We start from the raw sequence: 57,671 nt of genomic DNA on the forward strand, positions 1-57,671 counted from the left end.
CAAGGATGACATTTAACAGATGCGCATTCTCTTCCCTTACATCGCACAGCCGCACCAAACCTTGCATTCTTTGCCGATTGCAATGGAAATTGCGAGCCGTCACCCCGAGGCTGAAGTGCATCTTGCCTGCACCACACAATCGCATCTGGATTATGTGCGCTCACTGGCCGCATATTATCCAGAATCGAAAGTACAGTTCAGCCTTCTACACCTTCCTCAGTTTCTTCGGCGCCAAACTGAACGCTACGGGCAGACCGCTTTTTTTCGTCTGGCGAGCCTATTTTTTAACAAGAATTATTTCTCTTCGTTTCAGGGGATTGTTGTTCCCGAGCGCACTTCACTCTATCTGCGCAAGCTAGGGGTAAATAAGCCAAGGCTGATATGGACACGCCACGGTGCCGGAGATCGGGCTATTGGTTTTGCGCGTGACGTAAAGAAATTCGACTACGTGCTGATGGCTGGACACAAAATAGAAGAGCGGCTTTTAGCTCAAGGTGCCATCCGTCCTGGCTGTTATCATACTGGCGTTTATGCCAAATTCGATATGGTTCATCGGATGCGCCATCGGACATTACGTCTATTTAACAATAATCGCCCGACTGTCCTTTATAATCCACATTTTAATACGCGCCTCTCATCCTGGCCTAAAATGGGCCTGAATGTGCTGACACATTTTGCTAACCAAGACCGTTATAATCTTATCTTTGCGCCCCATTATCGGCTGTTTGACAACAAAAAAGCCGAAGCATTGCAGTTAGAACGTGCATTTGGGCATTATCCGCACATGCTGGTGGATACCGGTAGTGCCCGCAGCATTGATATGACGTACACATCCACCGCAGATATGTATCTGGGCGATGTGAGTTCGCAAGTTGCCGAATTTCTGGTAAAGCCGCGCGCTTGTATGTTTCTGAATGCGCACAATGTTGATTGGGAGGGGGATGAAAATTACCGCTTCTGGTCTTTGGGATCTGTGCTGAATACTATTGACAGTCTAGGAGAAGACATTGAACAAGCCTTTTCGTCGCACAATGCTTTCGTAAATCTGCAAAAAGATTATATACGCGACACGTTCGACCTTGTTGGGGACGAACCGACTGCGCCGGTAGGGGCCGACGCAATTGTTGATTTTCTTCGAATGGCCAGCTGATGAATAGTATGAACCCTGCTTCTGCAATCTCTTTAAATGAAACCCTCCAACCGGTTTCTACCGCATCTGGTCAGCCACGCCGGTACGGGGATTTTGCAACATTTCCTGAAGCGTTGGACTATGCAGCTCAAGGCGAAGCCGGGTTTAACATTTATTCCGGCAAAGGCGTACTTCTAGAAGCCCTACCCTATAAAGTATTGCGTCAGCAGGCTGTTGATACAGCTTTGCGCCTTTTGGGCATGGGCCTACAACCGGGAGACCGTGTTGCCATTGTGGCGGAAAGCGATGGTGATTTTGCCCGCATCTTCTTTGGCTGTCAGTATGCTGGTTTGGTTGCGGCCCCTCTTCCCCTCCCAGTCGCTTTTGGCGGCAAAGAAGCCTATCTGAAAACTCTTCGGGGTATGATTACTAGCGCACAAGCCAGCGCCGTGATTATTCCGCAGATTATCGAAGGCTGGACGGACGAAATTGTAACGGGCTTGGGCCTTGTTTTTGCTGGGCCACCTGCTGAGCTTATGGCACGCCCTGTGTCAGATATGCCGCTGCCGGATATTCAACCAGAAAACCTTTCATATCTTCAGTTTTCTTCCGGCAGCACACGCTTCCCCATGGGGGTTTGCGTAAGCCACCGTTCCGGCATGGCGAATGTTTCCTCGATTGCACGCAATGGATTGCAGGTTAAGGAAACAGGGGATCGCTGCGTTTCGTGGCTTCCTCTCTATCATGATATGGGTCTGGTTGGTTTCTTCCTGACACCCATGACGTGCCAGTTGAGCGTGGACCTGCTGCCGACGCGCGAATTCGCACGCAGACCGCATGTATGGCTGGATCTGATCAGCCGTAACCGTGGCACCATCGCCTACAGCCCCTCTTTTGGGTATGAACTTTGCGCCCGGCGCCCGGCATCCGAAGGGCTGGATCTCTCTTGCTGGCGGGTTGCAGGCATTGGTGGCGATATGATCCGCGCGCATATTCTGGATGAATTCGCTACGCGCTTTGCCCCTGCTGGCTTTAGCCCAAAAGCATTTGTAGCTAGCTATGGTATGGCAGAAGCTACGCTCGCCATCAGCTTTGCGCCGCTTGATACAGGCATAGAAACCGATACGGTTGACCTTCCTGCGCTGGAAAGCACAGGAATTGCGCGCCCACCCGCCAGTGCAGACACACCAAGCCGCACCTTTGTGATTTGCGGGAAAGTTCTGCCTGGACATGAACTGGAAGTTCGGAATAGCTATGGCCGGGTGCTGAGCGACAGAGAAGTTGGCACTATTTATGTACGTGGCCCCAGCCTGATGAGCGGTTACTTCCGTATGCCGGAAGAAAGCAGCAAAACGCTGGACGCAGACAACTGGCTGAACACTGGTGATCTGGGCTACATGCTCAATGGGCAGATAGTTGTCACTGGCCGCGCCAAAGACTTGATTATTATTAATGGCCGCAACATCTGGCCACAGGATCTGGAATGGTCTGCCGAAACGCATATTCCTGTCCTTCGCAGCCGAGATGTGGCTGTTTTCTCTCTGGAAAAGGGTGACCATGAGGAAATCGTGGCTCTTATTCAGTGCCGCGCTTCTGCCTCAGACACGCGTGAGAAACTGAGAGCCGAAGCCGCCAGCTTGTTCCGCCGCCTCCATGGGGTAGAAGTTTCTGTTGTATTGGTGCCACCACATGCGCTGCCGCAGACATCTTCGGGCAAACTTACACGCGCCAAAGCCCGTACCATGTATCTAAGCGGCGCGTTTGAGCAGCAGTCTGAAGTCGCCTGACCGGCCTACAGGATTTTATAGCCCGTTTATGATGAGAAAGGCTGGTCAAACTGGCCTTTTTCACCCATAAGGCGGCACTGCGAGCACAAGCTCGGCATAAAACAAACGCCCTTAAGGGATGAAGGATCCGACATGAGCGAAACCGTTGAAAGCGTTTCCGCGCTGATCATTCAAAAGCTCCTCGCCAACCCGAAGGTTCCGCGTGACATTGATGGTAACTGCAAGATCATGGAAGATCTTGCGTTTGATTCTTTGGCCGTCATGAACTTCGTTATGGAAGTTGAAGATAGCTTGGATGTTTCCATCCCGCTCGACAAACTTGCCGATATCCGGACGATTAATGACCTTGCCGCATGCATTGTCGCTCTGAAAAACAAAGGGTGAGCGTGGATGACATCACTATTTTCCAAATTTGAAGGTACGGCAGGCGCGCTGGGTTCTGTAGTCGCCGTAGGTGGCCGCAACCCTTTTGCTGTTGTTATTGAAAAACCTGTATCTTCAACTGTTGGAATTATTGAAGGTCGGGAAACGCTTCTTTTCGGTACCAATAATTATTTAGGCCTGAGCCAATCCAAAAATGCCATTCGGGCCGCCCAACAAGCTGCTGCGACTTGCGGCGTTGGCACCACGGGCTCGCGCATTGCAAATGGCACGCAGTCTCTCCACCGGCAGCTTGAAAAAGATATTGCCGCGTTTTTTGGCCGCCGTGATGCCATGGTTTTTTCTACGGGTTATCAGGCTAACTTAGGCATTATTTCCACGCTTGCAGGCAAAGACGACCATCTGTTTCTGGACGCTGATAGCCATGCCAGCATTTATGATGGTAGCCGCCTGAGTGCTGCAGAAGTTATTCGTTTCCGCCATAATGACCCGGATAATCTTTATAAACGCCTGAAACGCATGGATGGCACCCCCGGTGCCAAGCTGATTGTGGTTGAAGGCATTTATTCCATGACAGGCAATGTGGCCCCGATTGCAGAATTTGTAGCCGTTAAAAAAGAAACTGGTGCATATCTTCTGGTAGATGAAGCCCATTCCTTTGGGGTATTGGGTGAAAACGGACGCGGTGCGGCTGAAGCCGACGGTGTGGAAGCTGATGTAGACTTTATTGTCGGCACATTTTCAAAAAGCCTCGGCACTGTTGGGGGTTACTGCGTATCCGATCATCCTGAGCTGGAATTTGTACGCCTGAATTGCCGCCCATATATGTTTACGGCATCTCTTCCACCAGAGGTTATTGCTGCAACAACGGCAGCCTTGAGCGATATGCAGGCTCATCCAGAACTGCGTAAACAGCTTATGGCCAATGCTCAGCAACTCCATGCTGGTTTTGTAGATATCGGGCTAAATGCGAGTAAACAGGCTACCCCTGTTATTGCAGTTACGCTGGAAACTGCTGAAGAAGCTATTCCCATGTGGAACAGGCTTCTGGAACTTGGTGTTTACGTCAACCTTAGCCTTCCCCCGGCAACGCCAGATTCACGCCCCTTGCTGCGTTGTTCCGTAATGGCCACTCATACGCCAGAGCAGATTGCTCAGGCCATTGCCATATTCCGGCAGGCTGCCGCAGAAGTTGGCGTAACACCAGCACCCACAGCAGCCTAAAACCCCTATTTACGTTTAAATGCCCCTTGCCGCCACAACCGCCAAACAATTGGCGGCGCTGCCAGTAAGGGGTGTTTTTCTGCAAATGAAGAAAGCGGCACTTCTATCCCGCTATGGCGTTGAACTTTCCATACCGCGTAACGTGCCCCACCTGTAAATGTATAAGCTGCCTTAAGTAAGCGCAGAATATTTAAAGGCCGACCGCAAGACGCACGTAATGTCCATTTTTGAATGGCATGTTGCTTTTGTTCCTGTGGGATTTGCGGCGTTACAATCTGATCTTGAGACTTATACGGAATACCCAGCACTTGCCAACACGGCAGTAAAAGCTGCGCATAACGCTGCATATAAGCATCTACAATGCTTTGCCCGCGGCCCGCTTTTTCAACCCGCAATTCAACACGATAAGTATTGCGGTACAAGGTATTCCAATAATCCAGAACGCCGCCTGAAGCCGGGCCAAGTTGTGCGGCCCACCATGCCGCAGTCAATACCGCCCGCATAACACAAGCGTGCAATGCTTCTTGGGCTTCGTTATCCCGCCACCATACCAACCGAACAGGCTGAGAAAAGCGCGCCCAAACAGTGGTATCCAATGTTTGGGTGCGCGTTAGGGAACGAAACTGCGCGAGAGACAAAATAGCAACTTTGGCCCTTAGCAGATGCTCCCCTACCCTGTATTCATGATATTCCACGTTAGGGGGCAAAGTGGCATTTGCCAGACAGGAAAGCCACGCTCTGGGCCAGTCCATCTGCTTTTCTACGATAATATAAAAATCCAGCAGGGTATCATCTTGAATCCCACCCCGTAGACCAGACCCATAAAACAAGACCCCTAATGGTTGCGCTGTGCCCAAAAGATTACGCACAAATTCCGTCACCAAAGGGGATACAGGCGTATGCAGTTCTTGCTCTGTAAGGGTGAAAATTTCTTTCTGCCCCGACCGAATACCCTTCATGAACTGCTTTTCCACCAGAATGCTTTAAACATGCACAAAAGAAACCACGGGCCCCGCAGAAACAGTCAGTTTGCCATCTTCCCCAGGCGGCAAAACCTCACCATCCAGAATAAAGGATTGATCCGTACGCAACACCAATTCGGTTGCCGAACCACTATGATAAGCTGCATCTTGCCGTAACCATTGCGGCGCTTTCCCCCGCAACAAATTCCAGACTGCACGCCCTAAATGAGGGGGAAAAGCCGCAACATCCAGATAACTAATACCTCGGTCTGCTTCTGTCAGATTCTGCCAGAATGGCCAGATACCGTGGGGCAGCCGATGCAAAGCGGTGCATAAAAACAGAAAATGATTCTGCTCAGGCAATACCTCACCATCCCGCTCTACTGTAACTTTTGTACCTTCCAGCCATCCTCGCCTATGCTTCGGGCTTAGCAACTGCCAAGCCGTTACAAACAATGTCGCCATAACCGCAGCATCATGCGAATAATTTTTCAGGATTTTGGGGTCATGCGCGATTTCAATCCCACGCCCAAAAGCACCCAAACCACCAAAAAAGCCTAGAGAAGCCCCTTCTTTCTGCCCGTTACGCATTACCACCAAAGGCTGCCTGCGCCGCACATCGGAAAGAAGGCGTCCGGATGCCAGACGGGCCTGCAAAATCTGTAATGCCTCAACCCCACGCTTACCAAAACCAACATCTGTGGCAATCAGGTTAGTATTGCCAGAGGGCAACACAACAATACTTGGCCACTGCTCTGGCGGGCAGGATGAGGTATAAAGTGCGCTCAGAACATTCCCAACTGTGCCGTCTCCCCCATCCACAACCAGACAGCTTATTTTTTGCTGTAAGAGGGCATAAACCTGCTGCCTTAATGCAGCATGCGTTCTAGGGGAGCAGAACAAAGGCCCCAACATTTTGCCCGCCAGCGCCAGATACTTGGGATCTGCCTTCAAATTCCGACGGCTACGAGGATTGTAAATCAGGGCAAAACGATCGGACATTCAGCACTCTTGCTATAAACAAACAAAAACGCCAGCGCCTTTTGCCCCGGCTACGGGCGATGGTATAAAGGCTGTTATGGCTCTTGTCACATGCCGTGGGGCCATACACCGTCACCGGAGATGTGTTTTTCTTGTCCTGCGTTCATATCGCCCATCTGTCTGACCCACATCTGCCACTTGTCGGCTTGCCTTCTTTTAAGGAAATCTGCTTCAAGCGCATCCTCAGTTTGTTGTCTTGGCAACTGCGGCGCAGGCACCTGCATAAATTACCGGCTTTGCAGTCAATCATGCGGGATATCCGCCACTTTCACCCAGATATGGTTGCCCTAACGGGGGATCTGACCAATCTGGGTTTGCTCAAAGAATTTCAGCACGCACGGCAGTGGCTTTTACAGCAAGATTTGCCCCCTACACTGCTTATTCCCGGCAATCATGATGCGCTGATAAAAGAGAATAGCGCTACCAAACAGGCTCTCTGGGCCGAATGGCTACATAGTAGCACGCAGTCTGAACCGGCAGCCCCTTCATTGCTGGTAAAAGATCATATTGTCCTTATTGGGGTCAACACGGCCGTTCCCACCTTACCCTTTTTGGCGTCTGGCAAGGCCGGGCAAACCCAGCTTGTGCTTTTGGCGGATCTGTTGCGCCGCACCCGCGTTATGGGATTATGCCGGATTGTGCTACTCCATCACCCTCCGGCGCAAGGCATTGTCAGCCGCCGCAAAGGGCTGGATGATTTCCTAGCGTTTCAAGACGTATTGCGTGCAGAAGGTGCTGAACTTGTGCTTTACGGGCATTCTCATCGTGCGCAAATCACCACTCTTCCGGGCACAGATATTCTGGCTGTCAGCAGCACCTCTGCGTCCCACATTGCGGATGAACCGGAAAAAAGTGCGGGGTGGAATGCTATTTCCGTGCACAAACAGCCCGATATCTGGCAAATCACCATTCAGCACCGCAGCTTAATGCCAGATGGAAGCTTGCAAGATAGCCAAATGAGGCGTGTGTGCAGTGCGCATCGCCTTTTGCCCGCAACCTCGCTATGACAACCCGCATGCTCAATGTGCCTTTCCTGCGCCGGATTGTAGCTTTGCTTCGCCCCGGCACATTAGACCGCTACCTGATTGCTCAGGTTATGCCGCCTTTTTTGGTGGCGCTGTCTGTTGTGATGATTGCCCTGATACTTGAACGCCTTTTGGTGCTGTTCAATCTGCTGGCAGCGGGCAACAACCATATTGGCATATTTATTGGTCTGCTGGCGGCCTTGCTGCCCCATTACCTTGGCTTGGCTATTCCGGCCGCACTTTGCGTAGCGGTGTTTACCGTGATCCGCCGCATGAGCCAGAATGAAGAAATTGATGCCATCAACAGCAGTGGCCTTTCACTACTGCGGATTACGCGCCCCTATATCCAACTGGGCATTATCTTGGGTATTCTTTCCTTTCTGCTTTATGGCTTTATCCAGCCTCATGCACGGTATGATTTCCGTTCAACCTTTTACATTGCCAGCCACACAGGCTGGGCGCCACGTTTGCAGCCTCGCATGTTTGCCAGCCCTTCATCTCAACTGACCATTGTTGCGGATAAGGTCTCCCAAAGCGGCTCTGATCTGGAAAATGTTTTTATCCGCGATCTTTCTGAGCAGCAGGAACGCGATATTACGGCGCGCAACGGGCATATCCGCATCGGTTTGGATGGTGAAACTGTTGAGATTGATCTTACCCATGGCGTGATTGTCACGGATAAAGGGGATGGCGTGCCCAGTCTGGTCACGTTTGATCATTCTACGCGCTACCTTACACATGCCTCGCACGTCTCTCCTTTCCGCACGCGCGGCGAGGATGAACGAGAGCTGACATCCCCAGAACTGGTTGGCCGCCTCATTCGGCATGACCCTTCCATTTCCCGCCCTCATATGCGTTCTGAAGTGCATTTTCGTATGGCGCGCAGCCTTACTGTGCCTTTTATTCCCCTATTGGCGGCCTCTCTGGCTCTTATGCGCAAGCGCCAACGCAACAATGCCGGTCTGCCTCTGGCCTTTATTATTATGGTTGGGTTTGACCACATCATCCAGTTTGGCCACAGCATGGTGGCTACAAAAAAGGCATCGCTCCTGCTGATCTGGGGGCCTTCGTTGGTCTTTATTGTAGGCTGTACGTTGCTGCTACTTTATAAATCAGGCACCTTTCAGGTGTTAAAAGTCTGGCGTTCCCGCTCATCTGCCCAAAAAGCCTTGCCATGAGCCAATCTTCAAGCATGCCCCGCCACGTTCTTCTCCGCTATCTTTCCATGGCGTTGCTTACGCGCGTGATTTTTTGTGGCGCCGTTCTCGTCGGGCTTCTTGAAATTCTGGCCCTGCTTGAACAAACCACTCCTATTTTACAACGGCACTTAGGCGTACAGGGCATTCTCAGCTTTGCGGCCATGCGTGCACCATTTCTGCTGGCAGGCGCACTTCCATTAAGTGTGTTGATTGGCGCGCTGCTGATGCTCACCCAAATGACATTGGCCAGCGAAATTGCCATCCTGCGAGCTTGTGGCCTTTCTACTTTTGGCCTGTATAAATACCTTATCCCCGCCACTCTGGTAATCGGCTTTGCAGGCGTTGTGCTGGATGATCAGGTTACGCCCCGGTCTGAGCAGGCATTGGCCGCATGGTGGAACCGTACAGACCCACATCCAGAAAATGGGCACGCCTTCTGGTTTCATGATGGCAACCGTATTGCCCATATTGGCTATACATCGGATGGCGGCAATATGCTGGCCAAGGTGGATATCTATATCCGTGATGCCAACGGACGGTTACAACAGATTCTCCACGCCAAATCTGCTGATTACACACATACGCGCGGCTGGCTGCTGCACAATGTTGATAGCATTACCGTGGAAGGCGAAAAAACCACGCGCCTGCCTTCTGTTCAGAACATGAGTTGGGACACAAGCCTGCACCCGTGGGAGTTTATCCGCCTGTCTGCCGAAAATCCGCCGCTTTCTTCCACCACCATTCTGGGCATGCTACAAGGGCACCTACCATCCCATACCAGCCCCGGTTTTCTGGAAGCTGGGCTACTTGAACGCTTCTTGCGTCCGGCCTCCTTACTTGTTCTTTTGTTGATTGCGCTGCCCACAATCTATATCCCTCCACGGACAGGAACGCGCAGTTGGGTACCAGTATGGTGCTTGGGCTGCGGGCTGTTGTTTATTATTGTGCAGGGTATGCTACGCGCAATGGGGAATGCGGGCTTGCTACCGCCAGCAATTGCTACCATACCCGCACTGATTATTTTCACACTGGGAGCCATTACTGTGCTCCTGAGGAATGAAACACGATGAGCGGAACGCTAAATAACTCGTCGCTTAAAACCGGACGCAGCTTTGATCTGGGGAAAATGAACCTCAGGCAGCTTTGGGTGGCATATCTTACCTACCCAACCATCCTGCTCTATTTTGCGCTGGTTATTGCTTCTGCTGCGCTGGCTGCGTATTTTTTTGCAGGTTGGTGGCCAACGCTGGTTTCTATGGTCGCCGTTGTTGTTGTGTATCCAGTGGTATGGTACCTACTGCACCGCTACGTGCTACATGGGCGTATCCTGTATAAAATGAAGTGGACGGCCGCTCTGTGGAAGCGCATCCATTTTGACCATCATCAGGACCCGCATCTGCTGGATGTTCTGTTTGGCGCACCTGCTACAACACTGCCGACCATTGGGGCTGTCACCATTCCTATTGGGTACCTTATTGGCGGGATTGGCGCTGCAGCCACGGCATTTGGCACAGGCGTTGCCATTACCTGCATTTACGAATTCTTCCACTGCATCCAGCACCTTAACTACAAGCCACGCGCAAGTTGGATCCAGCGCATGAAAGCGCGCCATGTGCTGCACCATTTCCATGATGAGGATGGCAACTTCGGCATTACCAGCTTTGTGGTGGATCGGATGTTTGGCTCATATTATCTAGATGCTAAAGCCCGCTCCCGCAGCCCCACGGTTTTTAATCTGGGTTACGATGTTAAGGAAGCCCAACAGTATCCGTGGGTCATGGAGTTGACGGGCGCTCCCCCGCGTGATCGCCCCGATGGTGCACGCCCTGCGGAGAACAGGAAAGCGGCATGACCGCTTCCTCTCAAAGCATAACAGCTTTTATTCTGGCAGGTTCTCGCCCCGGCAAGCCAGACCCGGTTGCATTGGCCGGGGGCGTTTCTCACAAAGCACTCCTGCCTATTGGTGGGGTGCCTATGCTCTTGAGGGTAATTGATGCGCTGCAGCAGGTGCCTCAAATCACCCGCATTGCTGTTTGTATTGAAAACCCACAGATTATTGCGTCTATCTTACCCGCAGGAATAGATGTTATTCCGGCGCGGCCTGAAGGCCCAAGTGCCAGCGTATTGGCTGGCCTTGCGCGCTATGGCACGCCTTTGCTGGTAACCACGGCAGATAATGCCCTACTCCAGCCAAGCTGGGTGCAAGAACTGCTGAGCGAGAGCCATACGCAAGCTGACCTTGCCGTTGCTGTTGCAACAGAAGCAACCGTAAAGCGGGATGTACCCAACACGCAGCGTACCTATATTCGGCTTGCTGATCTGTCTTTTTCTGGCTGTAACCTATTTTTATTCCGCACATCTGTTTCTGCCCGCGTGGCAGACCTGTGGCAGCATGTAGAAAAAAACCGCAAGCATCCTTTACGGATTGCTTGGCTTTTAGGGCTGAGCATTCTGCTGCGCGCCCTCTGTGGCAAGCTGACACGGCGCGCGCTTTACCGGCGCATCTATCATCTCACCAGTGCAAAAGCAGAACTTGTTCCACTTTCTGATGGCCGCGCTGCTGTAGATGTAGATAAACCTGCCGATGTTGTGCTGGCGGAAGAGCTTGCCTCTACTCTTCCAACGTGTTCCGTTACAAAAACACCCGGAAAATAATTTCTTTTCACACTTAAGCGGGCAGTAACGCAGGCAGTACCGATGGAATATCCATCATGCTGCCCGCTTGAGCATCTGCCTGTGCTGCCAATGCGCTGGAACCATAGCCCCACGCGGCAAACACAAACCTTACGCCAGCACCAGTCGCGGCCCCACAATCTGGCGGCATATCCCCAATCATCACACTACGCGAAACCTCTCCGCCAGCCTGTTTGATTGTGCCCAGTAAATGGGCCGGATCTGGTTTATGGGCGGCAAAACTGTCACCTCCGCCTATTGCTGCAAAAAGTGACGTTAGGCCAAAATTGTCTAAAATACGCTGGGCAGCCACCTCCGGCTTGTTGGTACATACAGCCAGCAACCACCCGGCACTTTTCAACTGCTCCAATGCCTGCTGTGTGCCGGGAAACAGACGTGAAAGCCGTGTAGCCCGTGGCGTGTAAAGCTCCATAAACTTCTGCACAGCTTCGGCCTCCGTAAACGGTAAAACATATGGCTGCGACGTTATGGCCTTCAGCTTTTTATGTCCTGCATCCAGAACGCGTTGCACCAAGGTGGGCACGCCATTGCCTATCATGGTACGCACCTCTGCATCTGTCAGGGGGGGAAGATGGCATATTTCCAGTAATTCCCGGCTGCACGCCGCCAGATCCGGTACGGAATCAAGCAACGTGCCGTCCATATCAAAAACAGCAAGACGAGGTGTGAACATGCGGTTTTTCCTTGCCGAGTAAATATCTGAAAACTTTTATGATATTGGCATGTTTGTTTTCCGATGGGGAGACGTTTGACACATGCCGGAGCTTGGCTTACCGCATGCTGTTATGACGTCTATTTCCGCACCACGTCCTGCCACGGCGGTTCTTCTGGCCGCCGGACTGGGCACCCGCATGAAGTCCTCCCGCCCTAAAGCCATGCAATCTCTTGGTGGCCGACCAATGCTGGCACATCTACTTGCCAATGCAGCGGAGGTTTTTGACAGGCTGGTTGTTGTAATCGGCCCAGACATGGAAGAGGTTGCCGAGTTGGCGGCTCCCTATCCAGTGGTTGTGCAACAAGAACGCTTGGGCACTGCTCACGCGGCCTTGCAGGCCGAAGCCTGGTTTGGTGATGGCGATGTGGCTGTGCTGTATGCAGATAACCCGCTGATTTCGGCTGAAACACTTAATCGTTTGTTGGAAGAGCGCCGCAAGCCAGATGTGGGCTTGGCATTGTTAGCCATGCGCCCGGCTGATCCTGCACGATATGGCCGCGTTGTTGCCCAAAATGGCAATGTGGAACGTATTGTAGAATGGGCAGACGCCACGCCAGAAGAACGCGCGATTGACCTATGCAATGCCGGTGTATTGTGCGCAGATGCCGTAGATTTCCGCCGCTGGCTTCATAACGTGCGCAATGATAACGCCAAGGGCGAATATTATCTGACAGACGTAGTAGATCTGGCTGTAGCCGATAGCGTGCAGGTACGCGCGGTAGAAGCTGCAGAAGATGAACTGCGTGGCGTAAACTCTCGTGCAGAACTGGCTCAGGCAGAAGCTGCCCTGCAAACACGCCTACGCAATAAAGCCATGGAAAATGGTGTAACGTTAGTTGCACCAGAAACTGTGTTTCTAAGTGCTGATACGCAGATTGAAGCTGATGTGTTAATAGAACCTAACGTGTTCTTTGGCCCTGGCGTAACTGTGCAAAGTGGTGCTGTTATTCGCGCCTTTAGCCATCTTGAGGGGTGCGAAGTGCAGGCCAATGCGATTGTTGGCCCTTATGCGCGTATTCGGGAAGGCTCCACCATTGGCGCTTCTGCACGGGTTGGCAACTTTGTTGAACTCAAGGCCACAACACTGGGCGAAGGTTCCAAAGCCAATCATCTTACCTATCTGGGTAATGCCGAAATCGGCAGCCACACCAATATTGGCGCAGGCACTATTACCTGCAACTATGATGGCGTGTTCAAACACACCACCACGATTGGAGAGAAAGCCTTTATCGGCTCGGATTCCATTCTTGTGGCACCCGTTACTATTGGAGACAACGCGCTGGTGGCCGCTGGCAGTGTCATTACAAAAAATGTGCCAGATGAAGCTCTGGCTTTTGGCCGGGCACAGCAAGTGAATAAAGCAGAAATGGGCAGGCTTTTTAAAGAGCGCCTGCAAGCAAAAAAGGAAAACGGCTGATGTGTGGGATCTGCGGCGTTGTTGGCCGAAGGCATGCCACCCCTATTGTTTTTGAAGGCCTGCGCCGGTTGGAATATCGGGGCTATGATTCCGCAGGTATTGCCACTTTAGTAGATGGGCGTGTTGAACGCCGCCGTGCGGCAGGTAAACTGGATAACCTTGCCGCATTGCTAAAAAAGGAACCTTTGCCCGGCACCACCGGCATTGGGCATACCCGCTGGGCCACACATGGCGCCCCTACAGCTTGCAATGCCCACCCCCATGGTACCGAGCGCGTGGCCATTGTGCATAATGGCATTATCGAAAACTTTGAAACCCTACGCAGTGATCTGGAAGCTGCTGGTCAGGTTTTTGAAACAGAAACCGACAGCGAAACCATCGCCCTGCTGGTAGATTACCATCTGCAACAGGGGTTAGAACCCAAAGAAGCGGCCCTGCATGCACTGCGCCGCCTAGAAGGCGCATATGCCGTTGCCATAATTTTTGCTGGCCACGAAGGGCTGATGATTGGCGCATGCCACAGCGCCCCTCTGGCTGTGGGTTTTGGCGAAGATGAAATGTTTCTGGGCTCTGATTCACTGGCTCTGGCCCCGCTGACCCGTCGCATCGCCTACATGGAAGATGGGGATTGCGTGGTTATCACCCCGAAGGGTGCAGAGTTCATGAACTTTGATGGTGTGCCTGTTGAACGCACTATCCAGCTTACTGCTCTAGCGGCTGGTTCCATCGGCAAAGATGGTTACCGCCACTACATGGAAAAAGAGCTGCACGAACATCCGTTGGTAATCGGCCAGACCTTGCAGCGCATGGTGGATCCGGCTTCTCGTCGCGTTCTTTTACCTGAACTGCCTTTTGATCTGGCAAAAGTGCCACGCGCAGTTATTACCGCTTGTGGGTCTGCCTTTTTTGCAGGGATGATTGGCCGCTACTGGCTGGAAGAAATTGCCCGCTTGCCAGTGGATATAGATGTTGCCAGCGAGATGCGTTACCGCAACCCGCCGCTAACGGAAGGGTCCTTGGGGCTGTTGATTTCTCAATCTGGGGAAACAGCAGATACACTGGCGGCCTTGCGTAGCCTACGTGAAAAAGCGATTCACATTGTTTCCGTGCTGAATGTTGAACACAGCACCATGGCGCGGGAAAGTGATGTTGTGCTGGGCACCGTGGCTGGCCCGGAAATTTCTGTGGCATCCACTAAGGCTTTTACCGCTCAGTTAACCGTATTAGCGTGCCTGACCATTGCCACTGCCCGTGCACGCGGCAAGCTGGATACGCTGGCAGAAGAACATCTGGTAAGCGCCCTGTTAGATCTCCCCAGCCGCGCAGCAGAAGTGTTCAACCAAACAGACGCTATTCGTGCCATGGCCCAGCTTGTGGTGGAAGCACGTGATGTTCTGTATCTGGGCCGTGGCAGCATGTTCCCCGTTGCCATGGAAGGTGCGCTCAAGCTGAAGGAAATTTCCTACATTCACGCAGAAGCTTATGCAGCTGGTGAAATGAAGCACGGGCCAATTTCCCTTATTGATCGCACAGTGCCAATTGTCGCCACAGTGCCATCAAACGCGTTGTTTGAAAAAACACTTTCCAACCTGCAAGAAGCCAAAGCACGTGGTGGCCGCCTACTGGTGTTTACGGATACCAAAGGTGCTGAACGTGTATCTGCTATTGCAGAACAGATGGTGGTTCTGCCCCACGTGCATGATTTTGTAGCCCCCATTCTGCAAACCATTCCGGTGCAAATGTTGGCTTATGAAGTTGCTGTGCTGAAAGGCACAGATGTAGATCAACCACGTAATCTGGCAAAATCTGTCACCGTGGAATAAATACAAAAAAGCCCCTATCTGCACGGATAGGGGCTTTTTATTCGGGCTTCTTGCCATTTATGGCTGTTGCTGAGGTTTCCCTTCCAGTTCCACCATAATGTGCCCCATTTTTGGGCTATCCACCTCTACTCTTGTAGCCACCATACCAATCTGGGGAATGTTCTCAAACCAGACGCGCCCCTGCTGAGGCTTTCTGGCTTTGCGGTCTGCACTAGAGAGTTTAAAGCCCTTGATCTGCTGTGCTACAAAACTACAGCGTAAACCATCTTCTCCCCAATCTTTTGATGCGCCATCTGGCAAAGGCTGAACGCCCTCTGTTTGCACCTGCAACGTGCTTAAGCGCACACCATCAAACACCTTAACCGCGCCGTTACCGCAGCCTTGCCCTTCCTGCACCTTGTGCAAAAGCGCCATAAGAATGGCAACATTATCCACTGCACCTTTGCGCTCATCTGGCAAAATCTGTTCGCGATCGGTTTCTACAGGCTCCATTGCCTGCACATCTGGCATATCCTGCTTATAGGCAATGGAAAGATGCCGATTTTTACCGCGAGACCAGCCAGCACTCTCATAGCTTTCTGGTTCAGGCATGCCACTATTGTAAAAATGCCCCTGCGCGCGGATGTTGATATTGGTTTTCATGAAAAGCTGGAGCAACCCACCCGTCTTGCTTTGGGCAGCTACACTGTACTGGTTACTGCTCAGACGATAAGCACTGTTAATGGTCATAACATGCAGGCCGTGCGCATACACAAAATAGCGCACCACTGTTTGCGGTGTAGAAACCGCACCAGCAAATGGTGTTGCTGCTATCCCTCCACCCACAAGCAACAAACCTAAAGCACTGGCTTTGGCAACACGGCGCTTAAATAACAGATGCAAAAAAGACATTAGAAAGTACCTTATGGAATCATCAGGAAAAATCCTGCCGTTCCCCACGATAACCCAGACGGATAGAAACAGCCTGCGCCAACCCCGCAGCCATATTGCCCAATTGTGCAACCGTGAAACGGCTCAATTCTGTTTGAGGCAGACTGATGCCAATACCGGCTACAGCTTGCCCGGAATGATCTCTGACAGATGCGGCAAAGCACCACAGCCCTTCATGCACCTGCTCATCATCCACGGCGTATCCTCTGTCACGAATTTCTGCGATTTCACGCACTAATGTCGTTACAGAGCAAATGCCATTAGGTGTAAGTGGTTCTGACCACGTGGAAACAGGATTAAGGGCCAGCCATTCTCTGAAAGAGGTATCATCCATACCGGCCAGCATGGCATTACCTGTGGCCGTAAATATGGCAGGCAAGCGCATACCTACCCTAAAAGATGCCCCCAGCACTGTAGCGCTATTGCGGCAGGCCACATACACAACCTCCGCCCCTTCCAGCATGGTCAGCGTGACTGTAAACGCATCCAGATCGGCACGATTCTCCAATACGTGGTAGAATTCCGTTACCAGATCCCGCTTTTCCGTTACATCTCCAGCCCAGTCCAGCAGGCGTGTTCCCAGCCTGTAGCCCTGAGATGCGTTTTTCTCCAGTAGCCCTAGCTCCACCATAACAGCCAGCAGGCCATGCACTGTGCTACGTGGCAAATCTAGCTGGCGCGCCACATCTGCGGCCAAGGGCGGCCTGATAGAAGCCTTCACCATATCAAGAATACGAACGGCCCGCCGCAATGCGGGAACCGTGTCCTGTGATTTGGACATACTTTTTCTTATTTTCCTTGTTGACAGAGAGGTCCGATCTCTTCATTATTCCAAATACGGGATCAAGTTCAATATAATGAACAACAAAAATCAGAACTGATCTTGCCGCGCAGAAGACATAGTGGAAGCCTGAAAAACAAGAACCCGAAAACGGGCGCCAGGCTTCCACTTCTTCATATGCGCATTATACCGCAAATAAATGCACCAAAATCTCGCTCCCTTTTCCTTCCTGCGCTACAGATAAAGCCTTTCCTGCACCATAGCAGCAAAAGGGCACGAAATTGACCTGTATATATGATTTTAAACTTCCCGCCCTAAATGGAAGCACCCTTGATCTAAGCGCTTATCGGGGGCAGCCTGTTTTGGTGGTAAACACCGCATCTAAATGCGGATTTACTCCACAATACGAGGGTTTGCAGGCTTTATGGACACAGTTCCAAAAAGCTGGTTTGGTTGTTATTGGCGTGCCGAGCAATGATTTTGGCCAGCAGGAGCCCGGCACTTCGGAAGAGATTTCTTCCTTCTGCCAAATCAACTATGGGGTTACCTTCCCTATGGCGGCACGTAGCCCTGTAAAAGGGCCAGATGCTATTCCGCTCTTTAAATGGCTTGATAGTGAGCTTGGTTTTCTGGCACGACCACGGTGGAACTTTTTTAAGTATCTCACAAACAGCCAAGGCATGCCGGTTGCATGGTTTAGTTGCCTGACCCCACCCACATCCGGGCGTGTCAGGCATGCTGTAGAAACTGCTCTAAAGTCTTAAAATCAGCCAGCAGAGGCAGGCAATGGATCGCCGTTAAAATCGGCAGGGATCAGCCTGCCTTCCTGCATGGTTACAACCCTATCCATACGTGGGAGCAATTCACGATTATGGGTTGCTACCAAAACCGCTAGGCCCTTCTGGCGCACAACATCAAGCAACTGAGAAAATACGCTGTCTGCCGTATGCACATCCAGATTGCCGGTAGGTTCATCCGCCAACAAAAGTGCGGGGTCATTTGCCAAAGCGCGTGCAATAGCAACGCGCTGCTGTTCCCCACCAGAAAGTTTGCCCGGTAGATGATTTACACGATGCGCCAAGCCAAACATGCTTAAAAGCTCTTCCGCTTTATGGCGTGCCTGTGCCTTGCTTACACCAGCAATCATCTGCGGCAGAACCACATTTTCCTTAGCAGTAAACTCACCCAGAAGATGATGGAACTGATAGACAAAACCAATCCGGTCTCGGCGCATAGCCGTGCGTCCGGCATCTGCCATGCCGGTGGTAATCTGGCCCGCAATAACAATTTCGCCAGCATCTGGCGTATCTAACAAACCAGCTAGATGCAACAGGGTGGATTTACCCGTGCCTGATGGCGCAACCAGTCCAACAATTTCACCGGCATGCAAAGAAAAATTGATATCCTGCAAAACTGGCAGAATACCCTCATCCCCACTTTGGTAAGCTTTGCGAACGTGTTGCAGGCTTAAAACTGGCTGATTATTCATGCCGCAAAGCCTCCACCGGGTCTGTTTTGGCTGCGCGCCAAGAAGGATAAAGCGTTGCCAGCAGGGAAAGCCCCAGCGCCATAACAATAACTTCTACCACCTGCCCCCACACCAGCTTTGCTGGCAGGTGCTCCAGATAATAAACTTCCGGGTTGAACAAGTTCGTGCCGGTGAGTTTTTGCAGAAGCTGGCGGATACGTTCAATATTCATGCAGAACACAACGCCAAGTGCGGTGCCTGCCACAGTACCCGTTACCCCCACAAAAGCGCCGCACATTAAAAAAATGCGCATAATGGCGCCACGGCTGGCCCCTATGGTACGCAGCACGGCAATATCGGCTGTTTTATCCTTCACCATCATGATGAGGGAGGAAATAACATTAAAGGCCGCCACAAGGATAATAAGCGTGAGGATGAGGAACATCACATTCTGTTCCACCTGCACGGCTCCAAACAGAGCATTGTTGGCGTTTGTCCAATCCAGCACGCGCAAGCCTGGATCTCCCACCGCATTTTCAATAGCAAGGGTAACAGGGCGAACATGCTCTGCATCCTTGGTCATGACCTGAATTTGCGTAGCCTTGTTAGGCATTTGAAAGTAAATTTGCGCCGCATGCATGGGCAGAAACACAACGCTGGAGTTATAGTCGTTCACCCCGGCATCAAAAATTGCCACCACGCGGTACCTGCGCACTCTCGGCACCGTGCCAAATGCTGTGGCAGCGCCATCTGGTGAAACAAGGGTAAGGCCTGAGCCAATGCCCAGCCCTGCCCGTTCCGCCATTGTAACGCCCACCACGATGGAATCATCCGGGCCAAAATCGTCCAGAGAACCCGCAATAATGGAAGAACTCACGGCTTTGAGATCTCGCAATCCCTGTGGTGTCAGACCATGCACCATGCCGCCAGAATTATAGGCACCGGCACTCAGCAGTACCTGCCCTTCCACCAAAGGTATAGCGCTTACCACACCCGGGACAGACCGAACCTTATGCGTGACATCTTCATACTGGGAGATTGTGCGGCCCTGCCCGTAAATGGTCAGATCCCCATTCAAGCCCAGAATACGCCCCATAAGGTCGGCCTGAAAACCGTTCATTACGGCCATAACAATAATCAGCGTTGCCACACCAAGGGCAATGCCAACCAACGAGAAAATGGCAATAACTGATACAAACCGTTCCCCTCGCCGCGCACGGAGGTAACGGCCTGCCACCGCCCGCTCAAAGGGTCCGAACATGCTGATCAGCCTGCCAGAACCAGAGCCAGCGCGTCATCCACGCTCACTTCATGGCGTTCACCAGTAGCACGGCGCTTGAGTTCTACTTTGCCTTCCTTAGCGCCACGCGGGCCAACAACAATCTGCCACGGATGGCCCATAAGGTCTGCATCTGCAAACTTTACACCAGCACGTTCTGCACGATCATCATACAGAAAGGCTTCTTCATTCGTGCTGTAGATGCGCTCACAAATGGCATCACAAAGTTCATCACCGTTTTTCAGGTTCAGAATAACGGCACGGAAAGGAGCAACTGCATCCGGCCAGATAATGCCGTTATCATCATGGCAGGCTTCAATAATGGCACCGGCAAGGCGGGAAACCCCAATGCCGTAAGACCCCATTTCTGGGTAAAGCTGGTTTCCATCTGGGCCACTCACGCTTACGTCCATAGAGCGCGTGTATTTATCGCCAAAATAGAAGATATGCCCAACTTCTACGCCGCGGCCTTCGCGCTGGCGTTCTGCTGGCACAGCCTGCCATCCGGCCTCATCGTGCATTTCATCCGTTGCCGCGTAAGGCGTTGTCACACGGTTGAAGAAGGCTTCCAGCGCGATGGGGCTGTTGGTATCCACTGGCTCATCCAGCCAATCCTGCTCTTCCAGCGCGGCATCGTAAAACACACCACTTTCCCCCGTGGGGGCCAGAATAAGGAACTCATGGCTCAGTTCCCCACCAATCGGCCCGGTATCGGCCCGCATTGGCACAGCCCGCACCCCCAAACGCTGGAACGTGCGCAAGTAAGCCAGCAACATACGGCGGTAGGTTGCAACGGCTGATTCGTAGTCCAGATCAAAGCTGTAAGCATCTTTCATCAAAAACTCACGGCCACGCATCACCCCAAAACGGGGGCGCATTTCATCACGAAATTTCCACTGGATATGATACAGAACCTGCGGCAGATCCTTATAGGACTTTACAGTCTGGCCAAACAGATCCGTAATCATTTCCTCATTGGTCGGCCCGTAAAGCAGTTCACGCTTGTGGCGATCCTGAATACGCAGCATTTCCGGGCCATAGGCATCATACCGGCCAGAACGTTTCCACAAATCGGCTGATTGTAAGGTTGGCATCAGCACTTCCTGCGCTCCTACCCGATCCTGCTCTTCCCGCACGATCTGGCTGATATTGCGCAACACTTTCAGCCCTGCTGGCAGCCACGCATAAATGCCAGATGCCGTCTGGCGGATAAGCCCTGCCCGCAGCATAAGCCGATGCGAGACAATCTGGGCTTCTGCCGGATTTTCTTTAAGAGTGGGAAGAAAGCTGCGCGAAAGACGCATGGTGCATTCAGCCTTGTAAAAAAAGCGACTTTTCCTGAACGAAAGCCGCTTTGGTGTAACCAATTCATATCTGCTGTAAAACAGCGAGGGGATAAAGAAAAGCCTGATACTCCGGCATTTTCTCTACCCCACCTTCTGCCGGGTATCAGACACGCAGCACGTGTACATCCACCAGCGGACGTTTTTGCAACTTGCGCCCCAATGCGCGCCGCAGGGCCGTTTTAGCGGCCTCACGGAAGGAAACATCATCCCCGCGCAGTTCATCCGGAATAATATCCAGCGCGTTGGCGAACTCTTCACGCACACGCACGCTTTCCAGATCATCTGGATCAAGCAGGCCCGGTGCGCTCACCTTGGGCTCACCAATCACAAAGCCTTCTTCATCCACTGCAAAGCTGCCGATGACCATGCCGTTGAACAGCATCTTGCGGCGAGCAGCCAGCACCCCTCCGTTCATGGGTAGCAGACGGTTACCATCCAGCGCCAAACGGCCTGTAGGGGCTGTATCCACCACTTCCAGCTTACCCGGAGAAAGCCGCAGAATATCACCATCTTCCAGCAGAACAGGAGCAATACCCATTTCCTGCGCCAATGCAGCCTGCGCGGTCAGATGGCGCCATTCACCATGAACTGGCACAACATGTTGCGGCTTGAGCAGTTCGTACATTTTTTGCACATCGCCGCCCGTTGCATGGCCAGATACGTGCACAAAATGCTCACGGTCTGTAATCACCCGCACGCCACGGCGTGAAAGGTTATCCTGTACCGCCATAATCGCACGCTCGTTACCCGGAATCATACGGCTGGAATAAATAACCGTATCCCCTTCGCCCAAAGCAATATTGGGGTGGGTATCCATGGCAATACGAGAAAGAGCAGAACGTGGCTCACCTTGGCTACCTGTAATGATCAGCAGAATCTGATCATCTGGCACATCATTCACATCCTGTTCTGTCAGGAACGGCAGAACGCCAGACAGATAGCCGCAATCCCGCGCAGCTGTATCCAGATTGCGCAAGGAACGCCCAACCAAAACCACTGTACGCCCAGCAGCCTGCGCCGCCATGGCAATGGTTTCAACACGCGCCACATTAGAAGCAAAGCACGTAACGGCAATACGCCCTTTAAGGCTTGCCACCAGTTCCGTCATGCTCCGGCGTACTTCGGATTCTGAGCGGGAAGGCCCCGGCTTCATTACATTGGTGCTATCACACACCAGCGCCAGAACACCTTCACGGCCAATTTCTGCCAGCCTATCCAGATCAGTTGCGGGGCCTACCAGCGGGTCAGGATCAAACTTCCAGTCCCCCGTATGCACCACAATACCGGAGGGCGTACGCAGCACCATGGACTGCGCCTCTGGCACAGAATGCGTTACCGGGACAAATTCAATATCAAACGGCCCCACATCAAACCGCGCACCGGGCTGGATAACATGAATGGGCACATCCATAATGCGGGCTTCCGCCAGCTTGCGGCGCAAAACAGCAGCAGCAAACGGTGTAAGATACACTGGGCACTGCAACATGGGCCACACATGCGCCACAGCGCCAATATGGTCTTCATGCGCATGGGTAATCACCAAGCCAGCCAGCTTATCCTTACGCTCTACAATAAAGCTTGGATCTGGCACCAGAATTTCGGCTTCTGGCGTATCGTTGCCACTAAAACCAATACCGCAATCTATCGCCAGCCACGTGTCTCCCAACCGATAAAGGTTGAGGTTCATGCCAATCTCACCCGTTCCGCCCAAAGGCAGAAAGGCCAGATCGCCGTTCTGTTCTGTCATTTCCGTGTTTTACCCTTCTGCAACATAATCTCGGTCCACTGTCAGTTTTGGCAAGGGGTTTCGCCCCGCCAGCAAACGCAACCCATTTAGGGTGAGCATTGAATCTACATGTTCAAAAATAGACGTACCTTCTGAGAAGAGTGGAGCCAGACCACCGGTTGCCAGCACCTTCATGGGGCCAACCTCCTTTCTGATCCTCTCAACAATCCCCTCAATCAAACCAACATAACCCCAAAACACGCCAGACCGCATGGCGGTAACCGTGTTGCGCCCAATGGCAGAATCCCCTACTGGCCGCCCTATTCCTATGCGGGGCAACCGCGCTGCTGCCTGATGTAACGCTTCAACCGACAAATTGATGCCAGGAGCAATAACACCGCCGCAGTAGCTTCCATTCTTATCCACAACATCAAACGTTGTGGCCGTTCCAAAATCTATAACCGTAAGTGGTCCACCATACATATGGTGTGCAGCCAGACCATTCAACAGCCGATCCACCCCAACCTCATCCGGGTTATCCACCTTTATGGCAAACCCCCAATCCAGCCGGGCAGATGCAAGAAGCGGCTCAACAGCAAACCACTGCCTGCATAAAGTACGTAAATGATACAACGCAGCGGGCACAACGGTGCCAATAACGGCACCATCAATATCATCCGCTACAATGCCTTGGGTACGCAACAGCGCATTCAGCCAAACCGCATATTCATCCGATGTACGTTGGGCCTGCATGGTAATGCGCCACACACCACGCCATCTTTCACCATCATGCACCGCAAACACGACATTGGTGTTACCTGCATCAATAACAAGCAGCACCTTTTATACCCCTTCTTCCAGCAGGATATCTCCTGTCGTGATCGTTTTCATACCGGCTTCCGTGTCCAGCAATAGGCGGCCGTCCTCAGCCAAACCTGCAAATTTTCCCTGTTCATAAGTAGTTCGGCTGCTAACGACAAGAGGCGTCCCTACAGGATGTGCGCGATCAAGCCATGCCTGCCGCAATGCGCCAAAGCCATTTTGCCGCCAAACAGCGCACCAATCCGCCAAGCTAGAAAGGATACACTGGGCAACATCTTTTGCCGGTGGCACTGCGCCATACTGGCCAAGGCAAGCTGTAAAACGGCCCGTTTGCTGTTGAGATGGCGCCTGTGTGAGATTTGCCCCAAAACCTATAACAAGGCGCGCGCTTTCCCGCTCTATCAGGATACCGCCTGCTTTCTGGCCATCCAACAACAGATCATTCGGCCATTTTATCATGAGATGCCCTGCCACAGCAGGCACGGCGTGCAGCAAACCATCATAAAACGCCAAAGAGGCGGCAAACGGCCACCCCCCTAGCATATCCTGCCCTGCCTGTTGCGCATCCAGCAAAACGGATAAAGCAAGACTTTGCCCAGCATCTACCCATTGGCGACCGCGGCTGCCTCGGCCTTGGGTTTGCCTATAGGCTAAAACCGCAAGGCCAGAATCTGCCCCTTGTCGCGCCTGTTCCAGACAGAAATCAGAGGTGGAGGCCAGTTCTGCAAAGCATTCAAGCCGCCACGGGCTAGGCTGATCTTTCATCCGCCCAAAGCAAGTGCGGCCTGATGCGCCCATGCCATCAGAGGGCCCATGCCCGCAACAAACAAGGCTGTTGCCAAACCCATGCTGCCAGAAACAAACAGCAGGCTGGGGGCAGGACGATCCAGCACTTCTGCTGGGCTATCAAAATACATCACCTTCACAATCCGTAGATAATAATACGCACCAACTATGCTGGAGAGTGCGCCAATTACAACCAGTACGTAAAGGCCAGACTGCCAAGCCGCAGCAAAAACCAGAAATTTACCAAAAAAACCAGCCAAAGGGGGCGCGCCAACCATGCTGAACATAAACAGTGCCAGAACAGCAGCCATTGCCGGATCTGTGCGCCCAAGGCCTGCCAGATCGGAAATGCTGACAACCTCACGCCCTTTCCGGCGCATTGCCGTAATGCAGGCAAACACACCTGCATTCATAACAAAATAAGCAGCCAGATAAATAAGCGTGGCCTGTATGCCTGCAAGAGATGCAGCCGCCAGCCCCATCATGGCGTATCCCATATGGCCAATAGAGGAATATGCCATCAGGCGCTTGATATTACCTTGGGGAATAGCGGCAAAAGCCCCGTACACCATGGACAGCACAGAAACGGTTTCTATCAACATCTGCCAACGCGGAGCGACCGTAACAAAAGGCCCGGCCATAACGCGCAAGAACAATGCAAAAGCCGCAAACTTTGGAGCGCCTGCCATATAGGCTGTTACCGGAGTGGGTGCACCCTGATAGACATCTGGCGTCCACATATGAAACGGCACGGCAGACAGCTTGAAGCACAACCCCGTAACAATAAAGACAATACCAACAATCAGCCCCATTGGCAGAGCGCCGGAAGCCCGAATGGCCGCCATCAACCCTGTATATTCCATAGTGCCTGCGTAACCATACACAAGCGAAATGCCATAGAGCAGCAAACCAGAAGCCAAAGACCCAAGTACAAAGTATTTCAGCCCCGCCTCTGATGAAAGCACGCTATCCCGTTCCATCGCGCACAAAATGTAAATGGACAGAGATGAGAGCTCCAACCCTACAAACAGTGTCATCAAATTGGCGGAAGATGCCATGATCATCGCGCCCAATGTTGAAAACAGCATCAGCACAGGGGTTTCAAACGGTAGGGTAATTTTATCCCGCGTGCGGTAACTGAATGTCAGCACCACAGCAGTCAGCGCGCCAGCAAGTATCAGCATCTTCATGAAACGGGCAAAGCCATCATTCACAAAGGTACCTGCATACCCTTCCCCGGTGGGTGAAAGCAGCACCAGAAATCCGCATACAGCAAACGCTGCAATGCTCAACATGGCGGAAGAGAAAAACCCCTCCCCTTTCCGCTGCAACACACCGGCTACCAGAATAACAATACCAGACAGCGCAAGCACAATTTCTGGCACGGCTATTGTCCAGTTAAAGCTGGTCATACTCATTGCACGACACCCCATAGCTGGGAGGAGAAAGAAAAGGGAAAAACCGTTTCACGCATCATGTTCGCGTCTCCCTCAGCCACATAGCGCCACGGTGAGCAGCACAACCAAGCCGGCCAGCACCGTAAACGCGTAAATGGCAATAGATCCGGTTTGCAGCTTTACAGCTTGGGCTGCGCTTGTACGAGCAGCCTGCACCACATCATGCGGCACAGCTTCCACCACGCCTTCTTCCCCATCTTTCCAGAGGACACGTGCGATTGCTGCATAAGGGCGCACAAAAATGGCATCATACAATTCATCAAAATACCATTTGTTCAGCAAAAACCGGTAAAGTGGCCCACAAGCCCGCGCCATATGAGTTGGCAAAGCAGGATTGAGCACATAACACAGCACAGCCAACGCAATACCAGCCAAACCTGCCAAAGAGGGCAGAATAGCAATAAGGCCCGGTACACGCTCCAGATTTTCCATAATTGTGTTGTCTGGCGCGTTGAAAATAGCCCCTTCCCAGAAGCTGAACTGATGCGCTCCAATGTAAAAGGGGGCCAACAGAATACCCGCCACAACAGCACCAAAAGCTAACAGCACCAAAGGTACGCTCATAACCGCTGGGCTTTCATGTGCCGCATCCCGCGCATGGGCATCTGCCGCTTGACCATGAAACACCAGAAAAATAAGCCGCCAGCTATAAAACGCTGTAAGAAATGCGGTGATTGTTCCTAAGCTCCACGCATACATGCTGGCAGAGGAACCAGAGGCCCACAGCGCATTTAGAATGGCATCCTTGGACCAATAGCCAGCAAATGGAAACACACCAGCAAGTGCTAGGCTGCCTATCCACATCACAGTGTAGGTGAGTGGCAGCTTTTTCCATAAGCCGCCCATTTTAAACATGTTCTGTTCATCATGCATGGCATGGATAACGGAACCGGCCCCCAGAAATAGAAGCGCTTTAAAAAAGGCATGTGTTGTCAGGTGAAAAACCGAAGCCTGATACGCACCCACACCTACAGCGGCAAACATATATCCAAGCTGCGAACAGGTGGAATACGCAATGGTGCGTTTGATATCTGGCTGCACCATACCCACCGTTGCGGCAAAAAAGCAGGTGGTTGCACCAATAAGAATAATAAATGTGCGTGTTGCAGGTGCAAACTCCAACAGCGGAGACATACGCGCCATAAGAAACACACCGGCCGTAACCATTGTAGCTGCATGGATGAGAGCAGATACAGGCGTTGGCCCTTCCATCGCATCTGGCAACCATGTGTGCAGGAACAGCTGAGCCGATTTACCCATAGCCCCCACAAACAGCAACAGGCAGATAACCTCCAACATACGGAAGGAAATACCAAACAGCATGTATGGTGTGTTTAAAAGCTGCGGAACCTGCGCAAAAATGGCATCATACTGCACGGTGTGGAACAGCACATAAATCAGCCCAATACCGACAAGAAAAAACAGATCCGCCACGCGGTTAACAACAAACGCCTTGATAGCTGCGGCTGTTGCAGATGGGCGATCATACCAGTAACCAATCAACAGATAACTGGCGAGCCCGACCCCTTCCCATCCGAAAAAAAGCTGGATCAGATCATTGGAAGAAACCAGCATGAGCATGGCAAAGGTAAAGAGGGAAAGATAAGAAAAAAACCTGTATGTGGGCATGCTTTCATGGCTCATGTAGCCAAGGCTGTAACAATGCACCAGCAAGGAAACCGCAAGCACCATCGCCACCATGGTGACAGATAGCGCATCAAACCTGAGCGTCCATGTTGCATCAAACCCACCGGCATGAACCCATTGCGCCAGATGCAGTGTGGAATGGCCAAAACCAGCCAGCCAACCACCCCATAAAGCCCCGATGGCGCAAAGTGTTGCAATGCCCATACATACAAGGGTTACGCCTTTGGCCAGCGTATCGCCTATAAAGCGGCCACCAAGCCCGGCCACAGTAGCCCCCACAAGGGGTGTAAGAACAGCGGCGGAAAAGAGGTTAAGATCGGGCTGCATAGCCAATCATCCCTTCATCATCGTCACGTCTTCGACCTGGATAGACCCACGGTTACGGAAATACACCGTGACAATGGCCAGACCGATGGCAGCTTCTGCTGCGGCAATTGTAAGCACAAACAGAACCATAACCTGCCCGGACAAATCTCCATGTGCGGAAGAAAATGCAACAAGATTGAGATTGGCCGAAAGCAGGATGAGTTCCATGGACATCAGCAGGATGATGACATTCTTGCGGTTTAGAAAAATACCAAACACACCCAACACCAACAGTGCCGCGCTAACAAAAAGATAAGGCCCAATACCTATGGGAGCGATTGCGGATGTCATGGCCTGTTCTCCTCTGTTTCCGCCACAGCCTGATTTCCGGAACCATAGGAACCGGGAACCGCTGTTTCGTAATAGGAGCCTTTGGGCCGCAGGAAACCACCGCTTTCAAACACGTTTTCGCCAAGTGGCAGTTGTACAAGCTCCAGCGTTTCTTCAACTGTGCGTGCGTGTTGCTTATCTATATTCTGGCGACGGCCTGTGGCACGTTCACGCAGCGTAAGAACAATAGCGCCTATCATGGCAACAAGCAGCACAAGCCCACATGCTTGAAATAGAAAAACATAGTGTGTGTAAATCACAGTTCCCAAAGCTTCCGTATTGGTAAGCTGAGGGGCTGGATTAAGGGGAGCCACAATATTGGCTGGCGCCATCTTCCAGTTGCTGAAAGCCATAAGCAGTTCAGCAAACAAAACACCCCCTACGCACACGCCTAACGGGGCATGTTTTTGAAAACCTTCGCGCAGACTGCTGAAATCTATATCCAGCATCATCACAACAAACAGGAACAGAACAGCCACTGCTCCCACATAAACAATAACCAGCAGCATGGCCAAAAACTCGGCCCCTGCCACCAGGAACAAACCCGCTGCATTAAAAAATGCAAGGATAAGAAAAAGCACGGAATGCACCGGGTTACGTGCGCTAATGACCATTACAGCCGAAAACAGCAGCACCGTTGCAAAAACGTAGAAAACAAGCTGTGCCATCATTGGCCAACCTCCCGCCATGTCATGGCCTGCATCTGCTTAGCGATACGGGGCATCTAATTCCAGACGCCGCGCAAGCAGCGCTTCCCACCTGTCTCCATTCGCTAAAAGCTTGTTTTTGTCGTACATCAGCTCTTCGCGCGTTTCGGTGGCAAATTCGTAGTTTGGGCCTTCAACAATGGCATCTACCGGGCAGGCTTCTTCGCACAGGCCGCAATAGATGCACTTTGTCATGTCAATGTCGTAGCGTGTAGTGCGACGAGATCCATCATCACGCTCTTCCGCCTCAATGGTAATGGCCTCTGCCGGGCATGTCGCTTCACAAAGTTTACAGGCAATGCAGCGTTCTTCCCCATTAGGATAACGGCGCAATGCATGCTCTCCCCTAAATCTGGGTGACAGTGGCCCTTTTTCATAAGGATAGTTTAATGTCACCTTTGGGCGGAACATCATACGGAAAGTGGATGACATGCCCCCCACCAGCTCCTTCAGTAGAAAAGAGCGCAGCGTGTTACCTAAAGCACCCATCAGTTCACACCTCCCATATGGGGCAGCAGACCTGTTGCCATAAGAAAACCTGCCGTTCCAATCATCCACAGAAGAGAAAGTGGCAGGAATACTTTCCAGCCTAGCCGCATAAGCTGATCGTACCGATACCGTGGGAACGTGGCACGCACCCAGATAAAGACGAACAGACAGAAAAGAATTTTAAAAATCAGCCATAAAGGCCCCGGCACCCATGTAAGGGGCGCAATACCCAATGGTGGCAGCCACCCCCCTAAAAACAGAATACTGACCATAGAGGACATAAGGATCATATTTGCGTATTCACCCAGAAAGAACAGACCAAATGCGAGGGATGAATATTCAACAAAAAACCCTGCCACCAACTCGCTTTCCCCTTCGGGAAGATCAAACGGTGCGCGGTTTGTTTCTGCCAATGCCGATATAAAAAAGACAATAAACATTGGAAACATTGGCAAGCAGAACCAGACATGCCGTTGCGCCAGAACAATATCGTTCAGGTTTAAGCTACCCACTGCCAGCAATACGGAAACAATTACCAAGCCAATTGAAACTTCGTATGAAACCATTTGCGCGGCAGAACGTAATCCACCAAGAAAAGCGTATTTGGAATTAGACGCCCAGCCAGCAATAAGAATGCCGTAAACACCCAATGAGGAAATAGCCAGAAGGTAGAGAATACCCACATTGATATTGGCAACAGCCAAACCATTACCTGTGGGAATAACAGCCCATGCCACCATGGCCAAAGAAAAGGTAAGAAACGGTGCAAACAGGAACAAAGCGCGGTTTGCACCTGCAGGAATAATCGTTTCCTTTACAATCATCTTGATGGCATCAGCAAAAGCCTGAAGCAGGCCAAACGGACCATTTACATTCGGCCCGCGGCGGCGCTGCATGGCGGCCATTACCTTGCGTTCCATGAGCGTAAGATACGCAACAGCAATCAATAGCGGCACCAGAACAGCCAGTGTTTCCAGCAACATCAGAATAATCTGGCCAGCAAGGGTGTGATAAAAAAACTGTCCCATTGGCCTTACTCCGCTGCTATCGCGCGAGGCACGCTATAAACTTTTGAACATTCTGCCATAGTCGGGCTGGCACGGCTGATGGCGTTGGTCTGATAATAATCTGGGATCACAGACCTGAAAGGCGCGGACATAAAGCTTCTGTCCTCATCCTTATTCTGTTGTGCGGCTGTTGGCTGAGGTGCAGGCAGTTTTGTGATATGCCCAACATGTGCAAACACAGGGTTTACGTCTGCCATGCGTGCACGCAGTTCTTCCACCGTATTATATGGCAAAGTATGCCCGCACACTTCTGAAAAAGCTCTGATAATACGCCAATCTTCTCGCGCATCTCCCGGAGCGAACACAGCCCGAAAAGCACGTTGCACACGCCCCGCAGTATTAACGTATGTGCCAGATTTTTCCGTATAAGCTGCCCCAGGTAGAATAATATCTGCCCGTTTAGCAGCTGCATCACCATGATGCCCCTGATACACAACAAACGTTTCTGGCGAGATACGATCTACAGGAAGCTCGTCCGCCCCCATCAGCCACAGAACTTCTACTCCACCCCGCAACATGCTGGCGGTGGCACATCCATGAGGGCCGGGCACAAACCCGATATCCAATGCTCCCACACGGGATGCTGCGGTGTGCAGAACGTTAAAACCATTCCATCCATCTGCAATAACACCAGTTTTTTCTGCTAATTGTTTACAAGCAGCATAAATAGCCGGTGCATCCTGACGGGTTAAAGCACCGTGCCCAAGAATGATCATGGGGCGGGATGCTTTTTGCAAAACTTCTGCAAAAGCCTGCTCTCCTGCCACCAGCTTATCCAGAACATCTGGGCCATCAGCCAGAATATCAACCTGATAGGTGGGATCAGAAACAAACTGACCTATACTGGCGACAGGAAAGCCACCTCGCCCTGCATCCAAATACCGCTTACGAATACGAGCATTTAAAACAGGAGCTTCTCGTCGTGGTTCCACCCCCACCAGCAGCAGGGCATCTGCCTCATCTATTCCGGCAATATCGCTGTTAAACAGGTAATTTGCGCGCGCGCTCAAATCATACCATGCACCATCCTGCCGACAGTCCAAGTTTGATGAACCAATATTATTCAAAAAATCCTTAAGGGCACAAAGGCTTTCCACATCGCACAGGTCACCCGCAATGGCACCGATTTTTTCACCCGGCACGCCCTCCAGCCTGCGAGCTAGAGAAACAAATGCCTCCTGCCATGTGGCGGGATGTAACTTGCCATGCACACGCACCCAAGGCTGATCCAGCCGACGACGCTTGAGACCATCAATTGAAAAACGTCCTTTATCAGAAAGCCATTCTTCGTTTACTTCATCATTTACGCGCGGCACAATGCGCATGACTTCACCGCCTCGGGCCTGAATTTGGATATTCGTGCCCAGTGCATCCATAACATCAATGCTGTCTGTTTTTTTGTATTCCCACGAACGCGCATGAAAAGCCGATGGCTTGGCTGTAAGAGCCCCTACCGGGCAAACATCTATTAAATTCCCAGAAAGTTCAGATGTCAGCGCTTTTTGCACATATGTGGTGATTTCAGCATTTTCACCGCGTGAGACCATACCCAGTTCAGGCGTGCCTGCTACTTCTGTACTAAAGCGGACACAACGCGTGCACTGGATGCAGCGCGTCATAACCGTTTTAACCAATGGCCCAAGGTCTTTATCTGTTACGGCCCGCTTATCTTCCTGATAGCGCGAAATACCAGATCCGTACCCATAAGCCTGATCTTGTAGATCACATTCTCCGCCCTGATCGCAAATAGGGCAATCCAGCGGATGGTTAATTAGCAGAAATTCCATAACAGCGCGGCGTGCGCGGCGCACAACCTCTGTATCTGTAAAAATCTGCATTCCTTCAGAAATAGGAAAACCGCAAGATGCAACAGGTTTAGGCGCACGCGCCACTTCTACCAGACACATCCGGCAGTTACCGGCAACAGAGAGCCGTTCATGATAACAAAAACGCGGTATTTCTTTTCCGGCTGCCTCGCAGGCCTGCAAAGCACTAAAACCTGCGGGCACATCTACCGGTGTACCGTCAACAATGACCTTCACCATTATCCTTACTCCGCCGCCACTGGCACACCGCCCGCAGGCACCTGCACCAAGCCCGTGCCGCCATGCGCAACCTTGTACTGCCGGATACGTGCTTCCATTTCTGGCCGGAAATGCCGGATTAACCCTTGAATAGGCCATGCGGCTGCATCACCCAGCGCACAAATAGTGTGGCCTTCCACCTGCTTGGTCACTTGCTCTAGCAGATCAATTTCTTCTATTTCGGCTTTGCCCTGCACCATGCGGTTCATCATACGCATCATCCATCCAGTGCCTTCTCGGCAAGGTGTGCATTGGCCGCAACTTTCATGCTTAAAGAACTTTGAAAAACGCGCGATGGCTTCAATAATATCTGTGGATTTATCCATCACGATCATACATGCCGTGCCCAAACCAGAACGTTCTGCACGCAAACTATCGTAATCCATCAACACAGTTTCACAAATGGATTTCGGCAGCACAGGAACAGAACAACCACCGGGAATAACGGCCAGCAGGTTATCCCACCCACCACGCACGCCACCACCATGCTTTTCAATAATCTCTTTAAGTGGAACACCCAGCTCTTCTTCAAACACACAGGGCGTATTCACATGGCCAGAAATAGCCATAAGTTTTGTGCCTGCATTATTGGGCCGCCCCAAACCAGAAAACCAAGCTGCCCCACGGCGCATAATGGTAGATGTAACGGCTATGCTTTCCACATTATTGACTGTTGTCGGGCAACCATATAACCCCGCCCCTGCTGGGAATGGAGGCTTCATGCGGGGCTGACCCTTTTTACCTTCAAGGCTTTCCAGCAGAGCTGTTTCTTCTCCGCAGATATATGCGCCAGCACCACGGTGAATACGGAAATCAAAATCCCACCCGCTACCCGCAGCATTTTTTCCGAGAAGACCTGCCTCATAAGCTTCATCTATCGCTGCCTGAAGGCGCTCAGCTTCTCTGCAAAACTCACCACGGATATAAATGTAGGAAGCATGAGCACTCATAGCGAAAGAGGCTATCATTGCGCTCTCTATCAACTTGTGTGGCTCATGCCGCATAACTTCCCGATCTTTACACGTGCCGGGTTCTGATTCATCCCCATTGATGACGAGATAATGCGGCCGCCCATCAGATTTTTTGGGCATGAATGACCACTTCAACCCGGTGGGAAATCCAGCCCCTCCACGGCCACGCAAGCCAGATGCCTTCATTTCCGCAATGACTGCATCCCGTCCTTTTGCAATAATGGCTGCGGTATTATCCCAATCACCTCGTTTCCGGGCTGCTGGCAAACGCCAATCATCCTGACCATAAAGATTAGTGAAGATACGGTCTTTATCCTGAAGCATGGCCGTTTCTCCTATTTCTGATCCGGGGATGATGCAGACGTTTCCAGAAGGGTTTTTCTGCCGCCTTCCGGTGCTGAGCACATACGGTTGATAGCTGGACCGGCTTCTGGGTGACGGCCTGCACGCAAATCTGCAATTAATGCTTCTGTGCGTGAACCATCCATATCCTCGTAGTAATCATCATCAACTTGCAGAATAGGTGCATTGGCACAGGCACCCAGGCATTCCACTTCGGTTAAGGTAAACAAACCATCATCGCTGGTTTCACCAAAATGATGGATCCCTGTTGCCTTACGGCAAGCCTCTGTTACCGCATCCGAGCCACGTAGCCAGCACGGTGTGGTTGTGCAGACCTGAAGATGGTAGCGGCCAATCGGCTTTGTGTTGAACATGGTGTAAAAAGACGCCACCTCATACACGCGTATTGGTGCCATCTCTAACCTGTGGGCAATATCATCCATTGCCACAAGCGGTATCCATGCACTACCGGTTACGCGGCCCATCTGGCGCTGCGCAATATACAAAAGAGGCATAACCGCACTGGCTTTGCGTTCTTCTGGATATTTTTTAAGAACATTTACAATTTCTGCTTCAGATTCATCATCAAAAACAAAGCTGTCCGGCTGTTTTGCCGGGGCCCAGGTGGTGTTCATCGGTCAACCTCCCCGAACACAAGATCAAGCGATCCGATAATGGCCACCATGTCCGCCAACATACCGCGACGGGACAATTCATCGATGGCCTGAAGGTGAGCAAATCCTGTTGGACGAATTTTGCAGCGATACGGCCGGTTACTTCCATCGGCAACCAAATACACCCCAAATTCTCCTTTAGGACTTTCTACCGCTGTATAGGTTGCGCCGGGGGGAACGTGATACCCTTCGCTAAACAACTTGAAGTGATGAATAAGCGCTTCCATAGAACGCTTCATTTCTGCACGAGGCGGCGGGCTGAACTTGGGGTCCTGCACCTTTACATCCCCAGGACGTATCTGGGTCAGACATTGCTCAATAATCTTGACGCTTTCTCGCATTTCCGCAACACGCACCAGATAGCGATCATAACAATCACCCTGCCGCGCAACCGGCACATTGAATTCAACCTTGTGGTAATTATCATAGGGCTGATTACGGCGCAGATCCCACGGCACACCAGAAGCACGTAAACATGGGCCACTAAAACCCCAAGCCAACGCCTGCTCTGTTGTGAAAACACCAATACCCACTGTGCGTTGTTTCCAAATACGGTTTTCAGTGAGCAGCCCCTCGAGTTCATCAATCCATTTTGGGAACTCTTTGGCCCATGCGCCTATTTTATCTTCCAACCCTGCAGGCACATCACGCGCGACACCCCCCGGACGGAAATAATTGGCATGAAACCGTGCCCCAGATGCAGCCTCGTAAAACTCCAGAAGTTTTTCGCGCTCTTCATATCCCCACAAAGCCGGGGTAACAGCCCCGCAATCCAAACCCATAGCTGTAAGATTGAGAATATGATTTAGAACGCGCGTTATTTCCGCAAACATAACGCGCAGCCACTTGGCGCGTTCTGGAATATCAATACCCAGAAGTTTTTCCGTAGCCAGAGCAAAAGCCTGCTCCTCACACATCGGAGAAACGTAATCCAGCCGATCAAAATACGGCAAAGCTTTCTGATAGGTTTTGTATTCTATGAGTTTTTCTGTGCCACGATGCAAAAGGCCGATATGGGGCACGGCACGTGCCACTACCTCGCCTTCCATTTCCAAAACCAAGCGCAACACACCATGCGCGGAGGGATGCTGAGGCCCGAAGTTGAGTGCGTGAGAATCAATTTCCACAATTTTGCGTGGTTCTTCTTCCGCCACTTTTTCGGGCACAAGGCTTTCTGGAACATCTTGATGCAGCACAGTATCTGCTGCTTCAACAAAGCTATTTTTCAATTCAGTCATCAGCCGGACCTCTTCATGCCCTGTCTGACTTCATGCGCTTTTTCGTCTCCCGGCAAAGTCAGCATGCCTTCCCATGGGGAAACGAAATCAAAATCACGAAAATCCTGTGTTAAAGAAACAGGTTCTTTCACAACTTGCCTGCGTTCCACATCGTAACGGACCTGTTCATAACCCGTTAATGGGAAGTCCTTACGCAGTGGATGTCCTTCAAACCCATTATCTGTAAGGATACGCCGCATATCGGGCTGATTGGAAAAGACCACTCCAAACAGATCGTAGCATTCACGCTCCCACCATGTGGCACAGGGCCACAAATGGTGCACAGAAGGTACGGGCATAATTTCATCTGTTTGCACAATCACCCGGATACGGTGGTTATGTGTGACAGACAGCAAATTATAAACAACATCAAACCGCCGCGGTCGTTCGGGAAAATCTACCCCGCACAAATCCATCAACTGTTCAAAGCGATAGGATGGATGATCCCTTAGCAATTCGAGAAAATGCAATAAGTGATCGCGTTCTATACGAACAACCAACTCACCTTTTTCTACTGCCGCATAGGATACGGAAGGCAAGGTTACCATGAAGGTAAAGGCCATGGCAGACAGCCGCCCCTCAAGGCGACCTTGCCGAGGATTTACAGGAAGTTCAGCCACGAAGAATGGTCCCCGTCCGACGTATTTTTTTCTGAAGCAGCATAATGCCGTAAATCAAAGCCTCTGCCGTTGGTGGGCAGCCCGGCACATACACATCTACAGGCACGATGCGGTCACACCCCCGCACAACAGAATACGAATAGTGATAATAGCCGCCTCCATTAGCGCAGGAGCCCATGGAGATAACCCAGCGTGGTTCGGCCATCTGCTCGTACAATCGGCGCAGCACAGGGGCCATTTTGTTGGTAAGCGTGCCAGCCACAATCATAACATCAGACTGACGCGGAGACCCACGCGGGATGATGCCCATGCGATCCAGATCATACCGCGGCATGTAAGCGTGGATCATTTCCACCGCGCAGCAAGCAAGCCCAAAGGACATAGGCCACAAACTGCCTGTTCGCCCCCAGTTTACCAACTTATCCAAATTGGCAACAACAAAGCCTTTTTCGGCCAGAACCCCTGTAATGCCCCGCACAACAGCATCTTGCTCTGGGCCGGGTGGAAGCGCTTCGCGGTTCCATAGCACCGCATCCTGCTGGTTGGCTGTCATGGCTGTATCTCCCTCACCTCAATCCCAATCCAGCGCGCCTTTGCGCCATTCGTACAAAAAGCCAATGCCCAGCACGGCCAGAAATCCAAGCATGGAAAGAAAGCCAAACAGCCCAATGCGCCCCAGCGTGATGGCCCAGGGAAACAGGAATGCAACTTCCAGATCGAAAATGATGAACAGGATGGCAACCAGATAAAAACGCACATCAAAACGGCGGCGCGCATCATCAAATGCTTCAAAACCGCATTCATAAGCTGTCAGTTTTTCGGAATACGGTTTCTGGTGGCCGCTCAGCAGCGCCATACCCAGCATGGCGGCGGCAATAATAACCGACATGCCCCCAAACACGAGAACTGGCGCGTAATCACCAAGAACAGACTGCATGGTGTGGTTCCTGCACATGTTTAAGCCGCAGTGGCTTGTGTTTCATGCAGCAACCCTAGCCCCAACATCCTACACACGGATATGCACGAACGCGTTGGGTATGGGGCACTTTCTTGTGAAGGCCGAATTTTAAGGAGAAATTGAGGAGCCAGAGAATGCTCTGACAAACACCACACACAGGCAGCAATGGAACTAAGTCCATTGTGCGTGTGGGTTACCATTTGGGGAAAATGGTGGGCAATGACGGGATCGAACCGCCGACCATCTCGGTGTAAACGAGACGCTCTACCGCTGAGCTAATTGCCCGCGCCCTATGTGCCATAAACAGAAAAGGCCGACAACCCCTTTTTTTGAGATTGTCGGCCTTTTTCAGAAAAAATTTTCTGACGGAATTAACCGCTGACGGCATCCTTTAGCGCCTTGCCCGGCTTGAAGCGGACAGAGGTGGAAGCAGGGATATCGATTTCTTCACCCGTACGTGGGTTACGGCCTTTAGCAGCCTTGCGGGTTGCGGTCACAAATGTGCCAAAACCAACCAGACGCACTTCCTGCTTTGTGGACAGGGCCTTTTCGATCGCACCGAATACGGCATCGACCACTTCACCGGCTTTTGCCTTGGGCAGGTCAACAGCTTCAGCCACGGCTGAAACGAGTTCCTGCTTGTTGAGCGGCTTCTCCATCCTTACGCCTTTCTATTTCTTATATCTGTTCGGAACGGCGGGCGGCCTTTTCGTCCGCCTGTCCGCTACCTGAACGCACTATGAAGCCGTTTTTCGCCACGTCAACCAAGCAAACGCAACTTCGTACGCTCTTAGCCCTTCTATTCAGTGTGGCAACACCGGAAGAGCGGATTCTCCACCTGCTGCTGGCAGTGGATCTGGCACATCTTCCCACTCAATTGGCTGAGGCTGACGCACCAGCGCACGCGCCAGAACTTCATCCACATGAGAGACAGGAACGATTTCCAGTTTCTTCTTCACGTTTTCAGGGATTTCCGTAAGGTCCTTCTCATTTTCCTTGGGAATGAACACTGTACGAATACCCGCACGCAAAGCCGCAAGCAGCTTTTCTTTCAAGCCACCAATAGCCAGCACACGCCCACGCAATGTGATTTCACCTGTCATGGCGACATCCCGACGAATGGGAATACCTGTCAGCACACTCACTAAGGATGTGACCATAGCCACACCGGCCGAAGGACCATCTTTGGGAGTCGCACCTTCTGGCACATGCACATGGAAGCTGCGCTTATCAAACAAGGTGGGCACAATGCCAAAGCTAGTTGCCCGACTCCGCACAAAGGAGAACGCTGCAGAAATGCTCTCCTTCATAACGTCGCCCAGCTTACCGGTTTCAACAATACCGCCCTTGCCTGGCACCATAACACTTTCAATGGTCAGGATTTCCCCGCCCACTTCGGTCCAAGCCAGACCGGTTACAACGCCAACCATGTCTTCTGCTTCGGTTTCCCCATAGCTGAAACGACGCACACCTGCGTATTTGTCCAGATTCTTAGGAGTAACAGAAACCTTCTTAGCCTTACCGGTGACAATTTCTTTCACGGCCTTACGGGCAAGCCCCGCAAGTTCACGTTCCAGATTACGCACGCCAGCCTCACGCGTGTAATAGCGAATCAGATCCCGCACGGCGTCATCTGTAATCGACCATTCATCCGGTTTGAGGTTATGCGCCTGTGTCTGCTTGGAAATAAGGTGGCGCTTGGCAATTTCCACCTTCTCGTCTTCTGTGTAACCGGACAGACGAATGATTTCCATACGATCCAGCAGAGGCTGCGGCATGTTCAGGCTATTCGCCGTTGTAACGAACATGACATCAGACAGATCATAATCCACTTCCAGATAATGATCTGCAAATGTGCTGTTCTGCTCTGGATCCAACACTTCCAGCAGTGCAGATGCTGGATCTCCACGCCAATCAGAACCCAGCTTGTCAATTTCATCCAGCAGGAACAGCGGATTCGAAACTTTCGCCTTCTTCATCCCCTGAATGATCTTGCCAGGCATGGAGCCAATATACGTACGCCGATGACCACGAATTTCAGCTTCATCCCGCACGCCACCCAATGACATACGTACGTAATGCCGCCCCGTTGCCTTGGCGATAGAACGTGCCAAAGACGTTTTACCAACACCGGGAGGACCTACCAAGCACAGAATCGGGCCTTTCAGCTTCTGAGACCGGCTTTGAACAGCCAGATATTCCAGAATCCGTTCTTTAACTTTTTCTAGCCCGTAGTGATCTGCATCCAGAATTTTTTCTGCTTCTGTCAGATCATGCTTTACCTTGGTGCGCTTTTTCCACGGAATACTCAGCAGCCAATCCAGATAATTCCGCACAACTGTAGATTCGGCAGACATCATGCTCATGCCGCGCAGTTTTTTAAGCTCCGCTACAGCTTTTTCGTGTGCTTCCTTAGAGAGCTTGGTTTTGGCAATGCGTTCTTCCAGTTCGGATGTTTCATCCTTACCGTCTTCGCCTTCACCCAGCTCCTTCTGAATCGCCTTGAGCTGTTCGTTCAGATAATACTCGCGCTGCGTTTTTTCCATCTGACGCTTAACGCGGTTGCGAATTTTTTTTTCGACCTGAAGAACATCAATTTCCGCCTCAATATGTGCGAAAACCTTTTCCAGTTGCGCCATCACTGTTGGCGCTTCCAGAATTTCCTGTTTTTCCGCAATCTTGAGGTTCAGGTGGCTGGTTACGGTATCTGCCAGCTTAGCCAGATCACTGATCTGGTTCAGAGAGACCAGCACCTCGGACGCAATCTTTTTGTTGAGCTTCATATACTGCTCAAACTGAGACACGATAGAACGGCCAAGTGCTTCGGCTTCTGGCCCTTCAGCCGCCTGCTCTGGCATGTCCTCAATATCGGCCTCAAAGTGCCCTTCCACCTCGTGCAAGGTTTTTACGCGTACGCGCTTCACACCTTCCACCAGCACCTTCACGGTGCCATCCGGCAGTTTTAGAAGCTGCAGAATGGTTGAAAGTGTACCCACCCGATAAATATCATCGGCGGAAGGATCGTCCTGCGCAGCATCCTTCTGGGCGACCAGCAGGATATGACGGTCATCTTTGGTGACCGTTTCCAACGCTTTTACAGATTTCTCACGCCCAACAAACAAGGGCACGATCATGTGCGGGAACACCACAATATCGCGCAGTGGCAGCACAGCCACATGCACAGGGGCCTTAACTTCCTGCACTTCTGGCTCTGCCGTAGCTTCTACTGCTGTTGTGGTTTGAGGTGTGGCTTCTGCTGCCACTTCCGGCTTGGTTTTTGTTGCAGTCCGGCGCCTGCGTTTCACTGGTTTTTCGTTATCAGCCATGATGATGACCTCCTGACAAGGACGATCCGGACACGGCACCCGCCTTGCGGCATACCCTATTCCGTACAAGAGCCAACGCGGTGAAAGCTCTTTTGTCTATCCTTATGTCGTTATTCACAGCGTTTTACACAATGGGACAGTGACAAAAACAGCGCTGGAGCATGTGCCGCCAGCGCTGTTTTGTGAATATTCCCCAACTTAAGCAGATTGTTCTGCCGGGATTTCTTTCTTTTTCCCGTAGACATAGACCGGACTAGCCTTGCCTTCCGCGACATCCCGGTTAACCACCACTTCCTCTACATTTTCGAGGCCCGGCAGATCGAACATGGTCGACATTAGGATACTTTCCAGAATGGAACGTAGCCCACGTGCGCCAGTCTTTCGCACAATAGCGCGATCTGCGATGGCTTTGAGTGCATCATCCGTGAAGTCCAGCTGCACATCTTCCATCTGGAACAAACGCTGATACTGCTTGACCAACGCATTCTTGGGTTCTGTCAGAATCTTGATAAGCGCAGCTTCATCCAGATCACCCAGCGTTGCGATAACTGGCAGACGCCCGATGAATTCCGGAATCAAACCAAACTTCATCAAGTCTTCCGGTTCCACGTCGTGCAGGATTTCCCCTGTCTTACGCTCATCCGGGGCGCGCACATCGGCGCCAAACCCAATGTTGGTTCCTTTACCGCGGGCAGAAATAATCTTGTCCAACCCAGCAAAAGCACCACCACAGATAAACAGCATGTTGGTGGTATCTACCTGCAGGAACTCCTGCTGCGGATGCTTGCGCCCACCCTGTGGCGGAACAGAAGCGACTGTGCCTTCCATAAGCTTCAGCAGCGCCTGCTGCACACCTTCACCACTTACATCACGGGTAATGGAAGGGTTGTCTGACTTTTTGGAAATCTTGTCGATTTCATCAATATACACAATGCCACGCTGTGCACGTTCAACATTGTAGTCAGATGCCTGCAACAGCTTGAGAATAATGTTTTCAACATCTTCCCCCACATACCCTGCTTCTGTCAGGGTTGTGGCGTCTGCCATTGTAAAAGGCACATCCAGAATACGCGCCAGTGTCTGAGCAAGCAGGGTTTTACCGGAGCCTGTAGGACCAATAAGCAGGATGTTGGATTTTGCAATCTCAACATCACCGGCTTTGGCAACCTGCGTCAGGCGCTTGTAATGGTTATGCACAGCCACAGACAAAACCTTTTTGGCTTGAGCCTGCCCGATAACATAATCATCCAGAACCTTGCAGATTTCCCGCGGTGTCGGCACACCCTCGCGCGATTTGACAAGGGATGTCTTGTTCTCTTCACGGATGATATCCATGCAGAGTTCAACACACTCATCACAAATGAACACCGTGGGGCCGGCAATCAGCTTGCGGACCTCATGTTGTGACTTTCCACAGAACGAGCAGTAAAGCGTATTCTTGGAATCACCGGACTTCGTATTCATCAGCCCACTCCCTCGATCATCCCAGGCCCCATCGCACCGAGAGCCGAGTCCCAGAACGTGTGTGCCTGCCTTACGGCAGGCGTCTTCCCTATTGTAACAGGAAGATTACTGTACGCCAGATTAAGGATGACTTTTATCCTTCTTGCCTGTTTCTGTCGCCTTATGGTGGCTGATCACCTCATCCACAATCCCGAAGGACTGAGCTTCGTGGGCGGACATGTAAGTATCACGCTCCAACTTCTGCTCAATTTCCTCCAACGTGCGACCTGTATGTTCACGGTAGATTTCATTCAGCTTCTGACGAATGATCAGAATTTCACGCGCCTGAATTTCAATATCACTCGCCTGACCCTGCGCGCCACCAGAAGGCTGATGCACCATAACGCGCGCATTTGGCAGCGCGAAACGACGCCCTTTTTCACCCCCAGCCAGCAACAAGGAGCCCATAGAGGCTGCCTGCCCGATGCACACTGTGCTTACGGGGCTGCGGATGTACTGCATGGTATCATAAATTGCCAAACCGGCAGAAACCACGCCACCCGGGCTGTTGATGTAAAAAGAGATTTCCTTGTTCGGGTTCACGCTTTCCAGATACAGAAGCTGCGCGGAAATCAAGGATGCAACCTGATCGTACACGGGACCAGTCAGGAAGATGATCCGCTCTTGAAGCAGGCGGGAATAGATATCAAACGCCCGCTCACCGCGAGAGGTCTGTTCGACCACCATCGGTACCAGCGCATTGCTGAAAATCTCAACGGGATCACGATCCCTCATACCACTCATTCCCGTATAAAAAACTGAATTAGCCCTTCCCGCCTTCCTGCGCAAACACAAGAAAGCTCAGGCACTCTGGTTCAAGATAGAGATAAAGTGGAAAGATGCCACCCCGGAAAAGAAAAACATGCCCAAAAAGAATGTCCCGCCAGTTCACACTGGCGGGACACGGCCTTTTTCTTATTAGATATTCGCTGGTGGAATATCTGAAAGTTCCTCTGGTGTGACCTCTTTATCCGTCACTTTAGCCAGTTCAATCAGGTAATCGACAACCTTGTTTTCAAAGATTGGCCCCCTGAGGGATTCTGCGGCCTGCGGATTCTTCTGGAAGAATTCGAACACCTGCTTTTCCTGACCCTGATAGCGCATGGCTTCTGCCCGCACTGCCCGGCCCAATTCGTCCGGCGTAACCGTAATATTGTTCTTACGGCCAATTTCAGCCAGAAGCAGACCCAACTTTACGCGGCGTTCCGCAATTTTGCGGTAATCAGCGCGAAGGGTTTCTTCGTCTTTGTTCTTGTCTTCGTCATCAAGCTGGCCAGACTTACGGTCTTCTTCAACGCGCGCCCAGATCTGGTTGAATTCTGCATCCACCATGCCTTCTGGCGCGGTGAAATCAGTTTTCTTTGCCAGTTCATCCAGCAGCTCACGTTTGATACGCAGACGAGAAAGCTGATCATATTCGCCTTCAATCTGCTTGCGAATCAGATCTTTGAGCTGATCAAGGCTTTCAAAGCCCATCTTCTTGGCCAGTTCATCATCAATCGGCGCATCAACAGGCTTCTTGATCTGCTTGGCTTTGATATCGAAGGTTGCTTCTTTACCTGCCAGCTCAGTTGCGCCGTAATCTGCGGGGAAAGTTACCGTAATAACTTTTTCTTCACCCGGCTTCATGCCTTCGATCTGCTCAGCAAACCCAGGAATAAAGCCTTCACCGCCGATTTCAACGTTCACATCTTCAGCGGAACCGCCTTCGAAGGGAACACCGTCGCGCTTACCAACAAAATCGATAGCTACCACATCACCTTTGGCAACGGGGCGAACTTCTTCCACCACTTCAAAAGTGCGGCCGCGCTTAGCGATATCTTCCAGCACCTTGTTGATGGCTTCATCGCTTACGTTCGCCTTCAGGCGTGTCAGCGTGAGATCAGACAGGTCTGGCACAGCGATTTCTGGCAGAAGCTCTGCTTCAACTGTGAATTCCAGATCTTTTCCATCATCGGCCTGACCCGAAACCAGATCTACCTTAGGCTGACCAGCAGGACGGATACCGCGTTCGTCAAAAACGTTACGCAGAGCATCAGATACCGTCTGTTCCAGCACTTCTGCCCACACGCTTTCGCCGTAACGCTGCTTGGCCAGAGAAACAGGCACCTTACCCGGACGGAAGCCCGGCAGATTTAGGTTTGCTGCAACTTCCTTCAGCCGCGCATCACGCTTGCTGGCAATTTCCGCCGCTGGAACTGTTACGGTAAAACCACGCTTCAGCCCTTCGGAAAGGGTCTCGGTAACCTGCATCGGTCAGGCCTTCCTTTCGGTACAAAACTCAAACACCCGCTACGCAAAGGCCGTCGCGGACCAGGACGGGAGCATGACTAAAATAAATTGGTACGGGTGGAGGGACTTGAACCCCCACGACTTGCGTCACCAGAACCTAAATCTGGCGTGTCTACCAATTCCACCACACCCGCTCACAATGCTCACCGTCACGAGTTGGGTGGACTTAACCCAAACATTCGCTCACGGCAAGATGCCGATGTGCGAGTTCACCCTCTGTTTCTGCATATGAGCTGCTTTTTCTCGCGCAGCGCCCAAATGAAGGTCCAAATCTTCCGCCACAGGCCACGGCCCGGCTTGCCGCCCAGCCTCCCCATGCAGCCACACGCCAGCACATGCAGCCTCCCACTCCGGCATACCAGCAGCCAGCAGGGCTGAAATAACACCAGAAAGTGTATCCCCTGAGCCCGCTGTGCCTAAAGCTGGAGTTGCATGGTCATTAATTGCAAGCCGCCCGTCTGGCGCCGCAATCATGGTGGAAGCCCCTTTTAGAACCACCACAGCCCCAATCTGCTGGGCCGCCTGCCGAATATGCTCTGGCGGATTACTGCCCACTGGGCCGAATACACGGGTAAACTCTCCAACATGCGGCGTTATAACTGCAACGCCTTTAAGTTTTTCAGGGTCGCCCGCAGAAGCGCTTAAAGCACCGGCATCAGCCAAAACGCTCTTTTCTGCCGCTAACAACACCGGCAGCGTGGCCTGCACTTCCGCCTCTGTTAAACCGGGGCCGCAAACCCACACGCGGCGGCGCTTGTCTTGCAACAATGTCGGCAACGGTGCCGCATCTACAATAAGGCCGGGCGCACCCAGTTTATAAGCCGCAGCACCCGCCCCAGCAGCCACACGCACCAAACCAGCACCGGCAGCGCGTGCACCGCCTGCACATAAGCGGGTTGCACCCGGCATGGATTCGCCCGCGCAAATACTCACTACACCGCGCGTATATTTATGACTTTCAGGGCCGGGAATCGGCAAATGCCACAAGCCGGGCTCATTCCGCCACGTTGTTGGAGGCACCTGATCCAACGCAGTTTCTGGGATTCCGATATCTGCCAGAATCAACCGCCCCAGATATTCTCTGCCCGGATATAGTAAATGCCCCGGCTTGAACCGGCAGAACGTCACCGTCATGGCGGCCTGCGGTGCATATCCACGCACCAAGCCTGTCGCGCCATCCACACCTGAAGGCATATCAACAGCAACAATACGCCGCGCCGCTTGCAGAACTTCAACAGGCAAACCCGTAACGTCTCTGCTCAATCCTGCACCGAAGATAGCATCAACCACCAAATCTGCCCGCGCAGATTCCTGTGCTGAAAATGGCACGCGAACACCTCGGAATCGGGCCGAGGCTTCTGCCGCCGCGCCGCCCAGCTTGGGCGCCACCATTTCCGCTACAGCCACAGGCCAACCTGCATCATGAAGATGCCGCGCAACCACGTATCCATCCCCCCCGTTATTGCCGGGGCCACACAGCACAAGCACGCGGGCTGGCTTTTCGTATCGGAAAATAGCGCGTGCCACCGCGCGGCCAGCATTTTCCATCAATACGGAAACGGGCACAGTCTGCGCCGAAATATGGTCAATTTTCTCCATTTCATCAGGGGAATAAACGCTCAGAAGAGAAGGATATATTGCTGCCATACCGAGCCTCCACACATAGAGCAGACGATAATTTGTGCAAATATAGCCTCTTGCGCAGTGTCCGTCCCCTTGGCAATCAGGCAGCAGACAAGCGTTGGACGATACCCCCTTCCCCGCCCCGCGCCTTTTTCCTGCATTAACGCCAAGCGGAGTTCAGCATGCCCCATTCCATTCTCTGGAGCCTTGTTCTCACCCTCCACCTTGTCAGCATCATCTTGTGGATTGGTGGTGGTGCCTATGCCGTTATTATTTTGCGCCCGAGCCTGCGCTTACTGGATGCAACGCAGCGCAATTCTGTGCATTTGCAGACATTGGCCCGCTTTTTTAAGGTTTTAACACACGTTATCCCCACAGCACTGATTACCGGCTGGCTGCTGATTATTCATGAAGGTGGGTTTGCAAACGCACCATGGACAACCAACCTCATGCAGCTTTTGGGCGTTATCATGGCTGTGCTGTTTGTTATGATGTACACAGGGCCTTACCAGAAAGCACGGCGCTCCATCCGCCCGCAGCCTTCTGTGTTCGACTCCATCCGCTCCCGCGTGCTGCTTATTGTTGCGTTGGGCGTGCTGGCAGTGCTTTCTGCCTGCCTTGGCCATCCTTTTGCCTAAGAAACACAGTAACATTCTGCCAAAAACTTGATTTCAGGCCAAAACAGCTTTATCGGAACAAACGCCTGACCGGGTAGATACGTGAATCGGTGCCTCAGTCACTTTAGTTGAGGCACCCCGATACGGGCAGGCTCTTCAGCCAGTGCTGACAACAGACAGACCTACGGTTCCGAGAGCAGATTGACAGCTAAAACGCCCGCCTCCCCCCGCAAGACAGCAACACGTAGCCGCAAAAAAACGGCTACCCCTGCCCCTGTGAGCGCAGCAGACGCCGCAGAAGATACGGGCACGGCAACCGAAGCTCCCGCTGAAAAAGCGGTTGCAGCCGAGGCAAAACCTGCCCCCAAAAAACGTGTTGTAAGACGCCGGAAGCCAAAAGTAGAAAAAGCTGAAGAACCAGCTCCAATCGCCCCAGAACAGGCCGAAGCAACCCTAGCAACAGAAGTTCCCGCTCCCGTAGAAGCCGCGGCTTCTGCTGTTGAGGTTGTTGAGCAAGCGCCTGAAGTTGCGCCGGAACCCCCTGCGGAAAAGCAGCCTGCTCCAAAAGCCAAAGCAGAAGAAAACGCCACTCCAGAACTGGTTCCTGCTGAAAAAACCGCAGAAATTACCGTTGAAGCCGCAGAAGATACGGACTCCATCACATTTGCTGATCTGGAACTCTCCGAGCCTCTCCTACGTGCTATTTCGGACATGAGCTACACACACCCCACCCCCATTCAGGCTCAGGCTATTCCGGCCATTCTGATGGCGCGGGATGTTATGGGCGTTGCACAGACAGGAACGGGTAAGACTGCGTCCTTCACGCTACCCATGCTGGAGATTTTGGCGGATTCGCGGGCACGGGCCCGTATGCCGCGCTCCCTTATTCTGGAACCCACGCGTGAACTGGCGCTGCAGGTTGCAGAAAATTTTGTGAACTACGGCAAATACCTCAAGCTCAACCATGCTCTGCTGATTGGCGGAGAAAGCATGGCAGATCAGAAAGAAGTGCTGAACCGTGGTGTGGATGTGCTGATTGCCACCCCCGGCCGCCTGCTTGATCTGTTTGAACGCGGCGGTTTGATGCTGAACCACACCGGCATTCTGGTGATTGATGAAGCTGACCGTATGCTGGATATGGGCTTCATTCCCGATATTGAAAAAATTGTCGGGCTGTTGCCTCCTAACCGGCAAACACTGCTGTTCTCCGCCACTATGGCGCCGACCATCCGTAAGCTGGCAGATACCTTCCTGCATTCTCCCAAAGAAATTACGGTTGCACGGCAATCTTCTGTGGCCACAACCATTACAACCGGCATTGTGGTGGTGGATGAATACAGCAAGCGGGAAACGCTCCGCCAACTGTTGAAAGACCCTGCGCTACAGAATGCTATTGTGTTCTGCAATCGTAAGCGTGATGTGGATATTTTAACCAAATCGCTCGTGAAGCATGGCTTTTCAGCCGCCGCTTTACATGGCGATTTGCCCCAGTCCGTGCGCTTTTCCACGCTGGAAAAATTCAAGAACGATGAACTGAAAGTGCTTGTGTGCTCAGACGTAGCCGCACGTGGCATTGATATTGGCGGTCTTTCGCACGTCTTCAATTTTGATCTGCCCTTCCATGCAGAAGACTATGTGCACCGAATCGGACGTACTGGCCGTGCAGGGCGTGAAGGCCACGCGTACAGCATTGCAACGCCGTATGATAAAGCGCTGGCCGAAGCTATTGAAAAGCTGACAGGCAAAGAAATTCCGCGCATGGCGCTGGATGGTGTGAAGCAGCTTGAATGGTCTGATGAAAAGCGGCCACCGGCTGGGCGCGCACGTAAACCCCACACACCACAGCGTAATCGGGAACGTGAAAATCCAGCTCCTGCAGCACGCGAACAGCAGCAGCCTGAAGCCAAACTCCAGCAGACAGCACGCCCAGAACGTCAGCCTACGCGCAATACACGCCATCAGCGGGATGAAATTCCGCCCGCTCCCGGTGGTGACGTACAGGGCTTTGGCGATATGGTGCCAGCGTTCATGCTGCTGCCGCGCCGAAACTCTGTTAGGCCTGCCTCACCGGGCACAGATGCAACGGCTGAACGCGCCGCAGATACGCACGCCTGAACATAATCTGTGACTGAAACTTACGATACGGATGTTCTCTATCTGGCAACGCAGGGCGATGGTGCCGTGCGTACGCCAAATGGTTCTGTAGTTTACGTTCCGGAAACTCTTGCTGGTGAGCATGTGCGTCTGAATAAAAATTCAGATGGCAAGTGGCAGCTTGTTGAAGTTCTTCAACCTTCACCAGACCGGCAAATACCGCCCTGCTCCTTGTTTGAACACTGCGGTGGCTGCACGCTCCAACATGTAAAGCCTGCTGCTATTTTGCAGTGGAAAATGGCTACTGTTCAACACGCTTTACAAAAGGCTGGGTTTAACAACCTTCCGGCATTTTCTGCCGAGCAGGTGCAGCCATACTCTCGCCGTAGAGCAGATCTGGCAGTAAGGCGTCAGCCTGATGGCATCATCATTGGGCTTCATGCGCGCAATAGCCACGCCGTTACAGACCTTACCACCTGCGTTGTGTTGCACCCCGACATTCTAGCGGCCCTACCCGCTTTTCGGGCCACACTCCGCAGCTTGAATGCCATTCGGCGTGAAGCCAATTTACATATCAATCTGCTGGATTCTGGGCTGGATGTTCTGTTGCAAACAGATGGGCCGCTAACTGCACCAGACCGCGTGCGTTTGGCGCAACTGGCTACAGAGCAGCGCATTCCGCGTATCAGTTGGCAGTTGATTAAAGATACAGGTCAGCCAGAAGTCGCGGCACAATCAGGCTCTGTTGTTCAGACAATTGCTTCTCACCAAATTACACCGCCACCTGGCACTTTTTTGCAGGCAACAGGTGAAAGTGAGAAATATATTCAGGATGCCGTTGTAAAAAGCCTGCCCGCCAAGCTGAACCGCCGTGATATTATTACCGAGCTTTATGCTGGTTGTGGCACTCTTACGTTTTCATTGGCAGAACGTGCCCGCGTAAACGCTTACGAAGGCTATGCACCCGCTTTGGAAGCCCTGAAGAAAGCGACAGGCGGCACACGAATCAGCACATTCTGTCGGGACCTAAACCATCAGCCGGTTTTGGCTAAGGAAATAGCAGCTTCCGCTGTAGTTGTGCTGGACCCCCCGCACGCAGGGGCAAAGTTGCAAATGCGCCAGATTGCTCAAGGGTTACCCACCCACATTATTTATGTAAGCTGTAACCCCGCCGCCTTGGCGCAGGATGCAAACCTGCTGGCCAAAGCTGGATATACGGTGGAAAATGTAACTGTAATTGACCAGTTTTTATGGTCTGCAGAAATTGAAGCCATTTGTAGCTTCAAACGTGAAAACTCTCGCCGCAGCCGCAACGGCCTTTCTCGTTAGGGTTGGAAAACACAAACCCGGCCTCCAGATCACCTTCCTGATAATCCATTTCAGAACCAATCAGGTAAAGCGTAGCTTTGCGATCTACCAGCAAGGTTATGCCGTGATCTTTTACCACTTCATCACTCTCACCTGCTGTATCCACAAACTGCATGTCATATGCTTTGCCGGAGCAGCCTTTGGTGCTTACAGAAATACGCAGCAACTGGCCCGCATGTGCCGTGGCATATAAATGCTGCAACCGATCTGCCGCAGCTTGAGACACCCGCATAAGAGGAGGAAGTTCCCGCTTTGTGGGAGCAACAGCCGTTTTCTGAGACATTTTATACCCTCACCTTGTTTTCGGTTCAGAACATGTTCAGCGCGAGACGGGCTTCATCACTCATACGCGACATATCCCACGGTGGATCCCATACCACTTCCACTTCAGCGGATTTTACGCCCGGCACTTTTTCCACTGCTTCTTTCACCTGTACAGGCAGCTCCTGCGCACTGGGGCAGTTGGGGGCTGTTAGTGTCATTTCAATACGCACGCGGCCATCATCATACAGGTCGATTGCGTAAATCAGGCCAAGTTCATAGATGTTCACCGGAATTTCCGGGTCATGCACTGTGGCAATCGCCTCAATAACCGCATCTTCCGAAACTGCACCGGCAGACTGCGGTTTAGCGGGCTGTTCTGCCCCCTCATCCGGTGTCCAGCTTTCTACTTTTCCGGCTTCATTTCCGGCAGGTGCATGATCAGCATGCAGCACATCGGCAGAAGCCTCTGCTGTTTTAGCTTCCTTTTCTACTCCTGGTAGAACGGGAGCATGCACGTCTTCAGACGTCGGCATGAGAAAGCGCCTCCTTTAACGCAATCCAAGGCAGTTCGGCACATCGTATCCGTGCCTTGTGAGACCGCAGAGGCTGGAAAACCTCTAACGGCCCTAATGAAGTATCCGCCGGTGCGGCAGGGGAACTTTGCCCCACCAGCATGGCAGAAAACCGACCAGATAGGCTGACAGCTTGCGCAACATCCAAACCAGAAACCTGCTGCGCCATTAAATCAGCCGCTGCTGCACAAATGGCGCATCCACGTGTGGTGTGACGCACACTTTGGATATGGGTTGCATCCAGTGCGATATCCACCCGTGTTTTATCCCCACACATGGGGTTTTTGCCTTCGCCCTGCACTGAAGGTGCTTCCAGCTTGCCCGCATATTGCGGAGCACGCGCGCGCTCTACAATCACGCGGTCATACAGGGCATCAGAATCTGGCACGGTTTGTGTCACACAAAAAATTCCCGGATACGCACCAACGTATCGGCAAGCGCGTCTATTTCTTCCTGCATGGTATAAATACCAAAGCTGGCACGTGCTGTGGCCGTTAGCCCCAAGCGACGCATAAGCGGCTCTGCACAATGGTGGCCCGCACGTACGGCAATACCGTTGCGATCCAGCAACGTAGCAATATCATGCGGGTGCACATCTGCCATGGTAAAGGAAATAACGCCTCCACGCTCTTTAGGCTGCCCAACAATGTTCAGCCCCGGAACAGTGCTCAGACGCCCCAACGCGTAGCTGGTTAAAGCCTGTTCATGCGCTGCAATGGCATCAAAACCAAACTTTTCCACCCAAGCAATTGCAGCACCAAGGCCTATGGCTTCAACAATCGCAGGCGTGCCCGCTTCAAACTTATGTGGAACATTCGCCCATGTGGATTTTTCAAATGTTACGGTGGAGATCATGTCCCCCCCGCCCATAAATGGCGGCATATCTTCCAGTAGCGCACGCCGCGCCCACAAAACACCAATGCCGGTTGGGCCATATAGCTTATGCCCGGTAAAGGTATAAAAATCTGCTCCCAAAGCCTGTACATCTGTGCGGTGGTGCACCACGGCCTGGCTGCCATCAAACAGCACCAGCGCACCGGCTGCATGCGCCATATCAGCAATCTGGCGCGCTGGTGTAATGGTGCCCAGCACGTTGGACATATGGGTAATAGCAACAAGTGCTACTTTGCCATCAGACAAAAGCTGGCCGAACGCATCCATATCCAGATCACCAGCATCGGTAATCGGGGCTATGCGCAATTCAATGCCCATACGGTCACGCAGCATCTGCCACGGCACTAGGTTGGCATGGTGTTCCATTTCGGAAATAACCACAGCCTGCCCCGGCGTAAGCAGAGAACCAAAGGAATACGCAACCAGATTAATAGCTTCTGTGCTGTTACGGGTAAAAACAATTTCTTCCCGCGAAGGTGCGTTGAGAAAGCCCGCAACCTGATCTCTAACAGCTTCATAAGCCTCGGTTGCACGTTCACTCAGCCAATACAGGCCACGGTGAATGTTGGCATACTGATGGTGCATGGTGTGCACCATAGCATTGATAACGGCATCCGGCTTTTGGGCCGAAGCGGCGCTATCCAGAAACACTAACGGGCGATCGTGCACTTTTTCCGACAGAATAGGAAACTGCTTACGAATAGCAGCCAGATCCAGCCCGGATGTGTCTGTAATAGAAGGATGAGACATTACGCGGCCTTCCTTTCAGCAGAAAAACGGATTGCCAGCATGGCGCGGCAGTATTCCTGCGCCGTTTCATCTTCAATGAGGGAAAGTGCTTCATCCAGAAACGCTGCAATCAGGATCTGGCGGGCCTGTGCCTCTGGCACACCACGGCTACGCATATAAAACAGTTGGTCATCATCCAGCGCCCCCACAGTTGCCCCGTGGCTGCAACGCACATCATCCGCATAGATTTCAAGCTCAGGCTTTGCGTCAATTTCTGCGTTTTCAGAAAGCAGCAATGCCTGATTCATCTGGTAGCCATCGGTTTTCTGGGCAACCTGTTCAACCAGCACCTTGCCTTGGAAAACACCCCGCGCGTGGCCATCCAGCACATTCCGAACAGTCTGGCGGGAAGTGCAGTCCGAAGCTGCATGGGTGATAACGCTCGTGATATCCCCCACCTGATGTTCTGCAAGATTTTGCGCACCATTTACATGCAACTGAGCATGTGGTGCCTTCAACCGTGCATGCACTTCATGCCGAGACAACAAGCCACCCAAACCAAGGGCAAAGCTATTGTAAACGCCATGCCCAGCAACCTGCACATAGGTTGTGGCCAACACTATGGCTTGCAGTCCTTCTGTCTGCAACGTGGTATGATAAAGTTTGGCTCTTTCTCCCACCGTTACTTCCATAACCGGATTATGGAAATACTGCCCAACACCTGCGCTGAGTGACAGCAAGGAAAGATGCGCACCTTCTTCCAACACCACGCTATGGCGTGGGTGGAAAGAGATTGCGGTATCGCCCGCTACACCCAGAGAAATCAGAAGCACGCGCCCTGCATCTGCACCCTTGGCAACGTGCAATGTGGCACCGTCTTCCACCAAAGCCGTGTTCAGCGCCACAAGAGGATCTCTATCCGGGCTGGCCTGCACATCTGATGCCAGATTGTTCTGGCTAAAAAAGGAAACATCCACACCTTCTGGCAGAAGGCTGAGATCTTTCACAAATCGGCCATTTACAAACACAATGCGTGGCACAGACTGCACCGTATCATGCTTGCTAAGCAGGTTATCCAACAGGCTTTTTGCCTGCGCTGCATCATATTGCGCTGGTGGGGCCTGAAATTCCTGCGCGGCTAATGGGCGCAGGCTGGTATATTTCCACGCCTCTATATGCCTGTCTGGCAAGCCGGTTCTGAGCAGTGCGCCAATGGCTGCTTGCTGCTCTACCCCTTCAACATCGTTCAGGCGTTGCGCGAACGAAGATAGAGGGCCGCTCATATCTTTGCTGATCGCGTTCACGCCGCCTCCGTCAGAAACTTGGTGTAGCCTTCCTGATCAATTCTCTTGGCCAGTTCTGGCCCACCAGAAAGAATAATCCGGCCTTTGGCCATAACGTGAATGCGGTCTGGCACCAGATAGTCCAGCAGCTTTTGGTGATGCGTAATAACCAGTGCAGAGAAATCTGGTGAGCGCAAACGGTTCACCCCTTCCGCCACAATACGCAGGGCATCCACATCCAGCCCACTATCGGTTTCATCCAGAATGGCGAAAGAAGGCTGAAGAAGTGTCATCTGCAACACTTCATTGCGCTTTTTTTCACCACCAGAGAACCCAACGTTGACGTTACGCTTGAGCATATCCGGCGCCATGGAGAGAGACTTGGCAGCCTCACGCGCCATTTTCAGAAATGCAACGGCATCCAGTTCTTCCAACCCACGGGCACGGCGCACAGCATTTACCGCCGTGCGCAGGAAATTGGCGTTATTCACACCCGGCAATTCAATAGGAGACTGGAACGCCAGAAACAGGCCCGCAGCAGCACGTTCTTCCGGCTCCATAGCCAGCAGATCCTGCCCCTTGAAGGTAACAGATCCAGCCGTAACCTCGTAATCCTCACGCCCGGCCAGAACATAGGAAAGGGTAGATTTACCACACCCGTTCGGCCCCATAATGGCATGCACTTCACCCGGCGGAATGGTGAGATCCACACCACGGAGAATCTGCTTTTCCTGCCCATCGGCATCAATCCGGGCGCACAGACCGGAAATTTCCAAAAACTGGCTCATGTTCTGTACTCCCTTAGCCTACGCTGCCTTCAAGGCTGATCTGCAACAGTTTCTGTGCTTCCACAGCAAATTCCATGGGCAGTTCCTTAAGAACATCCCGGCAGAAACCATTTACAATCAACCCAACCGCATCTTCTTCAGATAGGCCGCGCTGGCGACAATAAAAAAGCTGATCTTCTGAAATCTTGGATGTTGTGGCTTCGTGCTCAATACGCGCTGCCATGTTCCGGCTTTCGATATACGGCACAGTATGCGCGCCGCATTCATCACCAATCAGCAGGCTATCACACTGGGTGAAGTTACGTGCGCCAGAAGCCTTGGGCTGCACACGCACCAGACCGCGATATGTGCTGTCTGAGCGCCCTGCGCTGATAGTTTTCGCAATGATGGTGGAGCGGGTATTGCGCCCGATATGAATCATCTTCGTGCCTGTATCTGCCTGCTGGCAGTTGTTGGTAACAGCCACGGAATAGAATTCACCCACAGATCCATCACCTTGCAAAATGCAGGATGGATACTTCCATGTAATGGCAGAACCTGTTTCCACCTGTGTCCATGAAATTTTGGAGCGAGCCCCACGGCACGCGCCACGCTTGGTCACAAAGTTGTAGATACCGCCGCGCCCTTCGGAATCACCGGGGTACCAGTTCTGCACCGTGGAATATTTGATGGAAGAATCTTCCATCGCCACCAGCTCCACCACTGCCGCATGTAGCTGATTTTCATCCCGCATAGGGGCTGTGCAACCTTCCAGATAGGAAACGGAAGCACCATCCTCCACCACAATCAGGGTGCGCTCAAACTGCCCTGTATTGCGCGCATTGATACGGAAGTAGGTGGAAAGCTCCATCGGGCAACGCACCCCTTTGGGCACGTACACAAAAGAGCCATCGGTAAATACCGCGGAGTTAAGGGCGGCATAGAAATTATCTGCCACCGGCACTACGCTGCCCAGATATTTACGCACCAGTTCTGGATGTTCCTGCACGGCCTCAGAAATAGGGCAGAAGATCACCCCTGCTTCTTCCAAGGTTTTACGGAAAGTGGTGACAACGGAAACACTGTCAAACACCGCATCTACAGCAACAGGTGGACGCGCCGTTTCACCTTCGGGCAATTCCACACCTGCCAGCATAGCCTGCTCATGTAGGGGAATACCCAGTTTTTCGTAGGTTCTCAGAAGTTCCGGATCAACCTCATCCAGAGATTTCGGGCCTTCTTTCTTGCGCGGAGCGGCATAGTAATGCGCATCCTGATAATCAATCGGCGGGTAAGAAACCTTGGCCCACGTAGGCTCCTGCATGGACTGCCATTTGCGGAATGCCGTCAGGCGCCATTCCAGAAGCCATTCTGGTTCGTTCTTACGCGCAGAAATCAGGCGGACGATGTCCTCATTCAACCCTTTTGGGGCGAGATCCATCTGAATATCTGTTTCAAAGCCCCACTTGTAAGTGGACTGGCCGAGCTTTTCGACCGCTTCGCGGGTTTCAGTAACTGCCGGCATGGTTCAGATCCCCTCACGTGGCATAGCAGCGCTGGGCTGCGTATTGGATCGTGGCATGTTTGAAAAACACGATGCCTTGCTGCGCATGCTTTCCAAGGAAATGCCCTCCAACGTGGTTCGTATGGCCTGATTAATGGTATCCCAACTGCCACACAGACCGCACGACACGCCGGTATCACACTCTCCGCCATCTACACAGGCTGTGAGCGCAATCTTGCCATCTACGGCTGTAATAACACTGGCAACAGAAATATCTGCCAAATGTCTGGCAAGGCGGTATCCGCCCTTTGCCCCACGCTGGGAAAGCACAAACCCATGCGCAGACAGCACCTTAAGCACCTTGGCCACTGTTGGCTCTGGCACCCCTGTAATAGCTGCAAGTGTTGGAGACGTTACAACGCCTTCCTGCTCACCCAGTTTTACCAAGATGACGATTGCATAATCCGCCAGGCGGGAAAGTTTCAGCATTATCTGCCCTTGACCCAATTAAAGACCTGAGCGGTCCTGTTTCGGATACATGGCGACACACTGCCCTTGCGTCAACCCAAAACAAGCGGACAAAAGCATCCAGCGCAAACGTGATCGGCTGCCTTATTGCGCGTTCAACCCAAATAGAAGCCGCAATACAGCAAAAAGCAGCGCCCCCACACCAAAGCCAACCAGGGTGCCGTTAAACCGGATAAACTGCAGATCCTTACCAACCCGAAGTTCCAGTTTTTCAGCTATTTCCACAGCATTCCAGCCAGAAACCACACGGGAAATAAACTCTGCCATACGTTCACGCATGAAAGGGAGCATCTTCAAAACAGTGCGGTTTACGCTATCCATAATCCGTTGCCGCATGTTCTGATCATAGCGCATCTGGGCAGCCATGCGTTCAAGCGCATCCTGCACCACGGATGCTATGCGGCCTTCTGGATCTTCCACATCTGCTTCCACCATACGCCGAAAGCGCAGCCAGATGTCTCCCCACCACCCCACAACACTTTCATGGGAAAGCACGCTCATAATGGTTTGGGAAAACTCTTTTCCCTTTTCAGGGTCCGTTTCTATGCGGTCAATCTGGCCACGCACCCAGTTGGTAAAGCCTTCACGCAGGCTAGAATTCTGTGGGTCGATTCGCTCAAGTTCCTTGGCCGCTGCCAACAAAACCTTGGTGGCAATAGATCCACCAATGGCCCAACCAAGCAAACGACCGCCCTGTTCACGCACGCGCTCTTCAATCATCTGGCGCAGCGCGCCTTCTTTGGATTGTAACGCATCCTTGATCTGCTCAAGCAGAAAGGAGAG

Annotated in this window: 54 protein-coding genes and 2 tRNA genes (1 of these 56 only partly in view); 15 read left to right on the top strand and 41 right to left on the bottom strand. The window is 52.1% G+C overall.

What is annotated here, in order from left to right; all coding sequences use genetic code 11:
- Positions 1-19 precede the first annotated feature (19 nt).
- The 4 genes from WG31_RS08320 to spt all read left to right on the top strand — a co-directional run bounded on the left by WG31_RS08320 (position 20) and on the right by spt (position 4,521).
- Positions 20-1,150, top strand: a complete 1,131-nt coding sequence (locus tag WG31_RS08320) for a hypothetical protein (RefSeq protein WP_063354230.1) — start codon at positions 20-22, stop codon at positions 1,148-1,150.
- Positions 1,150-2,916: a fatty acyl-AMP ligase gene (locus WG31_RS08325; RefSeq protein WP_063354231.1), complete on the top strand. Its 1,767-nt coding sequence runs from the start codon at positions 1,150-1,152 to the stop codon at positions 2,914-2,916. Before WG31_RS08320 ends, WG31_RS08325 begins: the two co-directional genes overlap by 1 nt.
- 132 nt (positions 2,917-3,048) lie before the next feature.
- A complete protein-coding gene (locus WG31_RS08330; protein ID WP_003625320.1) occupies positions 3,049-3,300 on the top strand; it encodes an acyl carrier protein in 252 nt (83 codons plus the stop codon).
- A gap of 6 nt (positions 3,301-3,306) precedes the next feature.
- Positions 3,307-4,521: a serine palmitoyltransferase gene (gene spt, locus WG31_RS08335; protein ID WP_063354232.1), complete on the top strand. Its 1,215-nt coding sequence runs from the start codon at positions 3,307-3,309 to the stop codon at positions 4,519-4,521.
- A gap of 5 nt (positions 4,522-4,526) precedes the next feature.
- Here spt and WG31_RS08340 read toward each other — a convergent pair whose 3' ends face one another.
- On the bottom strand, positions 4,527-5,480 hold the full coding sequence (locus WG31_RS08340) for a hypothetical protein (protein ID WP_063354233.1): 954 nt from the start codon (positions 5,478-5,480) through the stop codon (positions 4,527-4,529).
- 24 nt (positions 5,481-5,504) lie between these two features.
- Positions 5,505-6,485 (bottom strand): diacylglycerol/lipid kinase family protein, encoded by a 981-nt coding sequence (locus tag WG31_RS08345; RefSeq protein ID WP_063354234.1) that lies wholly within the window; start codon positions 6,483-6,485, stop codon positions 5,505-5,507.
- Between the two features lie 95 nt (positions 6,486-6,580).
- On the opposite strand from WG31_RS08345, the gene WG31_RS08350 reads away from it, so the two are divergent.
- Genes WG31_RS08350 through WG31_RS08370 form a run of 5 tightly spaced genes read left to right on the top strand, consistent with a single transcriptional unit; the run spans position 6,581 to position 11,403 of the window.
- Entirely contained in the window at positions 6,581-7,531 is a 951-nt protein-coding gene (locus WG31_RS08350) for a metallophosphoesterase family protein (RefSeq protein WP_209439392.1), read from the top strand.
- Positions 7,528-8,727, top strand: a complete 1,200-nt coding sequence (locus WG31_RS08355) for an LptF/LptG family permease (protein WP_063354235.1) — start codon at positions 7,528-7,530, stop codon at positions 8,725-8,727. Before WG31_RS08350 ends, WG31_RS08355 begins: the two co-directional genes overlap by 4 nt.
- Positions 8,724-9,818 carry an LptF/LptG family permease gene (locus WG31_RS08360; RefSeq protein WP_209439337.1) on the top strand — a complete coding sequence of 365 codons (1,095 nt, stop codon included), beginning with the start codon at positions 8,724-8,726 and terminating at the stop codon, positions 9,816-9,818. Before WG31_RS08355 ends, WG31_RS08360 begins: the two co-directional genes overlap by 4 nt.
- On the top strand, positions 9,815-10,600 hold the full coding sequence (locus WG31_RS08365) for a sterol desaturase family protein (RefSeq protein WP_063354236.1): 786 nt from the start codon (positions 9,815-9,817) through the stop codon (positions 10,598-10,600). Before WG31_RS08360 ends, WG31_RS08365 begins: the two co-directional genes overlap by 4 nt.
- Complete coding sequence (locus WG31_RS08370) at positions 10,597-11,403, top strand: nucleotidyltransferase family protein (RefSeq protein WP_063354237.1); 807 nt, start codon at positions 10,597-10,599, stop codon at positions 11,401-11,403. Before WG31_RS08365 ends, WG31_RS08370 begins: the two co-directional genes overlap by 4 nt.
- Before the next feature lie 13 nt (positions 11,404-11,416).
- Here the strand turns inward: WG31_RS08370 and WG31_RS08375 are convergent, their stop codons facing one another.
- Positions 11,417-12,115 carry an HAD hydrolase-like protein gene (locus WG31_RS08375; RefSeq protein ID WP_063354238.1) on the bottom strand — a complete coding sequence of 233 codons (699 nt, stop codon included), beginning with the start codon at positions 12,113-12,115 and terminating at the stop codon, positions 11,417-11,419.
- An 82-nt stretch (positions 12,116-12,197) separates the two neighbouring features.
- Between WG31_RS08375 and glmU the strand changes: the two genes are divergently transcribed.
- Complete coding sequence (gene glmU, locus WG31_RS08380) at positions 12,198-13,574, top strand: bifunctional UDP-N-acetylglucosamine diphosphorylase/glucosamine-1-phosphate N-acetyltransferase GlmU (RefSeq protein WP_063354239.1); 1,377 nt, start codon at positions 12,198-12,200, stop codon at positions 13,572-13,574.
- Complete coding sequence (glmS, locus tag WG31_RS08385; RefSeq protein WP_063354240.1) at positions 13,574-15,397, top strand: glutamine--fructose-6-phosphate transaminase (isomerizing); 1,824 nt, start codon at positions 13,574-13,576, stop codon at positions 15,395-15,397. The genes glmU and glmS overlap by 1 nt, the downstream gene beginning before the upstream one ends.
- Before the next feature lie 57 nt (positions 15,398-15,454).
- Here glmS and WG31_RS08390 read toward each other — a convergent pair whose 3' ends face one another.
- Positions 15,455-16,288 carry a DUF3108 domain-containing protein gene (locus WG31_RS08390; RefSeq protein WP_063354241.1) on the bottom strand — a complete coding sequence of 278 codons (834 nt, stop codon included), beginning with the start codon at positions 16,286-16,288 and terminating at the stop codon, positions 15,455-15,457.
- A gap of 22 nt (positions 16,289-16,310) precedes the next feature.
- Complete coding sequence (locus WG31_RS08395; RefSeq protein WP_006116576.1) at positions 16,311-17,108, bottom strand: IclR family transcriptional regulator; 798 nt, start codon at positions 17,106-17,108, stop codon at positions 16,311-16,313.
- Between the two features lie 281 nt (positions 17,109-17,389).
- Between WG31_RS08395 and WG31_RS08400 the strand changes: the two genes are divergently transcribed.
- Complete coding sequence (locus WG31_RS08400) at positions 17,390-17,872, top strand: glutathione peroxidase (protein WP_063354242.1); 483 nt, start codon at positions 17,390-17,392, stop codon at positions 17,870-17,872.
- A gap of 2 nt (positions 17,873-17,874) precedes the next feature.
- Here the strand turns inward: WG31_RS08400 and WG31_RS08405 are convergent, their stop codons facing one another.
- The 27 genes from WG31_RS08405 to WG31_RS08535 all read right to left on the bottom strand — a co-directional run bounded on the left by WG31_RS08405 (position 17,875) and on the right by WG31_RS08535 (position 46,292).
- Positions 17,875-18,597: an ABC transporter ATP-binding protein gene (locus tag WG31_RS08405; RefSeq protein WP_063354243.1), complete on the bottom strand. Its 723-nt coding sequence runs from the start codon at positions 18,595-18,597 to the stop codon at positions 17,875-17,877.
- Positions 18,590-19,837 (bottom strand): lipoprotein-releasing ABC transporter permease subunit, encoded by a 1,248-nt coding sequence (locus tag WG31_RS08410; RefSeq protein WP_063354244.1) that lies wholly within the window; start codon positions 19,835-19,837, stop codon positions 18,590-18,592. Before WG31_RS08410 ends, WG31_RS08405 begins: the two co-directional genes overlap by 8 nt.
- Before the next feature lie 5 nt (positions 19,838-19,842).
- On the bottom strand, positions 19,843-21,159 hold the full coding sequence (gene proS / locus WG31_RS08415) for a proline--tRNA ligase (RefSeq protein ID WP_035352661.1): 1,317 nt from the start codon (positions 21,157-21,159) through the stop codon (positions 19,843-19,845).
- 145 nt (positions 21,160-21,304) lie between these two features.
- Positions 21,305-22,948 carry a ribonuclease J gene (locus tag WG31_RS08420; protein ID WP_006116572.1) on the bottom strand — a complete coding sequence of 548 codons (1,644 nt, stop codon included), beginning with the start codon at positions 22,946-22,948 and terminating at the stop codon, positions 21,305-21,307.
- Between the two features lie 9 nt (positions 22,949-22,957).
- Positions 22,958-23,767: a type III pantothenate kinase gene (locus tag WG31_RS08425; protein WP_063354245.1), complete on the bottom strand. Its 810-nt coding sequence runs from the start codon at positions 23,765-23,767 to the stop codon at positions 22,958-22,960.
- Between the two features lie 3 nt (positions 23,768-23,770).
- Positions 23,771-24,514: a biotin--[acetyl-CoA-carboxylase] ligase gene (locus WG31_RS08430; RefSeq protein WP_063354246.1), complete on the bottom strand. Its 744-nt coding sequence runs from the start codon at positions 24,512-24,514 to the stop codon at positions 23,771-23,773.
- Entirely contained in the window at positions 24,511-25,953 is a 1,443-nt protein-coding gene (nuoN, locus tag WG31_RS08435) for an NADH-quinone oxidoreductase subunit NuoN (protein ID WP_063354247.1), read from the bottom strand. The genes WG31_RS08430 and nuoN overlap by 4 nt, the downstream gene beginning before the upstream one ends.
- A 72-nt stretch (positions 25,954-26,025) precedes the next feature.
- Entirely contained in the window at positions 26,026-27,966 is a 1,941-nt protein-coding gene (gene nuoL, locus WG31_RS08440) for an NADH-quinone oxidoreductase subunit L (protein ID WP_063354248.1), read from the bottom strand.
- A 6-nt stretch (positions 27,967-27,972) separates the two neighbouring features.
- Positions 27,973-28,296: an NADH-quinone oxidoreductase subunit NuoK gene (gene nuoK / locus WG31_RS08445; RefSeq protein WP_006116568.1), complete on the bottom strand. Its 324-nt coding sequence runs from the start codon at positions 28,294-28,296 to the stop codon at positions 27,973-27,975.
- Positions 28,293-29,024: an NADH-quinone oxidoreductase subunit J gene (locus tag WG31_RS08450; RefSeq protein ID WP_006116567.1), complete on the bottom strand. Its 732-nt coding sequence runs from the start codon at positions 29,022-29,024 to the stop codon at positions 28,293-28,295. The genes nuoK and WG31_RS08450 overlap by 4 nt, the downstream gene beginning before the upstream one ends.
- An 18-nt stretch (positions 29,025-29,042) precedes the next feature.
- Positions 29,043-29,531, bottom strand: a complete 489-nt coding sequence (gene nuoI / locus WG31_RS08455) for an NADH-quinone oxidoreductase subunit NuoI (RefSeq protein WP_006116566.1) — start codon at positions 29,529-29,531, stop codon at positions 29,043-29,045.
- A complete protein-coding gene (gene nuoH / locus WG31_RS08460; protein WP_006116565.1) occupies positions 29,531-30,559 on the bottom strand; it encodes an NADH-quinone oxidoreductase subunit NuoH in 1,029 nt (342 codons plus the stop codon). The genes nuoI and nuoH overlap by 1 nt, the downstream gene beginning before the upstream one ends.
- Before the next feature lie 5 nt (positions 30,560-30,564).
- Entirely contained in the window at positions 30,565-32,643 is a 2,079-nt protein-coding gene (nuoG, locus tag WG31_RS08465; RefSeq protein WP_063354249.1) for an NADH-quinone oxidoreductase subunit NuoG, read from the bottom strand.
- 5 nt (positions 32,644-32,648) lie between these two features.
- Positions 32,649-33,977 carry an NADH-quinone oxidoreductase subunit NuoF gene (nuoF, locus tag WG31_RS08470; protein ID WP_063354250.1) on the bottom strand — a complete coding sequence of 443 codons (1,329 nt, stop codon included), beginning with the start codon at positions 33,975-33,977 and terminating at the stop codon, positions 32,649-32,651.
- Positions 33,978-33,988: 11 nt separating this feature from the next.
- Complete coding sequence (locus tag WG31_RS08475) at positions 33,989-34,630, bottom strand: complex I 24 kDa subunit family protein (RefSeq protein ID WP_063354251.1); 642 nt, start codon at positions 34,628-34,630, stop codon at positions 33,989-33,991.
- On the bottom strand, positions 34,627-35,907 hold the full coding sequence (locus WG31_RS08480; protein WP_063354252.1) for an NADH-quinone oxidoreductase subunit D: 1,281 nt from the start codon (positions 35,905-35,907) through the stop codon (positions 34,627-34,629). The genes WG31_RS08475 and WG31_RS08480 overlap by 4 nt, the downstream gene beginning before the upstream one ends.
- Entirely contained in the window at positions 35,907-36,566 is a 660-nt protein-coding gene (locus WG31_RS08485; RefSeq protein ID WP_063354253.1) for an NADH-quinone oxidoreductase subunit C, read from the bottom strand. Before WG31_RS08485 ends, WG31_RS08480 begins: the two co-directional genes overlap by 1 nt.
- Positions 36,559-37,119 (bottom strand): NuoB/complex I 20 kDa subunit family protein, encoded by a 561-nt coding sequence (locus WG31_RS08490; protein ID WP_006116559.1) that lies wholly within the window; start codon positions 37,117-37,119, stop codon positions 36,559-36,561. Before WG31_RS08490 ends, WG31_RS08485 begins: the two co-directional genes overlap by 8 nt.
- 18 nt (positions 37,120-37,137) lie before the next feature.
- Positions 37,138-37,503 carry an NADH-quinone oxidoreductase subunit A gene (ndhC, locus tag WG31_RS08495; protein ID WP_019088394.1) on the bottom strand — a complete coding sequence of 122 codons (366 nt, stop codon included), beginning with the start codon at positions 37,501-37,503 and terminating at the stop codon, positions 37,138-37,140.
- 231 nt (positions 37,504-37,734) lie between these two features.
- Positions 37,735-37,809: transfer RNA gene (locus WG31_RS08500), tRNA-Val, on the bottom strand.
- Between the two features lie 86 nt (positions 37,810-37,895).
- Positions 37,896-38,183 carry an HU family DNA-binding protein gene (locus WG31_RS08505; RefSeq protein ID WP_003624117.1) on the bottom strand — a complete coding sequence of 96 codons (288 nt, stop codon included), beginning with the start codon at positions 38,181-38,183 and terminating at the stop codon, positions 37,896-37,898.
- Between the two features lie 144 nt (positions 38,184-38,327).
- Entirely contained in the window at positions 38,328-40,850 is a 2,523-nt protein-coding gene (gene lon, locus WG31_RS08510; RefSeq protein ID WP_063354254.1) for an endopeptidase La, read from the bottom strand.
- Between the two features lie 198 nt (positions 40,851-41,048).
- Entirely contained in the window at positions 41,049-42,314 is a 1,266-nt protein-coding gene (gene clpX / locus WG31_RS08515) for an ATP-dependent Clp protease ATP-binding subunit ClpX (RefSeq protein WP_006116556.1), read from the bottom strand.
- 120 nt (positions 42,315-42,434) lie between these two features.
- Positions 42,435-43,097: an ATP-dependent Clp protease proteolytic subunit gene (locus tag WG31_RS08520; RefSeq protein ID WP_019088390.1), complete on the bottom strand. Its 663-nt coding sequence runs from the start codon at positions 43,095-43,097 to the stop codon at positions 42,435-42,437.
- Positions 43,098-43,271: 174 nt separating this feature from the next.
- The gene (gene tig / locus WG31_RS08525) at positions 43,272-44,606 is read right to left on the bottom strand and encodes a trigger factor (RefSeq protein WP_006116554.1); all 1,335 of its coding nucleotides are present in this window, start codon (positions 44,604-44,606) and stop codon (positions 43,272-43,274) included.
- An 88-nt stretch (positions 44,607-44,694) separates the two neighbouring features.
- Positions 44,695-44,779: transfer RNA gene (locus WG31_RS08530), tRNA-Leu, on the bottom strand.
- 49 nt (positions 44,780-44,828) lie between these two features.
- Positions 44,829-46,292, bottom strand: a complete 1,464-nt coding sequence (locus WG31_RS08535; RefSeq protein WP_063354255.1) for a bifunctional ADP-dependent NAD(P)H-hydrate dehydratase/NAD(P)H-hydrate epimerase — start codon at positions 46,290-46,292, stop codon at positions 44,829-44,831.
- Positions 46,293-46,450: 158 nt separating this feature from the next.
- Here WG31_RS08535 and WG31_RS08540 point away from each other — a divergent pair, with 158 nt between their 5' ends.
- From WG31_RS08540 to WG31_RS08550, 3 genes are all read left to right on the top strand, one after another.
- Entirely contained in the window at positions 46,451-46,906 is a 456-nt protein-coding gene (locus tag WG31_RS08540; protein WP_063354256.1) for a hypothetical protein, read from the top strand.
- A 180-nt stretch (positions 46,907-47,086) separates the two neighbouring features.
- The gene (locus WG31_RS08545) at positions 47,087-49,000 is read left to right on the top strand and encodes a DEAD/DEAH box helicase (protein ID WP_063354257.1); all 1,914 of its coding nucleotides are present in this window, start codon (positions 47,087-47,089) and stop codon (positions 48,998-49,000) included.
- Positions 49,001-49,009: 9 nt separating this feature from the next.
- Positions 49,010-50,308 (top strand): class I SAM-dependent RNA methyltransferase, encoded by a 1,299-nt coding sequence (locus WG31_RS08550; RefSeq protein WP_063354258.1) that lies wholly within the window; start codon positions 49,010-49,012, stop codon positions 50,306-50,308.
- Here the strand turns inward: WG31_RS08550 and WG31_RS08555 are convergent.
- From WG31_RS08555 to WG31_RS08595, 9 genes are all read right to left on the bottom strand, one after another.
- Positions 50,262-50,630 carry a HesB/IscA family protein gene (locus WG31_RS08555; protein ID WP_063354259.1) on the bottom strand — a complete coding sequence of 123 codons (369 nt, stop codon included), beginning with the start codon at positions 50,628-50,630 and terminating at the stop codon, positions 50,262-50,264. The two genes, WG31_RS08550 and WG31_RS08555, sit on opposite strands and share 47 nt — an antisense overlap.
- A 25-nt stretch (positions 50,631-50,655) precedes the next feature.
- On the bottom strand, positions 50,656-51,144 hold the full coding sequence (locus tag WG31_RS08560) for an SUF system Fe-S cluster assembly protein (protein WP_006116549.1): 489 nt from the start codon (positions 51,142-51,144) through the stop codon (positions 50,656-50,658).
- A complete protein-coding gene (gene sufU / locus WG31_RS08565; protein WP_006116548.1) occupies positions 51,131-51,583 on the bottom strand; it encodes a Fe-S cluster assembly sulfur transfer protein SufU in 453 nt (150 codons plus the stop codon). The genes WG31_RS08560 and sufU overlap by 14 nt, the downstream gene beginning before the upstream one ends.
- Positions 51,580-52,827, bottom strand: a complete 1,248-nt coding sequence (locus tag WG31_RS08570) for an aminotransferase class V-fold PLP-dependent enzyme (RefSeq protein ID WP_006116547.1) — start codon at positions 52,825-52,827, stop codon at positions 51,580-51,582. Before WG31_RS08570 ends, sufU begins: the two co-directional genes overlap by 4 nt.
- Complete coding sequence (sufD, locus tag WG31_RS08575; protein WP_209439393.1) at positions 52,827-54,089, bottom strand: Fe-S cluster assembly protein SufD; 1,263 nt, start codon at positions 54,087-54,089, stop codon at positions 52,827-52,829. The genes WG31_RS08570 and sufD overlap by 1 nt, the downstream gene beginning before the upstream one ends.
- Before the next feature lie 17 nt (positions 54,090-54,106).
- Positions 54,107-54,877, bottom strand: coding sequence for a Fe-S cluster assembly ATPase SufC (gene sufC, locus WG31_RS08580; protein ID WP_006116545.1), 771 nt, complete (start codon positions 54,875-54,877; stop codon positions 54,107-54,109).
- A 13-nt stretch (positions 54,878-54,890) separates the two neighbouring features.
- Positions 54,891-56,381, bottom strand: a complete 1,491-nt coding sequence (gene sufB, locus WG31_RS08585; protein WP_063354261.1) for a Fe-S cluster assembly protein SufB — start codon at positions 56,379-56,381, stop codon at positions 54,891-54,893.
- Between the two features lie 3 nt (positions 56,382-56,384).
- Positions 56,385-56,849, bottom strand: a complete 465-nt coding sequence (locus WG31_RS08590) for an SUF system Fe-S cluster assembly regulator (protein ID WP_063354262.1) — start codon at positions 56,847-56,849, stop codon at positions 56,385-56,387.
- Positions 56,850-56,972: 123 nt separating this feature from the next.
- Positions 56,973-57,671 carry the 3' portion of a DUF445 domain-containing protein gene (locus tag WG31_RS08595; protein WP_082823173.1) on the bottom strand. 666 nt of this gene lie beyond the right edge of the window, so only the last 699 of its 1,365 coding nucleotides appear in the window; its start codon lies beyond the right edge, outside the window; the stop codon is at positions 56,973-56,975.

This window comes from Acetobacter oryzifermentans, from assembly GCF_001628715.1.
In the GTDB taxonomy this organism is placed as follows: domain Bacteria; phylum Pseudomonadota; class Alphaproteobacteria; order Acetobacterales; family Acetobacteraceae; genus Acetobacter; species Acetobacter oryzifermentans.

What these genes read in the sequence shown, in the direction of transcription:
- nuoG (WP_063354249.1), bottom strand. Translation starts at nt 32,643, where the DNA reads ATGGTGAAGGTCATTGTTGACGGTACACCGGTAGATGTGCCCGCAGGT.
- ndhC (WP_019088394.1), bottom strand. Translation starts at nt 37,503, where the DNA reads ATGCAGTCTGTTCTTGGTGATTACGCGCCAGTTCTCGTGTTTGGGGGC.
- WG31_RS08590 (WP_063354262.1), bottom strand. Translation starts at nt 56,849, where the DNA reads ATGCTGAAACTTTCCCGCCTGGCGGATTATGCAATCGTCATCTTGGTA.
- nuoF (WP_063354250.1), bottom strand. Translation starts at nt 33,977, where the DNA reads ATGCTTCAGGATAAAGACCGTATCTTCACTAATCTTTATGGTCAGGAT.
- sufC (WP_006116545.1), bottom strand. Translation starts at nt 54,877, where the DNA reads ATGAGCCAGTTTTTGGAAATTTCCGGTCTGTGCGCCCGGATTGATGCC.
- glmS (WP_063354240.1), top strand. Translation starts at nt 13,574, where the DNA reads ATGTGTGGGATCTGCGGCGTTGTTGGCCGAAGGCATGCCACCCCTATT.
- WG31_RS08555 (WP_063354259.1), bottom strand. Translation starts at nt 50,630, where the DNA reads ATGTCTCAGAAAACGGCTGTTGCTCCCACAAAGCGGGAACTTCCTCCT.
- sufB (WP_063354261.1), bottom strand. Translation starts at nt 56,381, where the DNA reads ATGCCGGCAGTTACTGAAACCCGCGAAGCGGTCGAAAAGCTCGGCCAG.
- WG31_RS08480 (WP_063354252.1), bottom strand. Translation starts at nt 35,907, where the DNA reads ATGACTGAATTGAAAAATAGCTTTGTTGAAGCAGCAGATACTGTGCTG.
- lon (WP_063354254.1), bottom strand. Translation starts at nt 40,850, where the DNA reads ATGGCTGATAACGAAAAACCAGTGAAACGCAGGCGCCGGACTGCAACA.
- WG31_RS08330 (WP_003625320.1), top strand. Translation starts at nt 3,049, where the DNA reads ATGAGCGAAACCGTTGAAAGCGTTTCCGCGCTGATCATTCAAAAGCTC.
- nuoN (WP_063354247.1), bottom strand. Translation starts at nt 25,953, where the DNA reads ATGAGTATGACCAGCTTTAACTGGACAATAGCCGTGCCAGAAATTGTG.
- sufD (WP_209439393.1), bottom strand. Translation starts at nt 54,089, where the DNA reads ATGAGCGGCCCTCTATCTTCGTTCGCGCAACGCCTGAACGATGTTGAA.
- WG31_RS08520 (WP_019088390.1), bottom strand. Translation starts at nt 43,097, where the DNA reads ATGAGTGGTATGAGGGATCGTGATCCCGTTGAGATTTTCAGCAATGCG.
- WG31_RS08450 (WP_006116567.1), bottom strand. Translation starts at nt 29,024, where the DNA reads ATGGCGGGAGGTTGGCCAATGATGGCACAGCTTGTTTTCTACGTTTTT.
- tig (WP_006116554.1), bottom strand. Translation starts at nt 44,606, where the DNA reads ATGCAGGTTACCGAGACCCTTTCCGAAGGGCTGAAGCGTGGTTTTACC.
- WG31_RS08430 (WP_063354246.1), bottom strand. Translation starts at nt 24,514, where the DNA reads ATGAAAGATCAGCCTAGCCCGTGGCGGCTTGAATGCTTTGCAGAACTG.
- WG31_RS08540 (WP_063354256.1), top strand. Translation starts at nt 46,451, where the DNA reads ATGCCCCATTCCATTCTCTGGAGCCTTGTTCTCACCCTCCACCTTGTC.
- clpX (WP_006116556.1), bottom strand. Translation starts at nt 42,314, where the DNA reads ATGAATACGAAGTCCGGTGATTCCAAGAATACGCTTTACTGCTCGTTC.
- WG31_RS08340 (WP_063354233.1), bottom strand. Translation starts at nt 5,480, where the DNA reads ATGAAGGGTATTCGGTCGGGGCAGAAAGAAATTTTCACCCTTACAGAG.
- WG31_RS08475 (WP_063354251.1), bottom strand. Translation starts at nt 34,630, where the DNA reads ATGAACACCACCTGGGCCCCGGCAAAACAGCCGGACAGCTTTGTTTTT.
- WG31_RS08370 (WP_063354237.1), top strand. Translation starts at nt 10,597, where the DNA reads ATGACCGCTTCCTCTCAAAGCATAACAGCTTTTATTCTGGCAGGTTCT.
- glmU (WP_063354239.1), top strand. Translation starts at nt 12,198, where the DNA reads ATGCCGGAGCTTGGCTTACCGCATGCTGTTATGACGTCTATTTCCGCA.
- nuoI (WP_006116566.1), bottom strand. Translation starts at nt 29,531, where the DNA reads ATGGGTGCTTTAGGTAACACGCTGCGCTCTTTTCTACTGAAGGAGCTG.
- WG31_RS08420 (WP_006116572.1), bottom strand. Translation starts at nt 22,948, where the DNA reads ATGACAGAACAGAACGGCGATCTGGCCTTTCTGCCTTTGGGCGGAACG.
- WG31_RS08405 (WP_063354243.1), bottom strand. Translation starts at nt 18,597, where the DNA reads ATGAATAATCAGCCAGTTTTAAGCCTGCAACACGTTCGCAAAGCTTAC.
- WG31_RS08390 (WP_063354241.1), bottom strand. Translation starts at nt 16,288, where the DNA reads ATGTCTTTTTTGCATCTGTTATTTAAGCGCCGTGTTGCCAAAGCCAGT.
- WG31_RS08320 (WP_063354230.1), top strand. Translation starts at nt 20, where the DNA reads ATGCGCATTCTCTTCCCTTACATCGCACAGCCGCACCAAACCTTGCAT.
- WG31_RS08360 (WP_209439337.1), top strand. Translation starts at nt 8,724, where the DNA reads ATGAGCCAATCTTCAAGCATGCCCCGCCACGTTCTTCTCCGCTATCTT.
- proS (WP_035352661.1), bottom strand. Translation starts at nt 21,159, where the DNA reads ATGCGTCTTTCGCGCAGCTTTCTTCCCACTCTTAAAGAAAATCCGGCA.
- WG31_RS08395 (WP_006116576.1), bottom strand. Translation starts at nt 17,108, where the DNA reads ATGTCCAAATCACAGGACACGGTTCCCGCATTGCGGCGGGCCGTTCGT.
- WG31_RS08325 (WP_063354231.1), top strand. Translation starts at nt 1,150, where the DNA reads ATGAATAGTATGAACCCTGCTTCTGCAATCTCTTTAAATGAAACCCTC.
- spt (WP_063354232.1), top strand. Translation starts at nt 3,307, where the DNA reads ATGACATCACTATTTTCCAAATTTGAAGGTACGGCAGGCGCGCTGGGT.
- nuoK (WP_006116568.1), bottom strand. Translation starts at nt 28,296, where the DNA reads ATGACATCCGCAATCGCTCCCATAGGTATTGGGCCTTATCTTTTTGTT.
- nuoH (WP_006116565.1), bottom strand. Translation starts at nt 30,559, where the DNA reads ATGGGACAGTTTTTTTATCACACCCTTGCTGGCCAGATTATTCTGATG.
- WG31_RS08490 (WP_006116559.1), bottom strand. Translation starts at nt 37,119, where the DNA reads ATGACAGCCAACCAGCAGGATGCGGTGCTATGGAACCGCGAAGCGCTT.
- WG31_RS08560 (WP_006116549.1), bottom strand. Translation starts at nt 51,144, where the DNA reads ATGCCGACGTCTGAAGACGTGCATGCTCCCGTTCTACCAGGAGTAGAA.
- WG31_RS08345 (WP_063354234.1), bottom strand. Translation starts at nt 6,485, where the DNA reads ATGTCCGATCGTTTTGCCCTGATTTACAATCCTCGTAGCCGTCGGAAT.
- WG31_RS08375 (WP_063354238.1), bottom strand. Translation starts at nt 12,115, where the DNA reads ATGTTCACACCTCGTCTTGCTGTTTTTGATATGGACGGCACGTTGCTT.
- WG31_RS08355 (WP_063354235.1), top strand. Translation starts at nt 7,528, where the DNA reads ATGACAACCCGCATGCTCAATGTGCCTTTCCTGCGCCGGATTGTAGCT.
- WG31_RS08365 (WP_063354236.1), top strand. Translation starts at nt 9,815, where the DNA reads ATGAGCGGAACGCTAAATAACTCGTCGCTTAAAACCGGACGCAGCTTT.
- WG31_RS08535 (WP_063354255.1), bottom strand. Translation starts at nt 46,292, where the DNA reads ATGGCAGCAATATATCCTTCTCTTCTGAGCGTTTATTCCCCTGATGAA.
- nuoL (WP_063354248.1), bottom strand. Translation starts at nt 27,966, where the DNA reads ATGCAGCCCGATCTTAACCTCTTTTCCGCCGCTGTTCTTACACCCCTT.
- WG31_RS08410 (WP_063354244.1), bottom strand. Translation starts at nt 19,837, where the DNA reads ATGTTCGGACCCTTTGAGCGGGCGGTGGCAGGCCGTTACCTCCGTGCG.
- WG31_RS08505 (WP_003624117.1), bottom strand. Translation starts at nt 38,183, where the DNA reads ATGGAGAAGCCGCTCAACAAGCAGGAACTCGTTTCAGCCGTGGCTGAA.
- WG31_RS08570 (WP_006116547.1), bottom strand. Translation starts at nt 52,827, where the DNA reads ATGTCTCATCCTTCTATTACAGACACATCCGGGCTGGATCTGGCTGCT.